Below are 57,671 nucleotides of genomic sequence, written 5' to 3'. Positions count from 1 at the left end.
CTGCTGATCTCGGCTACGTTAGTGGCGCTGCCCGTGAAACCGGCATTCACCACAAAGGTAATGTCACGCGTGGTGCTTGCTCCCGCTGCCAAACTCGCAATCGGGGTGTTCAGTGTAGCCAGACCGTTGCTCACGCTCCAGTTGGCATCCGACAGCGTCAAGCCCGCAGGAATGTAATCCGTTACCTGGATGGCTGTCGCATTGACATTGCCCTGATTGTAAACTGTCACCGTAAATTTCACCGTGCTGCCGGGGCTTACACTCGTTGCTTGGCCTGCGGCTACGGTTTTCTTCAAGGCTAAGTCGAACACCGGCGTCGGACTTACTGTAATCAGTGCCGGGTCTTCGTCATCCTCATCCGTGGTAGGGTCGGTGCCGCCGGGCGTACCCGTGCCGTTTCCGTTAACGGCATCATCGCTGCCGCTGTTTTCTTTGCCGCCGGCGTCATTACTCATGTTTTGGTCCGGCGTACTGTCTATATCGGTTCCGCCCGTCGCGGAGCTGATCTCCGCTTTGTTAACAGCCGTACCCGTGAAGCCGGCGTTGACTACAAACGTGATGTCACGCGTGGTGCTGCTGCCTGCTGCCAAACTCGCAATCGGGGTGTTCAGCGTAGCCATGCCGTTGCTCACGCTCCAGTTGGCATCCGAAAGCGTCAAACCGCTTGGAATGTAATCCGTCACCTGAATGTTGGTGGCTGCTACTTCTCCCTGATTGTAAACCGTCACGGTAAATTTCACCGTACTGCCGGGATAAATCGTTGTCGATTGACCCGCCGCCAGGGTTTTCGTTAGGGCCAGGTCAAATTTGGGACTGTACAGGGCCGCATCTATCGTCGGATTGTCTTTGTTCAAACCTACGCCATAAGGATCAATCGTTACGGTTTGACTCAAACCCGTCGCGGGATTAAAATCACTGTCTTTTGTATCGTCATTGCCTTGGTTTTGCAGCGTTGACAGAATACATCCGGCCGGTAAACTCGACGTCACGATTTTGACTTGGTACGTTCCGGCCGGCAGATTGGTAAAGCTGTAAAAGCCGGACGTATTCGTTGTCGTTGTATTGATCACCGTACCACTGTTGTTCAGCAATTGAACCGTTACGTTTGCCACTCCCGCTTCATTGGAATCCTGAATACCATCGTTGTCGGTATCTTTCCATACGTAATCTCCAATGCTGCCGACAGGACAGGACAACGGTGCCGGCACGACCACTACTTTGTCGGGACAACCTGCCATTTTGATGGTCAAAGTCACTGATTGACCCAACGTCAGGCCACTGATCACGCCGTTGCTGACCGTACCCGCCGAGGCCGTTACCCCGGCACCGCTGCTCAATATGTAATTTAAGGTATACCCTGTATTAGTGCTATTACACAACGGGCCGCTGATACTGATGCCCGGATTTTCGCACGGACTGCTGCAACTCAACGGACCCACTACGTCTACTTTCGCCATACAGCTTCCGATGGTGGCCGTCACTGTGATGTTTGCTCCCAGGGGAATATTGACAATGCTGCTGCCGCTCACGGTTCCGTTGGTAGTGGTTACCAATGCCCCCGGACTTACCATAAACGACACGCTGTACGTACTTCCGTTACAGATAGGTTGACCCACCGTCAACAAAGGAGTCGTACAGGTGGTGGGACAGGAGGACGGGCCTTCTACTGTCAACGTCGTCATGCAACCCGCACTTTCGGTCGCTGTTAATACCGGATTTGTTCCCAACGGAATACCGGTCACTTTGTTCGTCCCCAACGTGCCCGCGGTAGTCGTTACATTGGCTACACTGCTGTAGAAAATAACGTCATAAGTGGTGCCGTTGCAGACGATGTTTCCTACCGTCAGCACCGGTTTGGTGCAGTTGTTGACCGTTATGACGGCCGGGTCAGCATCATCTTCGTCCGTGGCGGCATTGGTGTCGCCCGGTGTGCCTGTACCGGTGCCATTAATGACATCGTCACCGGCTGTTTTCTCTTTGCCGCCCGCGTCGTTGCTCGGGTCGGTATCGTATTTACTGTCACTGTCAAACGGCGGTGTATTATTGGGGTCGGTATCGTCGTCCGCGCTCGTGATTTCAGCACGGTTCACCAAATCACCCGACACTCCCGCATTGACCGTAAAGCTGATGTCTACTTTGGCGCTGTCTCCTACCGCGATCGGGCCCGGAATTGCCGTGTTCAACGTCGCCATCGTTCCGTTCAGGGTCCAATTGGCATCGGCCAACGTCAGACCTGTAGGGATATAATCCACCAATTTCACATTGTAGGCCGGTACTGTTCCCTGATTAAAGACCGTGACGGTAAACTTCACGGTACTGCCCGACTGAACCACCGCCGCCTGACCCGTCGCGAGTTTCTTCCGCAAAGCCATGTCCAGACACACCGGAACAATGTCGGTATCGGCGCCGCCCGCTCCCGTTCCCGGGGTGATGTCTTCAAAGGGTTTGAAGGTGCCGCTGCCGGCAGGGTCTTCCACCGATTGGAACAACTGGAATTCGTCCGAAGCCGTCACGCTGAAGGTGTTGCCCGTGTAATTGGCCGGTACCGGAATTTGAATATGAAATACCCAATCCGGGAACTCACAGCCTACATCGTCCTGACCTAAAGCCGTACACGGCGCGCGGTAGGTATTGACCGGATCGGATTCGTCCAAAATATTGTTCGGGTTACGACCCGCATCCGCGCCCTGATCGGTGAACTTCGTCAACGTAATGCCCGCCGGTGGATTGAAAGGATCGAAGGGTTGGTTGTTGTTCACTCCCTGAACCGTGATCATCAAACCCCTGGCCTCAAAACGACGTTTGGGCAAGGGAATTGAGATGCCTCCGATGGTGATGGAGCCCGGGTTGAGAGCCGCGTCTTCGTCGACCAACAGGCGCGTTACCAAATCCACTTCCAATTTGCTGCCCGGTTGGTAACATTTATCTTTAATGACCACGTCCATATTGACGCCGACGGTGTAGATCAAATCGGCTGTGGCGGCCTTGATGGTGGCACTGCCGCAACTCGCCGTGGCTTCGCCCGTCACTACAAACACCGTTCCCGGCGTGTAGCTGCTGCTGAAGGTGCCCGTGTAGAGCCACGCTTCATTGGGCTGCATGATGCCGTCGTTGTTGACATCGCCCTGTTTGCTCAGCGTCAGCGTTACCGGTGTGCCGTTGGGACGGTTGAAGAGTTTGACCTGACCCACAAACGTGATGTTGCTCAAAGGTACGGCTCCCGGGTTGGTCAACCCAAAAGTGATCTGGACCACATCGTTTTGAGTGCGGATCACTTTGGGAGATAAAATGACCCCGGCAACCAGATTGCTGTTGGCGCACTGCGTCATTACCACATAGTCCGGATCTTCGTCGTCCTCATCGGTCAGACCGTTGCGGTCGCCCGGCGTACCCGTACCGTTACCGTTAACGGCATCATCGCTTGGGCTGTTGTAGCGTCCGCCCGCGTCGTTAGTTGGATTTGTATCGGGACTGCTGTCTTTGTCGGTACCACCGGTGGCGCTGCTGATCTCGGCTTTGTTGACCAGCGTATCGCCCGATGCCCCCGAGAGTATTTTTAATTTGATCGGAATCGTTACCGTTTGACCCGCCGCCAAACTCGCAATCGGGGTGGCCAAAACGGCATTGCTGCCCGACAGAGTCCAGTTGGCATCAGCTACCAGGCTCATTGATGACGGAATGTAATCGGTTACCTGTACATTGGTGGCCGCCACGGTGCCCTGGTTGATGACCGCGATGCTGTGCAGCACCGTATCGCCCACCAGCACCAATGACTTCTGACTTGTTGCCAACTTCTTGGTCAGGGCCAAGTCGAAAATCGGCGTGTTGACGACTGTCAGGCACGCTTCGGCAACCCCCTCATTACCCGACATTACCCCCCGTATAGTTCCGCTTACGCTATTCATCGGAATCTCATTACAGTAGGTACCTGTAGCAGTACTTTTGACCGGTACTGTTATTGTACAGCTACCAGGGTGTATTACTGCTCCTGATAACAGAGAAACTGTAGCAGCTCCACTTACTGCCGATACAGTCCCACAGGTACTGGTAGCAGCTCCAGCGACTACTAAGCCTGTAGGAAAATAATCAACGAAATCAGTGCCTAAGGTAAAGTCACTTACATCCCTATTTTGTATGGTGAGAATTAATTGTCCAACCTGATTAACCTCAAGCATACCGGGAGCAAATTTTTTATCTACTATAGGTGCTAAAACATAATTATTATTAACTGACAGACATGCTGTAGTACTTTCAATATTATTACAAGAGCTAGTCTGTAACGCTCCTGCATTTATTACATTACAATATAAGCCCTCCGCTGGTGCAATTACATCTACTTTAATCTGGGTAAGCCCTGGAGGTAGCACTGTCCCCTTAGGTATGAATAGCATGTTTGTTCCGGCGGCTGCAACAACCGGAATATTATTATCGACAACCAGATTAGGCGTTGACGAAATAACCATTTGGGCTGGTTGCGTTGGAAGACTGTCTACGAAGTTTTCGGTTAAGGTGATAGGAGACGAATTATTGTTAGTAATTTGTAATGTCAACTGTACAGGAAGATTTGGCCTTGTTCCTCCTGGACTAAATGACTTACTAACCGTTGGAAGAGCCCCTCCCCCAGTACCACTTGTCACTGTAACAGTTGCACATGCATAATCATCCTCTGTGACTGCATGATTATTAGGTGTACTATTCGGATCATTATGCGGATAAGCCTCCTTTACTTCAGCACAATTCGTAAAAACACCGGGCTTTGTTGCCAGTGCGAGTATTTTCAACGTTACTGTCTGATTTGGGGCTAAGTCACCAACAAACCAGTTCCCTCCATGAATGGCAAAAGAACCTTGTGTAGCCGATGTGCTCACAACAACCATATCTTCGGGAATATAATCAGTAACCGCAACCTGCGTCGCTGTCATATTACCAGCATTTGTCACATTAACTGTCCAAACAAACGTAGTGCTGATTGGACAGGTAGTACCTGTATTTGGAGCTACTGTTTTAGTGAGTTTTAAATCAATATACTGATTCGTTTTACAGGATTGATAGCAGGCCACGTAATCATTGTTGGTAGGATCGGACGCTCCAGTCTGTAGTACTTGTACACAAGCCGTGGCACAAGGATCACACCCTCCATCCAATAATTCAACCGTCTTATCTATATAGCAGCCGTTAGAACCATTGAAGAAACGTACCGTATAAATCTGGCTACCCAAAGGATTAGAAAGCCCTGTAAATGAATAAGCTCCGTTAGTCAATGGAGTGGCCAAAGTATAGGAGACACCTGTATAGGAGACACCTGCGGAAATCCCTACTTTATCACCTCCTGATACGCCTGTTATAACAATTTTTGCATCACCATTAGCAATTGTCCCTGAACAGGTTGCCGTTATCGGTGTAAGGGACATCGACGTAGGCTGAGCACAAGTTATTGGGCAAATAGATGGGTTAAGAGTTACCTGAATATCCTGAGTACATCCATTTGCGCTAAAAACCCGTATAGTATATACTTTTGGGATACCCGGATCAGGCAGATTACTCGCTATTATTCCCGTGGAGGGTATACTTGTTGCCGTAGCATACGTTTGCACTCCGGTATATGTTGTTCCGGGCGTGTAATCATATTTATCCGTACCAGAAAACCCAATTAACTTTAGTTGTGCATTACTAAGAGGTCCCGTTGCCCCACAGCCTGCCATAATAGCAGTAGCAGATACAGGCGGGGCTCCCCCACAAGTTCCATCAATTGTAATATCGTCATAACCTGTTACAGTGGAGCTATATGAATCGTAAAAATTGGCAGGAGGAACTTTAAATTGATGGACCAGCCCAAAAATGATTTGATATTCTACATCTGCCGAACCATCGCTGCAAAAATCAGCCCCTGTAAAACTAAAAGACATAGGGGTCCCGTTCACATTAGAGGCCGAAATAGGTTGTGTTGTATTATAAATCAATACCCCATTTCGTTTTACAGCAACTCCTTGTTTTTCAAAATTTACGGTATGTCCATCATATTGCTTTTGAAGAATTTTCAAGGCAAAGTCCGACAAACACCCTACCGTTCCCTTGGGTATTTTATACTTTACATAAAAATTAATAGGGCTTTCAACATTAAAAACGGTTGATGTCGGATCATATAATCCCTTCCCTATCCAACCTACTGCTTCAGCATAATACGTCGTATAAAACGATTCTAAACAAAGGGCTCCTGTAAATCGATTGGTATTATCATGCCCCTGAGTCCCTATAATACCCGTTGCACATCCTGAATTTATATTAGGGCAGTAATAAAAGTCCTTTCCGAAATAAGTTTTGCCAAACCAGGGAACTGTGGTAAAACCGTCCGAAGGGTAAGTAGAATTTTGTCCGCAATCATATCCCTTATCAAAGTTCCATTGCATCATTACACTGGGCTGGGCAGGAGTACAGGAAGACTGCGCCAGTGTTAACGACGGCCCTGAAAACAACAGATAAAAAAGGTATATACAAACCGAACATATCCATTGTCTTTTCTGCTGAAAAAAACTTAAAAGTAGTTTCATCTTAATACGTTTTATATCTGTTAATTCACTTGAATAGTAACCTGCATAGTAGTTTGCCCAATGGCCAAACTACCGATGTCCCAAATACCGGTTGCTGCATTAAACGTTCCTTGCTGAGGTGACGCCAGTAGTAATGAACGATTGTTAGGTATAGGTACTTTGACTTTAACCGCTGGAGCTACATCTGGCCCGGCATTTTTCACCGTTACAATATAAGTTTGTGTTTCTCCCTTAGCGTTCGTTTGCTTAGTAGGGGAGACAGAAACACTAACATCAGCTGTCAAACACAATTTAGGAGTCAGGGTTACTAAGTAATCCTGATAATTACTAGCGGTAGCAAATACCCGGACAGTGTAGGGCTGATCCACTGTTGGATTAGGCAGGGTATTTACCAATGTAAAGGGAGCAGCGGTCAAACTGGTAGCCGACGTATAAGCCGGACCAGTATAAACACTTCCTGCCGAATAACCTACTCTAGTTGCACCACCTGAATAAGAAGTCAGCGTCAGCATTCCGTTTATATTGACCCCTCCTGTAACTGAGCAGGTAGGTTGTGTAACTGTAATAACACCTGTTGGTACACAATTAGCATCTTGTTTGGTAGCATCTTGACTTGTCCCTACGGCTTGACCACTACTACCTGCTACAATTGGTATTCCATTGGCGGCTACTCCCCCTGCCAAACGGCCGTTGGCATCAACTTGACTATTTGTAAATGCGGTCCCACCTTCGATGGCATCGGAGCAGCCGTCTCCGTCAGAATCGAGATCTAAACTGTTGACAATGCCGTCACCATCAATGTCGCAAGAGCTAGGATCTACGCTTGGATTCGTCATAGTCAGAACCACTTCGCGGGTGTCTGGCCCCCAAATTCCGCCATCGAGGGTATTCTGGCCCTGAATGTGTAGAAACTCAATGCGAGTGGCTCCTGTGAGATTGCCAAGGTTGATAGAGGCTTGGATGCTTCCCTCGGCAAAGGTGGGGCCAGCCATAGTGAGAATCTGTGCACCCGATTGGTTATAAACGTTTATCGTTGCTATGGATTTGATACCTTCACCATTACCTAGGCCACCAGTGTCATAATAGAGCTTCAGAACCGCATTCGTGCCACTCCACGCAGCATTCAAATCGAATACCCACCGATCATGAAAGTTATCTCCCGGTGTCATTTGCCAATCAATTCCAGAGTTGATGTTACCATCAATCACGTTGGAAAACGATCCACCGCTAGGCTGGATCGGAACACCATTTTTGTAGGCGACAAAGTTGGTGAAAGCTATACTCGATGGGGAAGGCACACACTCCGCCGTATCCAGAATCCCGTCGTTATCATCGTCCAAATCAACCGAATCATCAATACCATCTCCATCACTATCTACCAGTATTGCTCGTGCGCCCTGTATATAGTTTTGGTGAGGTGGAGGAGTCGTTTTTATTGGCACTGTCTCCCCTTGTAGGGAGAATACAACTATACAAAACAGCATCAGTAGCAATGCTCTCCATTTTGTCACGGTTTGTAAAAAAGTATTCATATCACTTATTGTTAATTCATTAGTTCATATTTAAAAGGACTATTGGGACGCCTGGGCAACTCAAGACCAAAAGCTTTACGGACTTCGGGAGAATCGCCCCATCGCAGATGCAACCGCTTCAATCTTTCACCCATAGAATACCTCAGTCCGAGGTACGCTTCGATGGGGTAAAAATCAGGGAGTAGGTTCAGTCCCCCGTCAAACCCACACCGGGAGTCGGGAGGGTACGTACGCAGGGATAAATGGCTATCGCCAAGTGCTTCCCACAACACGGGAGTTCCTAAACCGTCTCTACTCGATGACGTAGCCGCCAAGGGGAGAGTTTGCGTACAAAGTGCCGCGTTGTTGCCGACACCGGTTTGGCAAGCAGTCCGGGCTTGAAATGCCCAGACCAGAAGGAACAGCACTATTCCTTCCATACTTTCGAGCCTCCTTGCTCTGACAAAGAATGTCCGAACTATCGATAATTGATCCGTCCTCATTTTTATTTGTGTAGGTTCTATTTCCTTCCGGTACAGGGACAAGAACTGTGCGCATCCTGCCATTGAGGGCAGCGAAGGGTGATTTTAAACATTCAATGGTGAGATTTGTTTCCCGGAAAATTTCTGCCGGAAAAGGGAGGCTTCTCTGCAATTTCCCTGCCAAATGATTGCCCGGCAGCGGGAAGCTTTCGGTCGAGGCAGGCAACCAAAAACGCTACACCCCAAGGTCTAAACGCAACAGATAAAAAAGGGGCAGGCTTCGCGCCTACCCCCTGCAAAATAGGGCTGTATGTGTAAAAAAAGGGGGTAAGCCAATCGGCAATTTGCCGGTTTTATTGATTTTAGGCCGCCTAAGTACAGTTCCCGCTTCGCTCAAGCGTACTGGCTTTCAGAGGCTGCATACAGATTTCATCTGCCGGTTCCGTTGCTTATTGCTTTCATCAATTCTCTTACAAAAGGGCTGTTGGGTCGTTTGGCCAACGCCAGACCAAACGCTTTCCGGGCTTCAGGAAGCTCGCCCCGCCGCAGATGCAACCGTCCCATGCTTTCGCCTATGGGATACATCAGTCGCGGAGGCTCGTCGTAGGCAATCGCCTTTTCTAAATCCAGTGCCTCTTTCCAAGCCAAGTCGTTGAAGGGTTTGGTTGGGTCTATATTGTCGATCCAGCCGGCCAACTCGTAGCGGGCCATGCTCAGGATGTCGTAGGTTTCGTTGATACTTTTAAATTCTATCCCCTGCGGATGCTTCATACCCTCCTGTTCAAAGAGCTGCATTTGATGCGTCAATACCCCGCCCCGGGCCGTTGCCTGTGCTATATCACCCCGTTGGACGGCCTCCATGCCCCGACAGTACGCCTGCATTCCCTGTAAATACAACCGCACCAGCGGATTGGTCAGCGGTACATCCAAGCTATTGAGCCAAAAACTGATTTTCTCATCGGCCTCGGCAAACTCCCGAAATCGAATATGAACCAAGGCCGGTAAAATGCGCCCCTCGTAGAGCAGCATCAGGGCCGAGCCGTCCTGCGGAGTTTGGCGGCTTAGGGTGATGTTGGCATACTGCCGGGCGGCCTCCAACGCCTTGGTCTTTTCCCCCAATTCACTGCAGGCTACGGCCATATAGTGCAGGTTGTGCATGTAGTTTTGGTCGGCCGCGTAGGGAATATTTTCCGCTTTGTGGTAGGCCACTTCCTGCCGGTGTGCTTTCTCAAACACAGCCACGGCCTTGTCATACCGACCCTCCAAAAAGTAAATATGACCCGGCATGTGCGTAATGTGCGAAGCTCCCGGAGCCGTGGCCGGCATCCGTTCGGCCAGTGTTTTTACGGTTTTAAAATCCGGACGAACTTCCATGACATGCACGTAGTAGTGCTGCAATCCGGTATGGTGAGGGAAACGCACTAAACTGCGTTCCAGAAATTCCTTTACTTCATCGCTGCTTCTTAATCCGTCGTCCGTACGCACATTCTGGCGAAGTACAATGGCGACAAAGGCCAACACTTCGGGCTCCTCGGGAAAGCGCTCGGCTAAGTCCCGAAATACGGGAACAGCCTCATGAATCCCTTGGGTGACAAGTACCTCGGCGGCACGGATAAGGGCTTTCTCCAGGTCACTGCTCTGCTGTTGCAATGCCTTGGCTTGGGTGATGGCCGTATACCATACGCGATTGTCGTTGCCCCCAAATCCGGGTTGACACATGGCAATGCCCCAATACCCCATGGCACAGGTTGAATCCAGACAAACTGCCTGCCGAAAGGCGCGATACGCTTCGATGTGCCAAAAATCGTGCAACAGGTTCAGGCCTTGGTCAAACCAACGTTGGGCGTCGGCACTGCGGGTAGTAATGGGTAAATGACTCTTGCCGAGTCCTTCCCGCAGCACGGGAATCCCTAAACCGTCTATACTCGACGTAGCCGCCAAAGGGAGAGTTTGCGTACAAATCGGTGCGTTGGTGTCGGCAGTAGTTCGGCGGTTTGTTTGGGTTTGACACGCACTGACCAGCAGGAGAAACACCATCCCTCCAAGACTTTGCAGGCTCCTTGCTCTGACAAAATGCGTCCAAACTACCGATAATTGATCCGTCCCCATTTTCTTTACGTGTAGGTTCTATTTCTTTCCGGTACAGACACAAAAACTGTACGCATCCTGCCATTGAGCGCAGTGAAGGGTGATTTAAAACACTCAATGGTGAGATTTGCCTTTTTAATCCCGGTCAGAAAAGGGAGGCTTTCCTGCAATTTCCCAACCGACTCATCCCCCGGGGTACTTACAGAGAAGGTCAGAAAAAGGCAGATCAAGAAAAACGATTAGATTTGGCTATAAACCCGATGGGCTACTGTGGTGCCAGTATTCTATAATTGACAGCCACTGAAAGCACAAAGTGGATTGTTTTTCCAACAATTGATATAGTAGCAAACTCGATGTTCCGGGTTATCCTTTCTGTTCACTAAGGTATTTTTCAAAATGGGGGCGAATCATTTAGCTAAAGGCTTAAACCTGATGACGCACCTGTACGACATTGGAAATTCGGTCTATGAATTGTCTCAGCATAACCAAACTAACTTCACCAATATTAGTGATTATGCGGAAATAAAAGTTAAACTGATGCGCGAGCCTTATCTTTGAGGTTATACAAAAAATGATAAATGAACTATTCAGAAATACGTACTAATCAGACTCAGTTCCTATCCCTGACGAGCTTGACCATATCTGAGTTTGATTATCTATGCTCAGAGTTTGATATAGATTGGCAAAAAATACTATCGTTATCATACTTTAGAAGGCAGAAAGCGAGCTTTTCCTTCCTATAATGAACATGGCAATTCTGAATTACCGGGTACATCTACTAAGTTATTTTTTCTACTTAACTATCTAAAATCTAATAATTTACAGCAGCACCAAGCAGCTAATTTCGGTATTTCACAAAGTAAAGTTTCTCGTGCAAGTAGCATTCTATTGATGGTACTAAACCAGACCTTGAAACGGCTTAGTCTGAGTATAAGTGTCCCTATGAGGCAGACAGTTTAAAATTAGAGAAAAATGTTTAATTTTGAACTGCTATGAAAAAAACGAAATTTACCGAGACACAAATTGTCGCGATCCTTAAGCAACAGGAAAACGGCATCCCCACCAAGGAAATTTGTCGCCAGAACGGCATTTCTGAAGCCACGGCACCGGCCGCCCGGTTTTTACAATTGGAACAGGGTCGCCTGAGCGAAGCAAGTATGGCGGCATGGAATCATCCGATGTCAAACGCTTGAAAGAATTGGAAGAGGAGAACAGCCGGCTTAAAAAAATGTACGCTGATTTAGCGATGGATAATCAGATCCTCAAAGAGTTATTCGTAAAAAAGGGTTGGGCTCTGCCGCCAAAAAGCAATTAACACAGGAGTTGATTGAAGAGCACCAAATTGCGGTGAGCAGAGCCTGTAAGATTCTCAATTTGAATCGTTAACAGTTCTATTATACTACTCAAAGAGATGATAGTGAGACGATTGAGACATTACAAGCGTTGGCATTTAAGCCGCATCGGCGGTCCGAATCCGACCTACGGGTTTCGAAAGCTGTTTGCCTACTTAAGAAAATCAGGCAAGCAATGGAATCATAAAAGAGTCTATCGTGTGTACAAGCTTTTACAGTTGAACAAAAAACGAAAAGGCAAGCGTAGACTGCCGGACAGAGTAAAACAACCCCTACAGCAGCCGGCAGCTATAAATGTCAGTTGGAACGGTCCGCCGTAGCGGTATGGATTTTATGAGTGACAGTATGGTGGGAAACAGAAAATTCAGAACACTCAATGTTATGGATGATTATTCAAGAGAAGTGTTGGCTATTGAACTGGGCAGCCCGCGCTGTTGACACTTCTCTGTCATCTAAAAGAGTAATCCGAACCTTAGAGCGGGTCATTGCAGAGAGGGGGATGCCTAAATCAATCAGAACCGATAATGGACCGGAGCGGCCCGCCGCAGCGGTTTACCTCCAAAGAGTTCGAGTTATGGTGCTTGGACAAACAAATAGAGATTCACTATATTCAGCCGGGAAAGCCCACGCAAAATGGCCGCGGCGGCGGACCGCTATATTGAGCGGCTTAACCGAATTTACAGAGAAGCTGTATTGGATGCATATTTGTTTTTCGACTTAGAGCAGGTAAGACAATTGACCGCTGAGTGGATGGAAGAATATAATCACCGACGCCCGCACGAAAGTCTGGGAAACCTTACGCCCGAAGAATGGAAAAACAGGCCGCTAGAAGAAAAAAATACACCAATTACTGCTGTCTGAGAAACGGGGTACTTACAGAGAGAACTCGACAAAAACAGCCTGGAGGTTTTTCCTATACCCGGCTTTGGGGCAGTAGAGATTGGAAAGCACCGTTTTTATACCGGTTTTAACGGTAGCCCTGAAGAAGTAACGGCATCACCACGATTCGTCTTGATTTGGCAGAAAAAGGGCGATCAATGGAAAGTAGTGAAAGTGGTCAGCTACGGACATTAGTTTCAATAACACAGAAGCGTGGAACCGGAAATACCGATGGTAATCCGAATGGGTTTTTAAAAGCTATATTTACGCAGAAACGGGTGACCGTTTGACGAAAAATGAATTTCTATGCATAGCCGTTTTTTGACAACACTGCGAACAAAAGAGCTTCTTGCAATAACTAAGGTTTCGTGGTGGCTGAAAGCCAAGCCATGAAACCCTAGTTATTAGCGGCCGGGCTTAGTCTTTATGCGAATTTCTTTTTTGCTTCGTCACTTACAGGAGTAAAAAAGTTTATCAAATTCCCATCCGGGTCACGAAACAGTAAAGAACGATTCCCCCAAGGCATTGTAGTCGGCTTCTGAACAATTTCACTTGTTAAACCTTTAATCACTTCGTAATTATCATCTACATTCTCAACAAGGAACTCTATGATAATACTTCTGTTATTCACAGGTTCTGCAACGTCATCTCCGAAAAAAGCCAATGTTCGTGTACTTCCAATTGCCAAGGTAAAAGAATCAGATATAACCTCTGCAAAGTCATCGGTTGCCCATTTGGCGGTTATTCCTGTTGCATCCTCAAAAAATTGAACCAATCGCTTTATGTCAGCTGTAATAATTCTTAATGATACTAACTTTACGTTACCCATCTTTCTTCTTGCTTTAAATTAATAATAGCACAAAAGTAGAATGGCATTATGACAACGGTATGTCAGGTATACTAAAGTTTTTTTCTTTAATCTCCAAAAAATCTTTTAATGTTAGTTTGTGTGGTTCAAACGAAATTTCAAGTGGTTCTATTTTTAAAATTCTATCTAATCGGAACATACGGTAATCATTCCTTAATAGGCAAAAAGCAACAACCAACCAACTCTCCTGTAAATTATAGTAGAAAGCAAATGGCTCTATGTTGCGTATAGTTTTATCATTATTTTGCACTGACTGATAGGTAATTTTCAAAACCTTAAAATCTGTCAAAGCATTTTGTATCAAGGCCAATGAATTACTTGTATTTCTGTTTGGCATTACAGGACTGACAGCAATTCTTTTGGAAAGTAATTCAGCCTTGTTTTTTGTTGAATATAATAAAACAGCCTTTATTTTGTTGATTGCTTCTGTATATTCTTTTATGAGAGAACTATCACTGTTTTTTTGAACCAATTGTTCCACTGTTATTAAAGCATTTGCTTCACTTTCGGTAAACATCACCGGCGGAATTCTATATCCTTCCATTAGTGTATATCCTTTTCTTTCTTCTGCAATTATCGGCACGCCTGCCTGTTCCAATGCTTTAATATCTCTATAAATTGTCCGAACACTTACATCAAACTTTTTGGCAAGCGTTAATGATGTAACGATTCTCTTTGTTTGTAGAATTGTTAGTATAGCTGTAAGTCGAGAAAGTCTTTTTATATCGTTATCCTCCATTTTTACTTCATTTCATATAGGTTTGGTAGTGTTGTAGTCTTGCACTCGCAGATTGAGGGGCTGCTTACAAGACAAAATACGCAATGCGTATTTTGTCTTGTAAAAGGTAATTTATGGGCTTAATTTACTCAAAAGGCGTTCTATAGCATTGAAGTGTACTACACTGAAATCAGATAAGCATTATTCTGATTTATTATAAATCTATTACAAAGAACTGTCATTATTCATATTGTTCAATAAACCGTCGTTTTTGGAACTAACGGAAATTTTGGAGCTGTTTTCAGTTATGTACAAAGGCCAAAAACATGTTTTATAAGTACCGTAGCTGTACAAAAAACAACCGTGGTTGTTGCACAACTACTTTTTAGGCCTTGATCTCTTCCAAATAGGTTAAAAAATAAGCTAAGCTTATAAATACCAAAATTAGAATCGGTATATACAGGAGACCTGAATAGTAAAGCCTATAATGGTAACCAGAATGATATTTGAGTTTTCGTAATGAATAAGCGGTGCTTATGGCTATTACAGGCGCGACAACAAGTAGTGCTAATATTCCAAAGCTCGCCATGCCTGACCATTGCCAAGTGAGACTGTGAACAGTCATTAATAAAAGCCCGCCATAAATCCCAAAAATTAAAAATAATTGCAATTCCGGTGGATTAGCTATAGCAGCTCTCATTTTTAAAGAAAGTCGCAAATACCAGGTAATACCGGATATAACTACTATCAGATGAAGAAGTAAAATTGCAATTATTTTCATCTAAAAATATACCTTCGTTTTTGGGACCGGGAAATCAAAGTTTGATAATTTAGGGCACTGGTGTCCTATAAAAAATGTCGACTGACCTAATAATCTCCGCAAAGCATTGAAAATGGGTAAGGATTAATCGGATAATAAATCGGTGTGAGCATATAAGACTTTATTCACCAAAAATCTTTCTTACTAACTCATCATTCTCTTCAGGCTCCGCATCATTAAAGTAGTTTTCAGTGATGCTGATTGAGCTGTGATCAAGTGCATCGGAAACCTGATGCACGTCACCAATAATTTTACGGGCAATATCGGCAAAGCTGTGTCTGGCCACGTGCATCGAAAGTTTTTCATAGCCAAGCTCCTCCGCAATTTCCATTAAGCCGCTTCGAATTTTGGAATTTTTGGCATCCAACAATTTTCTGAATTTTCGAGGTTGCCAGTCTGCCTTATTAATGCCCTGTAGGAATGGAAAAATATAGTCGTCTTTACTTTGTTTGGGCTTTTGATAGTATTCCAGAATCTGCTTGGCACGTACGATCAGTTTTCGTGACCTTGCCTTTTTGGTCTTGCCCGCTTTATAGTGTAGATGACTTCCTTTGATTTGATTCCATCTCAACTGAAGCACATCGCTGACGCGCATACCCTGCAAATAATAGGAAAACAGGAACATATTCTTTGAGTCGAATTTGCGTGTCCCCTGCTTGACGATCAATGCTTCAATTTCTTCGATTTGAACGGGCTTCAGACGTGTTCGCTGTGATTTTTCTTTAGGAGCGTTATAGTCATCCCAAGGATTATCCATCGTGCGAAAATGCTTGGTTTTTACGGCATCCCTCCAAACCGTTTTCAGGAATTTCATATTGCCGTGGATCGTGTTAGCGCCATTACCGATTTTCTTCAGATAGCGCTCATAGTTTTTCAGGAATTTGTAGGTTATCTCAGGGAAGGATAAGTCGTTTTGTCGACCGTTCAAGCTTTTGCCCAGGTATGCCCTCAGTTTGTTGATGATTGATTTACGAGACTCCTGCGTCTCTTCATTCATTAGCTTAATATAGTTGTCTGCATACTCAAGAAAACTGCCACCGACCAATTCTTTTTTAAGCTACCGCTTAATTTCATTGGCACTAATAGGAATATCCTGACTTTGACTGATCAGGTAGGTTTGTTTAGCGTCGATCAGGTGTCGATACATCACCATTTTGATTTCGCCGGAAAGCCGATGCGATTTGCGAACCTCCTTTCTTTCTTTGTTCCAGTCATCAGCTTTTACTGAATAACCAATGTCAACATACTTGTGTTTTCGGTTCTGAGTAATGCGAAGCAGGATCTTCCGGGTGCCGTCGGCGAGTACATAACTGCGAAGAACAAAGGTAAAGGTTATGGCGTCCATTTCTGTGTAACATTTATTGTTACGTAATGTATCGTAATGTGACGTAAAATAAATAAAAAACGCCTTAGAAGCTAATCTAAGGCGTTTTTAAGTACATTACGCTACACTACGCAGGCGATTCTGTGACCCGTAGGGGAATCGAACCCCTGTTTCAACCGTGAAAGGGTCGTGTCCTAACCGCTAGACGAACGGGCCGACTGGTTACATTGTTCGCTGCGTTGGTGAAACGTGGTGCAAAGGTACGTTTCTTTTTGATAGTGTCAACAGTCTCACTGCATTTTTTTTGAAAAAATTATGCAAATTATTGATAATCAGTACTTTTGAAAAAAAAAATTTTTGATTATACTATTATACAATTTGGACAATTGAATGTTTTTTAAGCTGAATGATTCCTAAATATTTATCCAGCTCCAAATAGCTAAGGATTTGATTACTAATAAATTGCAGGCCACATCTAAAGGTTGATACTGCCGGATATTCATTCCCATTTTTGTACTTTATAACCCTGATTTTTTGTGTTTTTTTCTGAATAATACCTTCTCTGATTGATAAAACGTAAGCAACAATTACCAAACTAATCATTAATTTAATCTTTTTGAGGTCATTTAAAGACATATCTTCTAAATTGAATCCATTCGTTTTTAGATGCTTAAAGCAGTAGTCGATTCTCCAGCGTTTAGCATATTGCTTGCCAACCCTTTTCTGGTATAAAATATTAGTAATGAGATAAATAAAAGGTTCGTCTTTGTTGGCTGAACGCCACATCTCTATCTTATATTTATCCAGTCCTAAATCGAAAGTTGCCTGTGAATCCCCTTTCTTCAGAGCCTTTTTTTCTAATTTATCATAAGAATGACCACTGGTTTCTATGGCTTTTTTATACTTCCCTTTACGTAGCCGTATGACAACATTACGCCTTTTACCTGAGCAGCCAGAACTAAAACGTGTACTTTGAATCTGCCAATTTTCCATTCCGTATCGTCCAAAAAAATTATCGACTTCCTTAATAAGCGTTTGTAAAACCCATAGTAGCAAATTAATGAATAATCCGGTTGCATTGTATCTGTCAAAAAATCGTATTAAGCGCTTGTAATAACTTCCCGAATTTAAGCCTTTTAGATTGCTTATTTGAGCCATGTCGTCTTTCATCTTATAAAGATTAGTCGTCTTACTTTTCAACAGACCTGTCAGAAGCATAGTTACATTTTCCACCATGCACTTATGGTAGTTGCCTTTGATTGTACTACGTTTGTCATAGAGAGTCATTTGTATTTTTTGTTGTTTGACCACTACAAAACTCGACCTTTTGACTCTCTTTTTCAATTCCTTAGTTTAAATGGTATAGCAGTATTATTTTTGATATTTATTATGCAAGAATGGAAAAGCCGATTAGACACTTATTGAAGAACCTTAGTTTTAGTGTAAAAGGGAGTTTGTGGATTGAAAGTACCGATGAGCGCTTCTTAGGACCGGGACGAGTCGAACTTCTGGAATATATTGATGAAATGGGCTCTATTAACAAAGCTGCGAAGCAAATGGGGATGTCTTATAAAAAAGCTTGGGAGTTGGTCAATTCACTTAATTCTCAATCGGATGTTCCGTTAGTGATAACTCAGACAGGCGGAGAAAAAGGAGGAGGCGCGGTCATAACAAAAGAGGCAAGAGAATTGATTGCATTTTATCATCGGTTAAGGCAGCGATTCCAAGTTTTTTTGGAGGAAGAAACAAATCAACTTAATAATAATGACTGTTTATAATGTACTTAACCTTGACAGTTAAATAAAATTTTCTACTTTTGCACCCACGATCGGGATATAGCACAGCCAGGTAGTGTACTTGTCTGGGGGGCAAGGGGTCGTGGGTTCAAATCCCGCTATCCCGACTTGATAATCAAGCAGTTACGTTAAATCGTGACTGCTTTTTGTTTTTAGTTGCACCACAATTTGCACCACAAAGCAGGATATTCATTTGTGCAAGCTGGGATCAAGTATAGTCTTACATTAAAAATTACTGTTTTTAATAGGCTTAAGCAATTAAGTAGAAGGTTTAGACTAAGATTTGCTCTTATAAACATTCCAGTTTAGAATTCTAATTTACAAATTGCTTAAACTTTGCCACTTCCTAATTGATTTTGCGACAGATGTGTAGGGTTAATTCCTGTTGCATTGTGGCAATCGAGCACCTGTTAAGTTCGCACCTGTTAAATCGTATCTTTACAAATCATTATTCGATAATTTGGCTCCTGTTAAGTTAATCTTTTTTAAATTAACTCCTTCTAAGATAGAATACATCAGATTTGCTCCTGCTAATTTAGCTTCTGTTAAACTAGCGTCACTTAAATTAGTTCCTCTTAAATCAGCGTTCAATAAATTAGTTCTTGTTAAATCAGCACCTGTTAAGTTCGCACCTCTTAAATCAGCACCTGCTAAGTTCGCACCTCTTAAATCAGCACCTGCTAAGTTCGCATTTGATAAGTTCGCACCTCTTAAATCATATCTTTGTAAACCATTATTCGATAAGTTTGCTCCTGTTAAGTTAATCTTTTTTAAATTAACTCCTTCTAAGATAGAATACATCAGATTTGCTCCTGCTAATTTAGCTTCTGTTAAACTAGCGCCCCTTAAATTAGTTCCTCTTAAATCAGCGTTCGATAAATCAGCTCCTGCTAAATCAGCATTCGATAAGTTCGCACCTCTTAAATCAGCACCTGCTAGGTTCGCACCTCTTAAATCAGCACCTGTTAAGTTCGCATTTGATAAGTTCGCACCTCTTAAATCGTATCTTTGTAAACCATTATTCGATAAGTTTGCTCCTGCTAATTTAGCTTCTGTTAAACTAGCACCCCTTAAATTAGTTCCTCTTAAATCAGCGTTCAATAAATTAGTTCTTGCTAAATCAGCATTCGATAAGTTCGCACCTCTTAAATCAGCACCTGTTAAGTTCGCACCTCTTAAATCAGCACCTGTTAAGTTCGCACCTGTTAAATCGTATCTTTGTAAATCATTATTCGATAATTTGGCTCCTGTTAAGTTAATCTTTTTTAAATTAACTCCTTCTAAGATAGAATCCATCAGATTTGCTCCTGCTAATTTAGCTTCTGTTAAACTAGTGCCCCTTAAATTAGTTCCTCTTAAATCAGCGTTCGATAAATCAGCTCCTGCTAAATCAGCCCCTTTTAAATTTGTTCTCTTTAAATCCGCACCTATAAAGCTAGCTCCTTTTAAATTAGTTCCTATCATGTAAGTATCCGCTAAGTTGGCATCAGTCAAGTTGGCTCCTTCTAGATTAGCGCTTATTAAGTCTGCTTTTGTTAGATAGGATTCGCTCAAATTAGCCTTTTTTAAATTAGCTCTAATTAAAAGAGCTCCAGTCAAAAGAGTTCTTGATAAATCAGCTCCCATTAAATCAGCATCTCTTAAATCAGCTCCTGATAAATTAGATCCCATTAAATCAGCTTCCCGTAAATCAGCCTTTGATAAATCAATTCCAACCAAGTCAATCTTTCTTAAGTAAGTTCCTTTTAAATTTAATAAGCCCTTATTTTTAAAGGCTAACATATTAATTAGCATAGAGAAATCTCGTAGAACAATTTGTGAATATGGAAATTCTTTATAATTTACTCTTAAATATACAGATATAAATCCATAAAAAACTCTGGCAGATTGAGATAGTACATCCTTATTTGCATCAGGGTAATAAAATTCTGCACCTATTAAGCTAGGCAAACTATCGCTCATTCTTGAAATCAAAATCTCTGATAATTCTCTAATCGAGTTGTCTAAGACTCTATCTTTTTTAAAGTCGTTTATTAAATCATACAAGTAATTTATGATTTCTTTTGTAAGAAAAGCTTTACCATTAAATAGATATGTTATGCTCTTCAATATATCATCAACTGAGTTTTCTGCTTCAATAAAAATAGTTTTTATTCGATACCAAATAGCTTCTGCCACCAAATATTCGCCAAATGTCTTATGTAAAAACTCTACAGCAAATTCATTTTGGTTCAATTCTTTAAAATAAAAAGCAAGTAATAAATCACGAAAATCAGATTGGTTCTTAAGATTCCACTTTTCTTGAATGATGGTTGGGATATACTCGGCACTTAAACAATCCTTTTTCTGCTTAAACATGGCTAAGGCTAGCTCATGAAGGACTTGTCTTAAATCATTCGAAGATTTGATATATTTATTAAGTACGGCATGTTCACTTCTGTTTTCCCAATTGCGCTCTATTAAACGGTTAAATAATTCATTGTAAATTTGTGAAGCATTGTTACTTTGTCCGGGACGAAAATTTAAATTCGCCATTATATGTAAAATAATGGCCTGACGCACTAAAGGAAATGTCGCAGGATTCCGATTAAGCTCTGCTAATTCTTCAGCTTCTAAGTGATAAGAGACATTAGGATTAAGATTGTATTTGTTTATCCAAAGCTGTTGATCCTCTAGCTCAAATTCGCTTAAAGTCCAAGCACAAATTCCATTATTAAAAAGATGGTATACACTCACCTCTTTTCGAGAGGTAATAATCAGCTTTTTAGGCGCCCCTACCCAATTAGTTTGGATGGCAAATTTTTGTAAAAACTCATCTTTGTCTTTATTGTGAATTTTCTCTAATTCATCTAATCCATCTAAAATTAATACTGCATCTTCAAATCCATTTTTTGGGAGTGGAATATATTTTTGATTATACCCTTGTTGTGCCATTTCGGTCTTTAGGGCTGAAAATGGTTCATTTCCATAAAATAATTCTATTCTTTGTATATCTCGAATGCGAAAAAAATAAACTGACTCTCGATCAGCTATTTCATACAGTAAGCGTGAACAAAAAGAGGTTTTTCCCTGGCCAGGGTCACCCAAAATGATTAATATATTATTATGCCTTTTAGATATTTCTACCTCTCCAGTTATCCATTTCACAACAGTGTCGCAAAGGGGCTTTTCGTGAAATTTTTCATTGAATCTGTATGTTTCTATAATCCTTGGTTCAATATAAATATCTTTTAAACTAATAGCCCCTTCAACTAATTGCCCTTTTTTTGTATAAAAACTACGGAGGTACTCTTTATATTCTGTAAAAGGTGTATGGGCAGGTTGGCTGGCATAAGCAATGAGAGCCTGAGCATAATCATTTCCAAGCTTTACACTACCTGGCTTTTGTGCTTCACGATAAGCATTGTAAATTGCCAAACCGGATTTATCCCCATCAGTAGATACAGGCAGATGTTTAGCTGCTTCAGGAAAACGGCGTAAATGAACTACTAGTTCGGCATGTTGATTGGGACGTAATTTCTTTCCTTCATTCTCTGCCTCATATCTATCTTCAACTTTTTTCCATAATTCATTAAACTCCTCACCTCTAAACTCAACGCTTCGACTTGTGTTCTTATACATAATATCAGGCTAGATAAAACTAGGTAAAACTAGGTTAGAGATGGTTACAACTACTTCTCTCAATTTTGTATCAACCATTTGCGCAATTGGGAGTCATATCTTTTAACATTCATAAATGTATAAAACAATGAGTATCCTTTTTATTCGCCTGCTAAGAATTATTTTTATCGTATTATATGGCATCGAATTCACTACGATTACCATTATTACTTACAATCTTTTTAACATGTGCCTGCTCACTGTTTCAATTATACTTGCTTTCTTCATTTTTTTGAGTATTTTAATGACGTGCGAGATTCTTGATGATATATTTCAATTGCAAACATTCGCCTATCAACAACACAGACTTTTGGTTGGAATGAAAGCGGTATTGATTATTACTATGATTGGTTTTGTATGGTTTCAGTATAAAAAAGCTCCCCATGACTTACACTTAGTGGCAGAGTTATATGTGATTTTTTTAATTGAGGTGAGCATTTTTGTAATTGTTCAACTAAAAAAATATACTTATCGCTCACGAAAAAGAAATATAAAGGGGCTACTTTAATAATCATTAACAAATACTATGAGCAGACTTTCTTTCTGCTTATAGTATTTGTTAATATCTGATGTGCTTTAAAATAGTTTACACAATCCATTCTTATTCATACTGGTTTCAGTTTACAACGAACATAACCAGTCTTGCCATTTACTATGTTTTGAGTATTAATTTACTTATCCTTTTTATGTGTAAATCCAAAAGAATAGTAAAGAGCAACCATATGGACATATAAACTCCTGATTTTTGTTAAAAACTTGAGAAATCTGAGTCCTATTACAGTATAAATATCGTTCTCATCCCTCCATTCCATTTAAGAAAGTATCTACATAGCCGACAATCTTATCAATGATTCTTTCGCCTATGGTCTTTCGTTCCATAAGTTTGGGCTTTACGCCTAAGATTTTGATAACGTCGTCTCTGAGCAGTTTACGGTCGGAAAACAGGTAGTCACTGAGAATGCCCTGCAAACCTTCGGGGTTTAGTTTTTCTTCCTTCCAAATCGCTTCAAATCCTTTTTGGCGTTCGGATTCTTCAAACTCCCTTTTTACAGCAACTTTTCAAATTTTAGATTTACTGCAAACTTTTAAGAGTTGCTAACATTCAACTTACATTAATGATTTTATTAGTTTGATGAAAAATCTCAAATAGACAAGTCAGCTATTAATAAACTTGACAATTTACTAAAGAGCAGGTCTTTTTGCCTTGAACCAACAAGGTAGAAGTCGAGTAACTGGCTAATTAATTAGGAATAAATATAAAACATGTTGGTAGGAAAAGATTGAATACCATTAACCTCCATACATTTATTACTCGCTACGAATTGAACCTGAAAACAAAAACAAGCCAAATATCTTTTCTCTATGATGATTCAGGAATTTTTTTTCTGGTTGAAAATAAGGGTCAACGGGAGTGAATATTTTTTTGCCATTATATTCCATAAGTTCAGAATCTTTCATTTCTTCATGAACTATAATTTTTAAGTCATCACTCAGGGTAATTAAACCTTTGTCAAAAGCCCAATGCATATCTCTACATAATGCAATCCCGTTGCAAGGTAAAAATGTTCCAGCCTGCGCCTTTGGTTGAATATGAGCTGCTTCAAGATTTAATAAATTTTTGTGGCGAATAACTTTTCCAGTAATAGCACATTTATAGTTATAGGCATGTAAAACAAAATCTCTAAAACTATCAGATCTAAAAAGGCTAGCGCCTCTTATATCTTCTATGTTTTGCTCTTCACTTGCTAAAACTTCATTCTGTTGCTCAACTGCAACTTTCATTACTTCTTCAGGAATAACTACAACTGTTTCGTCGATATTTACTTTTCTTTGAGGAATATAATGCAACTCTCCTGTAAATAAAGCATGTTCGCCTTTAATTGAGGAGCTTGCAATTATTGCAGATAAATCATTATAAAAAGCCTCAGTAGAGTTAAATCTATATAGAATATAAACAGGGATTGGAGTTTCAGTTTCAATTTTCTCAAAAACTAAAATATCATTAACGTGAAAATAACTTCTGCCAGGGTCAAGATTTTTGTTAAGATATAACCTAAATTCATCCCTTGTTCCTCCATAGACATTGTATTTGTCATTGTGATAAACAAACGTTGAATAAATTTTTGTATTGCTAAATGGAGGAATTATAGGAATAAGAACATTATCATTGGTTACTGTTTTTGATAAAAATGGAAAAAAATCATGGTATGCTTTTGTAATATAGAGGTATCGGCCTCTTGAAACAGATCCGTCAGCTTTTGGGCTGCCTAACTCTTGGCTACCTAATTTTTTTATATAGAAACTTCTCATTATGGAGCTTTATATATGAAAATCCAAACTATAATTAGTGTCATCAATTCTATTAATTGTAACTGTAGTTCTGCCATAAGTAATCAAATCTCCAAGGTTTATTCTGTGATTGGGTGCAAGTCCTAATCTATTTCTAAAATATATGCCTAAAGTATCTTTGTGAGGGTGTGATGAGATCTGTTTTGGATAAAGATTACCTGTTATTTTATCTGGCAAATTTCCTTCAAATAACCCTTGCATTACAACACCATCGTCCCAATGGAAAGTAATTACAGTTTGCTGCGGAGATTTAGGACTAAAAAGTCCTGGATTATTTCTTATTGTTCTGATGTGAATTGGTATATATGCATCATAAGGTCTGGTATGATTCATTAAATTTGAACCCCAATTCAGGCCAGCAGTTCCATGAACTTGACCCGTTTTTGTTAGAAGTGTAATGTCTGGCATATTATGTAAAATATTTATTTGAAAAATCACTCAGAGCTAAAGCAATAGCATTAGCAAATTTTGGAGGTACTGCATTTCCAATCATCTTATACTGATCTGAAAGGCTTCCCGTAAATTCAAAATCATCGTCAAATGATTGAAGTCTGGCTGCTTCACGTACAGTAATACTTCGGGCTTGGCTCGAATCTGGATGTATATGTCTTAAACCGTCCTTATATAAATGAGCAGGAATAGTATTACTTGGTTTACCCCATTTTAGTACATGATATTTGTGAACATTTGTACGTTTTCCAGTAGTTTCAAAATACAGCTCTTTTAAAGATTCAGCTGAGGCAAACTTATTCTGGCCACTTTCTATATCTTTTGCCAACAATTCAAAGGTTTCAATATCTCTTTTATTATGCATCCGAGGATCATGGTTTGCAATTTTACATGTTTCATAAGTATGTGAATACTTCCTACTCTTAATTTTTACAACTTCTTTTAATGGAAATAACTTAGGTAGATCATTGATTGCATCTCTTACAGTTACAACTTTGGAATATTTGTATTTAGGTAAGATTGATTTATAAAAATCGTCCAATGCAACCTGTGGATGCGCTTTCATGGATTTAGTATTTATACCTAATATTACAACTCTTTTTCGCACCTGCGGGACCCCATAGCTTGTACAATCAATTAAAGCATTAGCTCTTAAATCATTTGTTATTTCATACCCCTTTTCTCTAAATGCCTCAGTAATTCTTTCAACTATAGATATACCACCAGGAGTAGCACTTAAAAGGCCTTGAACGTTTTCAAAGATAAAAGCCTTTGGCTGAAAATAATCAACTACTTTTAAATAACTTTCAAACAGAAAGTTCCTATAATCATCATTCATTCCATTGGCATCTCGTATTCTGCCAGCTATTGAGTAGGCCTGACATGGCGGACCACCTATTAATAAATCTATTCCCCCATGTTTTTGGATAATTGAATCCAACCCTATATGTGAATTATAAACGGGATCATTATTCCATCCCTTAATTAATTCATCTGTTCTTTGTATATCAAAGTGAAATACAATATCGTTTGCATTTTCATACTTCCATTTATTTTTCAGTCTTTTTGTTAAAGTCTTACAAGGTTCTTTTTCCCATTCAACACAAGCAATTGTTTCATATAAATCTGTTTGTTCAAAGCCGTCTGACAATCCACCACAACCTGCGAACAAATCAATAAGTTTAATTTTCTTCATTACTTTTACTCAAATAAGTTGATAATTTTTTAGCAATATGAAATCCTAGTAAAGGAGGAACCGCATTCCCTACCTGTTTATTTTGTTGGGTTCGGTTCCCAAAAAAAATAAAGCTATCAGGAAATGATTGAAGCCTTGCATTTTCTCTAACAGTAGGCACTCTATTATATTTATAATGAAAATGATTCCTATGTCCAGTATCAATAGTCTTAGAAGGTTTATTACTGTGGTATCTTGTCCATGCTTCATTAAATTTTCTACTATCACCTACACCTGGAGGCAAATCTTTATGGTTTCCACCTTCTGGAACTTGTGATATAACATTTATTACATGATCGGTGTGTTTTGTTGAAACGTGGTTATATAAAATTTTTGAACCATTTCTCATAGCTTGTTGGTACTGCGTTTCTGCCTGCTTGTCATAAATATCTTCCTCTTTGCCATATTCATTGACCCTTTCGGGTAAATCTGAAATTGCATTAGATGTAGTATTATATCTATCAGGAGTAAGAACTTCTTTAGGAAAATCAAATTTCCCAAACTGAGCATTTAGTCCAACGAAAAAAATTCTTTTTCTTATTTGTGGAACCTCATAATCTGGCGCAAATAATACTTTGTAGTTGCTCGTAAAATTTAACCTCTCAAATTCCTCAAGAATAGCATCTTTAGCGTGCCCATTGTAAAGAGTTGCAAGCCCGGGGACATTTTCAATAATTATTGCTTTGGGGTTGATTCTCTCAGCAAGTTTAAATACTGAGTAAAATAATTTATTTCTGTCATCATCCTTTTGTCTGGCACCTGTTAATGAAAAGCCTTGACATGGGGGACCAGCGATAATTACATCTATTTGATGACCTTTGATTTCATTTATTATATCGTCTATTGCTTTATCTTGATGAAGGTCTGCTAAAAGTATTTTAGAATTTTTATGATTGGCTTTGAATGTATCCAATGCGGCTTTATCATTATCAACTCCTAGTACAACATGAAAACCTGCTGATTCAAATCCATAAGAGAAGCCACCACAGCCAGAAAAAAGATCAATAACTTTTAATTTGTTTTGCATTACTGTATTATTATTTTAATTTCCCGTTCAATACTCTTTCCTCTGCAATTTTTAAAACTTCCGCAGCACAGGTGAATTCAGATATTTCATTATAAATTTTTTCGCTTAAAAATACAATCATTAAAAAATTCCTTTCCAAATTGAAAATGTCTTCTAATTTATAAATATGTTCTTTAGTAGCTTTTCTTTTATTTCGCTCAATTTTACTATAAAATGAAGTATCCATATCAAGTAAGGCTGCAATCTTTCTAAGTGGAAGATTCCTCTCTTCTCTTAGTTTACGAATGATTTCACCCGTTGTCTGAGTAGTGTTGGACTTCATTTTTTGGTCAATTAATGTCCAAATATATGAGTCCAACAATTAACCTCAAAGCTTTTCATTCATTATTAAATAATCATTTATAATTAGTGTGACATCTGACCAAGCGAGAGTCAGTAAACACTATAAGAGTTTTCATAACTTTTTATTTTTAACCAGAAAAATTATCAAAAGCCCTTACGCGCGCGCGTAATGACCGGGTTAAAATCTTTGATTCTGCTACCATACACACGTGTATTGACCCCGGAAAATACTTTGATTCTGCTACCATACATACGCTTAATGATTCCAAGATAAAAAGCTTATGCGTGCGTATAGGGTGTAAAAATACTTTGATTCTGCTACTCTACGTTAAAAAACTTCCTCACGTTTGCCAACCGGACACGTGTCCGGGGGCTTCCGTTCTGCTCAACGATAAATCCAAACTGTATCAGTAAATCCATGTACCGAAAAACACTTTTATAGTGTATCTCTAAATGTGTTGCTATCTCCTTAAAATTTCGCCATTCCGATAGATAGGCAATCAGTTTTAAAGTACGTTCTACGCGCCGGGTATTTGACACTTTGTTTGGCGTGGCGGTTCTGACTTTCACCCATTCACGGGGCTTTATGTCTTTGGTGGAACTCAAATAGGCCATAATTGAAAATTCAGGTTTAATAATGATAGTAAAAATAGTGATAGCGTTTTTTGGCTTCTTTTTTATCGTGTACGGAAATTCTTTATTGGGTCATACTCCGTAGGTTCATTAAATCTTGCTCCGTCAACGGTGGCGTGGCGGCTTTTATCAGTCCTAAACTTTGCGGGGTATGCTCTACCGGCTTCAGCATGTAGCCCACGGGCACGGGGTCGTTCCATTCTTTCGGGTAGCCCAAAGTTGCGGGGTTCTTTATCGCTGTTTCTCGCTCTCTAATCGGTTCTAACTTGCCGTATGCGATTCCGTCACGGATGGTTTTAGCAGGCTTATAGCGGCTGTCAAACTCACGTCTGCCAAATTCATTTTCTAATTGGTTTGCTGCATGCGCCTCATCCAATAGGCCGGCCGCAATGTAACCGCCTGCCAGTCGAGCCGCTTTTAGTAGCGCGTTGTGGCGCTCTCCTTCGTTACTGTCTTGAATGATTTTCAAAGAAGCCTGTAAAGAGTCGTTTTGTTGCGTGTAAGATGTTAAAGAACGTTGAACGTAATTACTTGCAGTTTTCTTAGGCTCATCGTACAGCGTGAATACTTTGGCGTTATCGTTCAAATAAACATCCTCATCATAAGAGTAGCCTCGTAACCGCGATACATCACGGCACGATTTATCAACTATCAATCCAAACCGCTGCCAAAAGACACGTTTGAGCGCGTCAAAATGTTGGCCGTGGCGTTCGGTGTAGGCTATTGGGATTCCAGCGGCGTAGCCTTTGTCTGATACCGATTTTATGCAAAAGGCCACGTTATCAATTTTAACCAACTGCTCTTTTAACTCAAAAAAGTTTCCTATTGCCTCGTTTCCTTTGTAGTCAATATCCAAACAAATAAGCCCGCTATGTTTTACCAACGCATCAGCGGCACGGTACGAAAAAACACCACTCGGAGTAATTGCGGGTAAGGTTGCTTTTAGCCTGTCCCGTTCGGCTTTATCGTTGGCGGCACGTATACGTTCTACCTCGGATAGGTATTTTTTTGAGGTTAAAAATTGCCGTATTGTTACCGTTTTCGGGTGGTTCGGTGAATTGTAGTTAGCGAAAATACTAACGGGGTTGTCCAGTATGTTCATAGTGTTTTTTTTGCTTAAATGCGTAAAGCACTACCCTACTAAACCTACAAAAGGGCTTTAGTAGGTTTGGTAGGTTCAATACCTACGCGTTTTTATAAAAATCTCGCGTTTTTGGATTAATAGAATACCTTGAAGCGGGGGGGCGGCCTCCGGTCCAATCAGGCTTATTTTCGGTAAGCCAATCAGCAGAAATCAGGGTTTCTACGGCTTCATTAATCAGGTTATTATTGGTCAGTAAATGCCAACCTTTTTGCTGAATATCACGAACCGTAAACCCATCGGTCAATTTCTCCTCCGCTATTCTTTTGCTTAACTGATAGGCTGCTTGTTGGCCGCTGTCGCTCATGGTTGAGTAAATCCTTTTGGCGTGACTCTCTAAGTATTCCGCAAACTTGATAGCTTTTTGGAGTGCATCAGATGAAACGCCATGCCTGCATTGCTCTGGTTTGGCACTCTCATCAGCAGTAAATGAAGCATAATCAATCAAATGAAAAATCAAGGCCAAAGACGGAACTAACGAGCGATATTTACCCAAATGTTCTTCCAGTAATGGCGGTAAGTCATTGCTCCGTATTTTGGCTTCTAAGGATTCCAACCAAACCCTAAAAATCGGCTGTGCATCCTCCGTAAACCTCATGTAAGGCTGTTCTTCGTATTCATCTGCACAAGCCAAATAAACAGGGTCGAACGTTGCCAATTGCTCAAAAATTCGATAGGCTTTTGTTTTTGCCTCCTTATCAGGGTATTGGTCTATGTATTCCCAATTAGGTAACGGATCGGGATAAACAGCCAATTGAAACCGCTGTATCATTCCATCATTACCAAAATCATTCACTACGTTGTGAAAGTACCCCGCTAACTTCGCGGGCTGAATACCCCCAAAAACCGAAAGGCAAAGGTTTGGGATAAAGAGCGAAGCGCGGCCAATTCTATCCACCTGCATCGAGCCGTTGCCGTTCCATGCCTCCAAAAAAAAAGCCCTATCCTGTTCGTGCCCTGATTTTTCCCACGAAGCCAATAAACCTGCCAACTCATCCCGTAGTAAGTTAAGTCCTGCGGGATTTTCGTTGTGGATAACGCCTAACTTTTCAATCGTTGTGTCGTTTACCAAATACCTCTTTCGTTTGGGGACTTCCTCATCTTCACTCATCAATGATTCAAGTTCAGCCAATAGTTCGGGTGTATCGGTTTCTTTCAACTGTTTTTTTACTCTTTCAATTTGGATTTTTCGCCTTTCCGTAGCCGCTCCAAATTTATTAACAGCGGCTTTGTATACTTTTTCGGCCTCCATTTCCAAATTTTTGAGCGGTTTGGAAACATCATTGATAACAGGCGTTTTCATCATTGAAGGCTTCGCTACAATCATTCCCCAAAGGTTTGGAATTACCAACCAGTCATCCCTTCGCTTTGGTTTCATCCCCAATCGCGACCCTACTAAACCGCTAATTAAAGTTAGTGCAGTAGCTGTTGGAAAATCAAGTGGTACTTGCTTTGAGTGCGCAATATCAACCAACCAACCCCGTAAACCATCAGGTACAATTTCGGGGGGCAATGGTTGTACATCGGGCAATGGTTTTTTTATGGGCTGTGGTTCGGGGTGCTCCTGGTTAAGGTCAAAACCTTTATGTATTTCAACCGTACGGCTTGCCTGTGTCTGTATATTTGTCATGGTATTATCATTTCATAGAATAAATGTATTTGAGCGATTACCGGGGCGGTCACTCATTTTTGTTCTATGTAACTGATAAGACCGTCACGGGTAAAAAGTAGCTTACCGTGTTTCTTCACGTGTGGCACACGTTCAATGTTCTGGTACAAAGTTTGTAGCTTGATACCCATAAATTCAGCCGCTTCTTTGGCCGATAGGTACAGTTTGTCGTCGGTAGGCTGTGGCGGGGTGGTGGTGAGTTTTTCATTTAGAGCCAACAAGAAGCCCTCAATGTTTCCCAATCGTTCGTAAATTTCTGCAAATGGATTATTCATGTCCATATTTTTTTGTTACGGAACGAAATTACATGTGTGGCTATGGGCGATTATTGAGTGGTAACGAAAGTAGTAACGATAACAAACAAAAAAAGCCCGTTACACAATGGCAAAGGGCGCTTTCTCAAAAATTAGTCACGATAACGGTCACGGCTCTAAACTGAATTTTACGGCTAAATCGTTTTGTTTGTATTCTTTTAGAAGTTTTACAACCTGATCCTTCTCCCTTTTATTTAATCCTTTACCCCAATTGTTTTCTAATGTTCCAGCGGCCAAAGACAAGGCAAAATGCTCATTCATTGCTTTAGCGTACGCCTCAAACTTATCGTCATTGTTTTTATAGGATTCTTTTAAGATTCTGTTATCAAATCTGTCAATAGTCAACTCAAAGAATTTAGCTTTTACTTTGGCGTTGTACGGGTCTTTCTTTCGGTCTCCCTTATTATCTTCTTGGTTTGCATCCGTTGAGTTATTCAAGGGCGGGGGGATTTCGTTAGATAACTGATATTCTTTTAACCATTTGAAGAATCGGTAACGCGCTTCTTCTTTGGGTTGGTCATTAGTATTCATTCCTTTAATTATCGGATATACCTCCTGTACGCATCGGGGAACAATTTTAGTAAAATACCTTTGGCCTTTTACTACCTCACGTGGAAAGGTATAATTTCTCCAATCCTCTAATTCACTTTCCAAAAATCCTTTTTCATCGGGGGCGTTTTTTAACCCTGCCAAAAATTCTATTTTGTACCACTCCAAAAACTCATTTACGATTTCCCAATAAATTTCTTTTTGCCGTAGCTTTATCTTTTCTGATTCTTCTTTTGGAGTAACTATACAAAATGGCTCGGTTGTTGTTACCCATTCCCCACGTGCAGAATAAAGAGAATCATCAGGTTGAAAATTAATCGGTGTCATACTTATAAGCGTCGGCTCTATAATGCCTGTCCTTTCCCAAAGTTCAGCATCACAAACTAATACAAGTGTACCGTTTGAGGTTCGGTAGTCTTTATCAGTCAAAATATATTCTAACTTTTTGTATTGAATATTTTCCATTTTCTTTCATGCCTTAATTTTTTACAAAGCGCTCAAATACTCTGCTTCCTGTTCAGGCTCAAACCCCGCCAAATACGTTTCGGTAGTGGTTGATTTCTTATGCCCCAAACGACCTTGAATAAAACTGATAGGTGCGCCGGAACGCTGTAACGTGGTGGCGAAACTGTGCCGGGCTGCATAGGTGTTTAAATCGCCCTCAATGCCCAGCTTTTCCCCTATCCGCTTCATGTACTTGTTGGTCATTTTGATAACTTGGTGAATGGTCTGCTTTTGTTTGTTGGCATCCATACCGTTATTCAGGAACGGGAAAACGTAGGCGTTTTTGCTTTTGTCAGTACTACCCCAAAGGTCTATAATTCGCCTCATTACTTCGCTTATCTTGACGGAAATAACCACCGGCTTCTTTTTGTTGCTTGCTTTGGTCTTGGTTCGCTCAAAATGAATATAGTCGGCAGTTAGGTTAGTTCGTCTCAATCGGCAAATGTCGGCAACATTCATGCCGTTGCCATAGTAGCTGAATAGCCAAAGGTCGTGTGCTCGATGTTCCATTGAACCGGGTTCGGGTTGGTAGGCTTTCACATTATCAATGTCGCTACGGCTCAACGCTTTCTTGATATTTTCACTTTCAGGAATGACATAGTTAACGCTTCCTTTCCGTGTACTGAATGGATAAGAGGCACGTTCGATAATACCCGCTTCTATGGCTTCATTGTACAGTGTCCGTAATGCCCGCGTATAAATGCTGACGGTTGTTACACTTACCCCGGCAGGCTTGCTTTTTTTGCTTTGTAAGGCTTTACCTTCGTGTAGCATCCATTCTTCATAGTGCTTCAAAAAATCGGGCGTTACGTGACGGTATTCCAGCGTTATTAGATCGCGGGTTTTGGCATTACCTATGCCATATTCCTTGCACTCGCTTTTAGTGAGTGAAGCTACAAACCTTTGAAGAGATTTTCCTAATGCTCCAAAGTTAGTGCCGTGACTGATTTGTCCGTTCTTCAAAAGTGTTTCTGATTTCGTTGATAATGCTTTGAGCAAATCAACTTTGTCAGCTTCTACTTTCTTTACTTTACCCCAATTATCGTATAAGTCCTTAAAAGTGTCAAAGTCAAAGGTTAGCCCTAATTTTTCAACGATATTTTCAGCGCGTCGGTAGTACCCGTTAGGAGTATCGTAAATGTCACGGTACAACTTTAGCCGTATTTCATCTTTTACCCGGTTATCTATCTTTTCCCCCTTTTTGGGTAAAAACTCCCATTGGTCAGCATCGGTTTTAATGCCCGTCGTATAAAGGCGTTTTATCCGGTTATGAGTAATAACCACTTTAATGATTCCTTCGTTTTCAGCAGTAGCGCGGGTATCGAAAAATAGATTTACAGTTGCCATGTTTTGAGGTGTTTTCTGTGGTGCAACTAAATCTACTTGCACCACAACTTGCACCACAAAGATACAGAATCAACGCATAACAGCAATAAACAACAATAAGTTATTTCTCATAAATGACTGTTTATCAATATAATTATCAGATATTTGACAAATAGCAAAAACCATCAAAAACTATATGGACTTGTCTGGGGGGCAAGGGGTCGTGGGTTCAAATCCCGCTATCCCGACATCTGAAAATCAAGCACTTACAACTAAAAAATGTAAGTGCTTTTTTAGTTGGTTTAAACAATCATAGAATAGTTTAAGCCTACACTATGCCCCAAAGATTGCAGCATTGTAATTACCTCGGATTAAAGCCAGCCTGCAAACATTCACCTGTATCATACTTTTGCAGAGATTTTTTTAGATTGTCAGCAATCTGTTTTCTTCACTCTAAAGGAGCAATTACCTCAATATCCCTCCCCAATTCAAGTATTTTAGAAGTCAGCTCTCGGTTCATATACCCCTTAATCGAACCGGTTCCGGCTCTGACAGTGCCGTTGGCGGTGATGCTTCTTTATTTTTTCAAAATCTATGATCCGACACTATGGCCCGGGCAACTTTTGTGTAAATTGCCGAAGCATCGTTCCAATCAGAAAATAAACGAATAGCTCAACGTTTACCACCGCCAAGAGTTTAGATTCCAACTTTTCCTTTCTTAAAGATGAATTTCCTATTCTCTTCAATATCGGGGTTTCCGCCGAAAATTACCTGCATCGGGACCCCGTTTATTGCCTTTCCAAACTTCGGCTGTTTGGAGATAGGTTAACACAACTGCTTTTTGAAGAACACGCCCTCGAATTTCCCCGCGACAATTCGTTTCATAACCAATTGGTGATGCTGTCGGAAGAGGATATTGTGCCAACGGTGGTGAAAGACATGCTTTTTCTGCTGAAAAAGAAAGGAAATGCCGCCGTACATGACAGTAAAGGTTCACTGAAAGATGCGAAAGAAGCGTTGGAGTCCGTATTTTTGATTGGCAAATGGTATTATACATTTGTATTATACCTTATCATGCAACCAGTCAAGGAATTATTTAAGGGAAAGGGTGACTGGTACTACAGGCAACATACCTAAAATTAATCAGTCTACATTAATCAGTCTGCCTATTAAATTACCATCGTTAAAAGGGCAACAGGAAATCGTCAAGCGGGTGGAAACTTTATTTGCGCAGGCGGATGCGCTCGAAGCGCAGTACGAGTCGTTGAAAGCCAAGATCGAAAAACTGCCGCAGGCGTTATTGGGCAAAGCCTTTCGGGGAGAGTTGGTTCCCCAAGACCCAACCAATGAGCCCGCCTCGGTGCTGCTCCAAAAAATCAAAGCGGAGACAGCCAAAGGCGGTAAGAAGAAAGAAAAAAAAACGATCAGATTGAATTGGTGTTTTAGCGAGGGGGGAGCCGCCGCCAAATCATTGAATCAGTTCATCAAAATAAAATCACCTATGGAGTTCCAAAGGTAGTCAAATATCCATTTTTGAAAGAGATAACGTCTATACTTCAGGCACCAACCGTTATTTACACGAACCATTTCATGGTTATGAGCGTCGTGAAACACGGTCAGCTTTTGTTATGGATTTCCGGAGAAACACAGAGATAAAGTAGTGCGTCTGCAACATGTTGTCACAGAGTTGCTTCCTGAATTAGTAAAAAGATACATGGCTGTTAATGTCTCAGAGGGGTTTTTTCCTATAAAGATGTTAGTCCATTAAGTGCATTATTTGTCAAGAATGCTCTCCTCCACCGATAGACTACCCCTGCCACTCCAATCAATGTTATGGTTAAGAAAGTCCACAAAAATCAATTGGAGCCGGATTCCGGTCGAGGCAGGGGATTGTCTAAAGTGGGCGAAATGCCCGAAATCAACGTTGAGAAATAATAGAACAGGTGTTTACTTGCTCGCATTATGGATAATATGTTGCCGGGATCAAGGCGATTAAGGGTTGAAAACGGCGAATTAATACAGTAAATACACCCTTTGGGCAAACCATTTCTTATAGAAGAGGCCTGCCTTTTCACTTTACAACATCACCCGCTTGCTCTTCTCTGATGATTTATCTGAAATTGCTTAGGCGTTAGCCCGACATGTTTTTGGAAAACTTGGCCGAATTTGGTGGCATGCGAATACCCAAACCGTTCGGCTATTTCAGCCGATTTGTATCCCTTTAAGAGTAACATTTTTGCGTGCTCTATTCTTTTTCCCATGTACAACTGATAAAAAGGCTTTCCATAGATAGCCTTAAATCCATTTTTTAACGTCATGGGGCTAATCCCGAATTCCGCTGCAATTTGCGCTTCATTTGGGATAGACTGTTCGATATTCATAGTAATGTATTTTAAGCAAATAGATTCTATGACTGCCAAATTAGAGGTCAATGGTGCCTTTGAAACATACACAGGGTCGGCTTTTGGTTCGTCGGGTATATCGGGAGGAGACACAATCGTTTTCTGGGTATTTTCGGTTTGATCTGAAGAGGTCAGCGTAAAAGTAAGCTTATTGGAAAGCAACAGCATTACTACTATATGGGCGTTTTCGGCCGGAACCACAAATTCAACAGTCGAAGGGGGTTGGCTCATGGTCATGCTATTTCAAAGTAGGAAGTATTGGGTGAATGATTGAATTTTTGCTTAAATACACGCGTAAAACCCGATGGATGGTGATACCCAACTTGATAGGCTACTTGGGTAATCGAATACTTACCTGTTTGAAGAAGCCCCTTGGCATACTTCATTTTTTTATCTACAATGTATTGATGAGGGGTTGTTGCGTACAATTCGTAGAATAAATTTTTAAATTTACTTACACTCATTCCGGCCATTTTTGCCATTACGTTGATTGAAGGAGTGGCTTTCTTAAAATCATACGTTATTTTCGCCTCCACCTCTTTAATCCTTCGTAAATCTATTTCCTTGAAATCCTTCGCAGTTTTGCTTAAAATTTGTGTGTGTACATCATCTATAAAAAGAAGGATAAGCTGAAGAAAGTAGCTTTTGGCCAGCAAGTCAGGATTGACCGCCCGCTGATATTCTTTGTGGAATATTGAATGGCTTAAAGTGAACAGACTGTGTTGATTGTTCCAATTACTCAGTACTTTAAGGATAATGTCATCCAAGTTTGAGGAGAGATATCCGACCTGATCAGTAAGCCAATCCGTGCGAATCCCTACCACAAATGGTCGCCCTTGGTCATAAATGATGCTTATTAGACAATAATTACCTTGAGTAATACTTTGAAAAGTGGCAGTTAAGGCACGTAAATCTATATCGTTTTCGGATAATATGGAAAAAAAATAAGCATAGTTTGACCCAAAATCGTACAATTTAAGGTTGTTTTTAACACTTACTCCGCTTGATTCATCAGGAGTATTTTTTACAATAGAAGCAAACCGATAATCTAATTTTATATTGTCCATGAGTATCGTACGGTATATAACGAATCCAAAAATGGTATATCTTGATGCTCATTTATGAACTGAACAGCTAAAAATAGGGTAAACGGCTTTTTTTAGGTGGCAATTGTATTGTTTTGGTATATATAGTATGGATATATTACCGCTAATCTATATGATATTTTAGGGTTGACTTGAGCTCTTTTTTAAAACTTCTCCCGATGGGAAGAACCAATAGCTCGGTTACCTGAACAGTATCTGTTTCCAATTGACGGATATGTAATTTATTGACCGCATATTTATGATGAATACGAATAAACTGATCGTTTAAATCTTCTCCCAACAATTTACTTAACGACTTTTTCAGCACATACTTTTTGGCAGATGTATGGATGTAACAATGGCTGTCGTCGGCTTCAATGTATATAATTTCCGCAAACCAAACCTGATCCTGATGCCCTGCCTTACTGCTCAGGTACAGGTACTTCTTATCTACAAAGTCATATTGTTTACTTTTTTGGTGAGCTTCCAACGTTTTTTCGATGGCCGATTGAAGCGTAATAGCATGAAAAGGTTTAATCAGGTAATGAACGCTGAGATACTTTTGTGACTCCAAAAACAGCTTTTGGTCTTGGGAAGTGGTCATCAGTACGATCGGCAAGTGAGTATGCTTAAGTATTTTGAGAAGCTCTATACCAATAGGTTTATTTTCAATCATTATATCCGACAGAATCAAATCAACCTTATGGTCATTAAGATACGTAATCATATCTTCCAATTTCGTATAAATACCTACTAATCGGTATTTATATTGAGCAGAAATGTGCTCGGCAAGCATAATTTCTATTTTTATCTGGTCAATTGGGTCATCTTCCAGCATTGCAACTACAATGTCATTTACTGGTATTTTTACGGTATTTTTCATACCTATTCAAACAATTTATTGCAGATTATGTTTTAAAGGTGTTTAATTTAGTCAGAGTTAGGAGGCATAAAAATAGAGCCGAGGCCGTTTTAATCTATGTAGGTAAAAAAATATGCCGTTTTTGGTAAGTTAAAAAAACGTTTTGGCTAATTCGTTGTCAGTGTCGTTGTAAAAATATACAGCTATTTTTGATCCAAATTGAACAAAAGTATCTCAGTTGTAAAACGTGCCATCAGGCTTCATTGCAGCACTGTAGTGCATCACTTTGAATGTTATGATATAATTAGCAGTTTCTATCTGCTTCCTACATCATTAATGATATTTATATGGACTATTATCCTCTTGCCCCATCCTTGATCCAAAGAATATATTTAACAAAGATGAATTTGGATAGCGGTTTTTAAGTTAAAAATATACTTATCGGACAATATCTATAGGCATGTAAAACTTTCCCTAATTCACAAATCAATAAATTATGTCACTGTGTTTTACAAGATTATCTAAAAGCCTAATGACGGGCTTTTTGTTGTTTTTGAATTACCTGTTTCTACATTCTGTTCGAAGACAAGACAACGGCATCTACAGCTCTTTCAGAGATTATTATTTGTTATCCCCCGAGGCCTTAGAAAAAACTATCTATGCTCACCGAAACTATCAAAAAGTTTTTCCACGAACTGATAGGGCTCAAATACAGTCGTTTTGCGGTAAGTGATCAATTTGGGTAGACCTCAAAACCATAATAAGCCTTTCCACTCAACAACAGTATGCCATCCGTCATGTATCATACCCTCTTAGGCCCGGCTGCCAAAACTTCTGATTATTCTTCGGCGTTTTTTCATCTTAACTAAGCCTTTGCTTTTTTGAACCTGCCAAAGATACCATCGGCACAACCTGAATACGCACATGAACAGCCCCAACGTCGCAGGGCATCTCATCCGGGAAGGAAAGAAACAGGAACTGTATAAAGTCATCCAATAAAGTAAAAGACAGCAGACTCAGCTACTCAATAAACTGATCGAATGGAGAAAGTCAGGCAACTATGAAGTCATCACCAAAGCACAAATGATTGATACCGCGCCGTCAGTTAATGTGTTATACAATAGCCGCAAAACATTGGCCGAAGCCAAAGGACCGGAGTGATGTCCATAAAAATGCCCGACGCGTTAGAACTCAGGATTGACCCAAACATTTTTGTTATTATTCTGAGAAATATGCTTAATACTGCCCGAAATGCATCCCTAAAGGTAGATTTATTAAGGCAGTATCGAAAAAACAGGCAACCAAACCCGTCTGCCATACGTATAATCAACGAGGTCGGCATAGGGTCATGTTCGGTTGTGGATGCTTAAAAAAACATAACTTAATGAATTACACTATTACTTTTATCTTTTTGATTTATCTTGTTGGGTCCGGATATACACAAAACAACTCTTTTAAGACTTTTCGTGATTATCTCATTCCTGCGGCCCATCCGGACAGTTTGAAAAAAGTGATTAACTCGACGTCAATCAGTCCTCATTCAAGCCAATACCTGCACTTATTGATTGCGCTTGAGTTTGGTAAACAAAATGCTTATGATACAATCAATAAGCAAAAAGTGAAAGAAATCATCCCGCTTGCTTCAAAACAAAAATCGCAGATTGGGTTAGCTATGGCTTATTACATACTGGGAAGAGAATATACCATTGACCAAGACGACTCTCTTTCTTATAGTTATTTGACAAAGGCAGAAAAAATTTTTACAGCAGAAAATGATACCACGGGAATAATTCATTGTTCCAAACTCTTACAAGTCCATACGAAAAGAATCTATAAGGAATTGGCAAAATTTTACTTTGACAGGGTTGTTACTCTTAGTCAACAATCAAAGTATCCCATAGACAATTATATGTATTACTTACTTATTATGGCGTGCGACCCTTATTTTGAGACTCAGCCAACGGAACTTCAAATGGCGGAAGCACTGAGAAAGACGATCGAAATTATTGACAAATACCCTCATTTTGAGTACATCCGAGCCAACGTATATAAAAACATTCAGGAAGGCTATTTACATAAGAAAAAGTATGATAAAGTGCTTGAGTTTGCCTTGAAGGTGATGCACGATACAAACAAAAAAATAGATTTTATGGATTATCAATACTTAGGCAAAGCCTACTTCTTTGTAAAAAAATATGACAAGGCCATCGTAGCTTTAGAAGAAGCGGCAAAGCGCATTAAAATAGAAAGGCCAATGGCGCTCATACGACAAAGGACTATCTATTTATTTTTAAAAAAAGCGTATTATGAAGCAGGGGATCTAAAAGCGAGCATACAGGCAGATGAAGAATTTGATAGGCTTAGCGGCTTGATTCATGACAATGACCGTAATTTGGCCATGTTTCACCTTCGGGAAAAATATTCATTTGTCGATAAGGAAGCGGAGATCAAAAGACTTGCTTTAGAAAAGAAAATAGCTGACTCACAAAAAAAACTTTTGTTTGGAGGCTTGCTGGTAGCCCTTGCGTTGGTTGGAATCGTGCTTTATTTTTCAATAAAACTTCAGAAAACCAACAAGGAGTTGTTGTCTCTTCAGCAAGCCCGTGACAAATTCTACACCATCATTGCCCACGACCTGCGCTCGCCCATGAACAGCCTTAATGAAATGGGGACCTTGCTGCAACATCTTATCAGCGAGGGTAAAAAACAGGAATTGGATAAAGTCATCCGGCAAATTGAAAATATGAGACAACAAACTGATCTGCTCCTTAATAACCTGTTTGAATGGGGGAAAAGTCAGTATTTTATCAATGAACCCGTAGCACAGCCCGATGCATTCGATGCCGTTGCCTCTTTACAAATGGTATGTAATCATTACCTTCCTTTTGCCGAAGCAAAGGGGGTGTCGTTAGCGATGGTATTGCCTTCTTCTCTGCTCCTGAAAGCCAATCAAAAAGGATTCGAAATGGCCGTCCGCAATCTACTCGACAATGCCCTGAAACATACACCCGGCGGTGGAGAAATTACGGTAAGCAGCCGTAGCAGTGAAGAAGGTAAACTTCAACATTCTATCATAATCGCCGACACCGGCGAAGGAATTGCCCCTGAGCAACTACGATACCTGCAACAAGTATTTGCGGGGAAAATCAAACCTGAAGTAGGAAGATACGGACTGGGGCTGGGAATGATATTAGTCTATAATTTTGTGCAAAAAAACAAGGTTAAACTTCACATAGCGAGCGAATTAGGCACGGGGTCTTGTTTCAGCGCAGTTTGGGAGGCTTAAAATCCCGAGTCGATAGGTGCTTTATGAAATAAACTTCTCAAATAGCACGGAAAGGCCTGTTCGATGAAATAGAAAGCCTTTCGAATTTTCAAATCATCAAGTTATGAAATACATTGTTCTCTTCGTTTTTTTTGCTTGTACCATCGAGTTAGCTTATACCCAAAACAAATCCTTTACGACTTTTCATGATTATCTCATTGCTGCGTCCAATCCGGATAGTTTGAAAAATGTAAAAGGCAATATTAACCCTAATTCAAGCCAATCCCTGCATTTATTGATTGCGACCAAATTGGGAAAACAAAATTGGGATGCCCCCATGGACATACAGAAAACGAAGCAAATCGTACAGTTGGCGGCTAAACAAAAATCGCAAATTGATTTAGCCATGGCCTATTTTATACTGGGGCGGCATTATTCTTTCGTGAAGGAAGATTCACTTTCGTATGATTATTTGATAAAAGCAGAAAAGATTTTCACCAAAAATAAGGATACGACAGGAATGCTTTATTGCTATCGACAATTAAGATTATCTGTGGAGGAAAACTATATAGATTTAGCAAAACAATATTTCAACAAACTGATTACACTCTCCACAAAATCAAGTAATCCTGTTGATAAGTACTACTATTATAGATATGTCATTTCAGTAGATCCTTATTTTGAAAAACAACCCACCGAACCCCAAATGTTGGATGCGTTCCATAAAGCCATTGAGATGATTGATAAATATCCCTATTGTGAATTTATGCGGCGCTATATTTATCATAGCCTTCAACAAGGATATGCCAATCTGAACAAATATGACAAAGCACTTGATATCTCCTTGCAGACCATCCGGCATCCTAAAATTAAGGCTGACTATTTGGACTATCAAAACTTAGGAAGATCTTATATCCGAGTAAAAAAATTTGATGAGGCCATAGTTGCCTTAGAAAAAGCCGGCAAAGAGGTTAAAACAGCGAGTCCTACCGATTTCAGGCGACAACGAAACATTTATAAATTGTTGAAAACGGCTTACTATAACATTGGCAACTGGAAAGCAGGTGTAAAAGCAGACGAAGAGTATGATCGGCTGAATGCAATAATTTTTGAAAGTGATCGGAGTTTGGCCATGTTTCACCTCAAAGAAAAATACTCCTTTACCGAAAAAGAGGCCGAACTTAAACGGATTTCCTTGGAAAAACAGGTAGTTGAAAGCCGAAATAAACTACTACAAGCACAATATGATGCCGAAAAACGCGAAGCCACTTTAAAAAACCTGGCCTTAGAAAACCAAGCGAATGAAAGCAACACCAAACTGCTCCAAACGCAAATAGAGATCAATAAAAAAGAAAGTGCCATCCAACTGGCTGACTCACAAAAAAAACTTTTGTTTGGAGGTTTGCTGGTAGCCCTCGGTTTGATTGGAACCATCCTTCTTTTTTCAATAAAACTTCAGAAAACCAACAACGAGTTGTTGTCTCTTCAGCAAGCCCGTGACAAATTCTACACCATCATTGCCCACGATTTGCGCTCGCCCATGAACAGCCTTAATGAAATGGGGACCTTGCTGCAACATCTTATCAGCGAGGGTAAAAAACAGGAATTGGATAAAGTCATCCGGCAAATTGAAAATATGAGACAACAAACTGATCTGCTCCTTAATAACCTGTTTGAATGGGGGAAAAGTCAGTATTTTATCAATGAACCCGTAGCACAGCCCGATGCATTCGATGCCGTTGCCTCTTTACAAATGGTATGTAATCATTACCTTCCTTTTGCCGAAGCAAAGGGGGTGTCGTTAGCGATGGTATTGCCTTCTTCTCTGCTCCTGAAAGCCAATCAAAAAGGATTCGAAATGGCCGTCCGCAATCTACTCGACAATGCCCTGAAACATACACCCGGCGGTGGAGAAATTACGGTAAGCAGCCGTAGCAGTGAAGAAGGTAAACTTCAACATTCTATCATAATCGCCGACACCGGCGAAGGAATTGCCCCTGAGCAACTACGATACCTGCAACAAGTATTTGCGGGGAAAATCAAACCTGAAGTAGGAAGATACGGACTGGGGCTGGGAATGGTATTAATTCATCATTTTGTGCAAAAAAATAAGGCTGCGCTGACCGTAGAAAGTAAAGTTGGAAAAGGCACGTGTTTTCAATTAGCTTTGAAGGCTTAAAAACACACCGCCCCCCCCTTTCGTTTTTAACTTGCTAAAAACGAATCTTTGAAGCAGAAAAACAAAAGCGATAAATAGTATGATGATTTGGCTAAACCATCGGAATGATTCTTGTTGGAAAACGGCTGAAATGGTCAAAATATGAAATACCTATTGACACTTTTTGGCGCTTTGTTCATCACCCTATCCCTTCAGGCCCAAAAACTGCACGTACTATTTGTTGTCGAAAACGAAGATCCTGAGTTTGGCTTACTGCAACTGCGAAGCGAAGCCGATATGCTTCAAATCTTAGAAATCGCAGCGTGGGGGTTGGGCTATAAAATGGAGGTAATGCACCTATCAAAGCAAAAATTTACCGCCACAGACCTTCAACAAGCCATTGATTCCCTTCCGACCGGCGCAAAAGACATAGTAGTGATGTATTATGCCGGCTATGGACTTCCACCCACCAATAACAAGGGCTTTTTTGCCAACTGGAAGCTGCGAGACAACCCAGCCAAAGGGCTTTCGGTAGATGAAGTGGCGGGGTGGTTGGAAACCAAACAAAAAGCCCAAAAACTGCATTTGGGTTTGATTTTGTCGGAATATAGCGCGCAAAGCATTCATTCATCCCAACGAGTACCCGACACGCCGGGTACTTCGATGGCGTATCGGCAGCAAGTGGTTCAAAAACTGTTTTCAGGGCATTGCGGTATCGTCAAAATGGGAAGCTCGCTGCCCTATGAGCCTTCTTGGGTCAATAAAAACCACAGTGCGCCTTTATTTACCGAGTCGCTTGTTCGTGCTTTTGAGCGGATGCTCATGCCGTCGGATTCGAGTGCTTTGAAGCAGGTTTCTTTTCGGCAGCTCCATGCCTACTCCTCTAACTATCTAAATCGGTATTTCAATGATCTGCCGATCAGTCAAACGCCCGTTTTGGAAATTAAATCCTGCCAAGACAGTACCTACAGCACTATAATAGAAGCGCGGCCTGATTCTTTGGCCGCTCCAATAAAAGTAGTAGGAGGGCTACTCAATTCGTTGGCCCAAAACAAAGATACGCTCCAACGCTACCAAATCAAGAAACAGCTAGCCGCTTATTTTACTCCCAACGCCACCGTCAGGGTCGTTCGATTGTATGGTATGAACCGTATACCAAAACCAAAAGAGTATAACCTGAAAATGTACCTTGATACCATATGCCTGCCGAGTAAAAACCCGGGTACCCAAGAAGTAATACCCAACATGATGTACCTATATATTGGCAAAATAGAAACCGACAATCCCCATTCCAAACGACCGCTCATCAGGCAGCTATCGGTTTCCGAAACCTGGGGCAATGTTTCCCATTGATGTTTATTCAGCTTGTTTAGCTTAATGGTCTTCATTCGGCTATTTTGATAATTTGCCACCGCCATCACGCTTTAGGCGCCCATTGTTTTCAATATGGCATGAAAATTGTGCAAGGGCACGCGGCTTTTTTCTGTTCTAATTCCCCCATCTTGGCCTTCAAACAGGGAGAGCATCCTTTCCTTTCCTGCTGTATGCTTTTTTGAAAACTGATTCCAAGGCCGAAAATCAGGCGCTTTTTACTTTTTCTTTTTTTACCCTTATCGGGATTGGCTTCCTACTATACCAAAAAAAACCAAAACGATAACTGATATACCGATTTGGCTAAATCGTCGGATTAGTTCTTGTTACAGAACGGCTAAGCAGTTCTTAGTTTATCCGAACAAATTTATTTTCAAATTGTATGGTTGTTTTTTACCGCTTCCGTCTCTCCAAGTACTTATTGACAACAATCTTTCTTTTGTTGTGTATGCTGACGGGAATAGTGAGGTCTTATGCACAGACCGAAACCTTCCCTTCGGGCTCGTATATCATCAATATGGGTATCACGCCCCAGACCGCAGCCAATGCTCTGAAACCCTACGGGTTGATATACGATTTGTTGAAGAACGACAAAATTCCTGTCAAATGGGTCATCAGCCAGAGCAAAGGTATTGATGGTGTGGACTTTAACCACCAGGGCGTGGATTATCGAGGCGGGACATTCATCATCCCGGCCTCTTTTCGAAATGCATCAGTAAACGGCAAGATCAGCAGCTATGGAGTCACGGGCACAACCACGACGAGCCCCCTGACAGTAAACGTAACCTATACCCTCACGTCAGCGCCCCGCTGGACGTTGGACGACCAAAATGGAAAAATTGCCGAAGGCTTCTTTAGCCAAGCGGGGATTCCATCCTCAGCTTACAACTTTAAAGACCCTCAAACATTGGCCGGTTGCGATGATATTTTTGTGATGCCCCATGCCGACCCCACATGGAGTACCCACAGCAATCTGTACAACTGGAACCGCACGCACTTTGGGGCGATTTGGGCGGGTTGTAAAGCCGTTTCTGAATTGGAAAATATGAACAATGGCAGTTTGCAAACCAACTTCCTGGCTACCAATGTAGGTGGTATTGGCAATGCCTTGGTGTTTTCCGGTTCACACAGTGATGGAACCCCTCCTTACACTCGTCTTAACCCAAGTAGTCCTGCTTCGCAATATATGGGTTCGACAGACGCAGCCCATCCCGGAGGTGCTGAACAAATCTATCTGCCCAAAGTAGGGGGAGGCTGGCGGCCTTCGACCCAAGTTATCGCTTTCGACCCTACCCAGTCCAATGTACCGGGGCTATCGCCCGGGCCGGCAGCCGTGATTGTCTTCGGCCGTGGTTTTGGCCTGAACACTTCAGGCTGGGTAATGTACGAAGCCGGCCACGACATCAAAAAAGTGGGCGGTACGGCCAGCGTAGCCGCTATTCGTGCCTTTTTTAATTTCAGCCTTTTATCTTCTGTAGATAAAGTGCCTTTTATCAGTGTGGCAAATGTTCCTGTAACCATGTCAATAGGTGTTGGCTATGCAGTCAGTGTCACGGCTACCTCTCCTGTATCTTCCCCGCTTACTTATCAATGGACTAGTAGCTGTGGAGGTACTTTTGCCAATTCCTCTGCTGCCGGTACTACATTTACCCCTCCCAATGTGAGTGGCGTTACCTCCTGTATGATTACCGTCACAGTGTCCGACGCCTGCGGCAGGCAAACCTCCTCTGCCACGCCTATCACCATTCAGCCCTGCAGTCAATCGGTCACTTCTACAATAACACCGTTGTGTACGGGTGCTACCAATACAGGGGTCATCAGTATGACTGTTACGGGCGGCACTGCCCCTTATTCCTATACATGGACCCGCTCCGGCGGTGGCTCCGGCTCAGGGGCCGGCACCACCATATCCGGCCTTGCTGCCGGTACCTATACCGTTACGATTACCTCTGCTAACGGATGTGCCAATACGTTTACCGCTACGGTAGGTACTTATCCTGCCATTGTCATTACGCCTACGCCGGTTGCAGTGGCTTGCAACGGCGGTGCCACGGGGTCCATCAGCCTGTCGGTTTCGGGCGGTACGCCGGGCTATACCTACAATTGGGGCAGTGGCATAACAACCCAAAACCGCAGTGGTCTAACGGCCGGCAACTACAGCGTGACAGTCACCGATTCCAAGGGGTGTACCGCTACCGCAAACAGCATCAGCGTAACCCAACCCGCAGCAATTACAGCTACACCAACCGTAACAAGTGTGCCTTGCTTCGGGCAATCTACGGGAGCTATAACACTTGCAATTACCGGCGGAAACTCCCCCTATACATATCAATGGAACGATGGGGCATCCACAAAAGACCGTACGAATATTCCTGCGGGAACATACAGTGTTACCATCACTGACTCAAAAAGCTGTACCCAAGCAGTAAACAATATTTCAGTTACGCAGCCTTCAGCAGCACTTACGGCTTCTTTATCAAAAACAAATCCGAGCTGCGGAGCAATCAACGGGAGTGTTACGGCTTCAGTATCGGGTGGCACCGCCCCCTATTCATACGATTGGAACGGTACACCAACCGGCGACGGAACCGCTACCATTACCGGTTTGGCATCAGGGAATTATCAGGTAACAGTAACCGATGCCAAAAACTGTACCGCTATTGTTTCCATCACCTTATCTACCGCTGAAACAATTGTATTGACTACCAATGTTACGCCCCCTACCTGTCCGCCCGGTGCCAATGCACCTTTGGGAGAGAACGGAGTAATTGATTTGGTGGTTACCGGTGGAACAGCACCGTTTACCTACAATTGGACAACTCTAAATGGGTCAGGCCTTACGCCGACAACTCAGGATCAATCAGGCCTGTCTGCCGGAACATATAATGTAACCGTAACGGATGCCTCCGGTTGCACGGCCGGTACTTCAGCGACCCTTACCGCCATAAACCCTTCACCGGTCAAGCCGGTAACCATAAATAATAACTGACATTTTTAACGACTCGAATGAGATAATGGCCTTCAAAAAAGAGGTGCTCAAAAGGACATTCATTGATTGTCCGGACCGGGTTCAACTTAGCCGGAAAGAAAGGGAAAAATTAAAAAATATTTGTAATGGAAGACAAACTGACTATTAAATCCGGTACTGCACGTAAAGATCATGTGGTACCTCCCGGCCAAAGGAAGCTATTTTTAATAGTATCTTTTGTGGAGGGGGCTGCGGTTATGATTATAGAGTTACTGGGTGCAAAGATTGTAGCCCCATTCTACGGAACCTCGATGTATGTTTGGGCGTCTGTATTGGGTGTTACACTCATTGCTCTTTCCGGCGGGTATTTTATTGGCGGCAGTGTTTCCAATAAATACAAAGACAAAAGCCCACTGTTTGCGATATTGGCTGTGGGGGCAATATTAATAATCATTGCCCCAGGCATTGCACCGACTATCATGATGGCTACGGCCGACCTTGGGGTTCGTATAGGGTCACTGATTTCGGTTTCCATCTACTTATTGCCTCCCATTTTTTGCATGGGGATGGTTTCTCCCATCATCATACAGCTCATTAATCAATCGCAGGCAAATGCAGGGCAAACCGCCGGTACAATCTACGCCATTTCTACCGTAGGGGGCATACTCGCTACGTTTCTTGCGGGTTTTGTGTTGATCCCCGAACTTGGTATCCGAACAACGGCAACTGTCACAGGACTTGTTCTGATCGTCATTTCGGCAATCGGTATGTTAAGCCGAAAACAAAAAACGCAGGCTATTCTCAGCTTGGGCATTTTTGTTTTTTCCATTCCGTTCGTCTACGGCAAATCCACCGTTGACCCGGCTATTACGGTACAGTATCAGTCCAGCGGTATATTGGGAGAATGGACGGTTGTAGATCACAGAGGTTTTGACAAAGACGGCCGTCAGGTTAACACAAGGCAGTTGCTGCTGAATGGTATAGACCAGACATTTACCAATGTGGGTATTCAGCCATTTTCAGTGTGGAGATACCCCCATAAAATTACGGCTTTAGCCGGCATAAAGCCGGCGAAGAGTAAGGCTTTGCTATTGGGAATGGGGGGAGGAAGTATCGCCTATAATTTGATCAGACTCGGATTTGAACTCGATATTGTGGAATTGGACGAACGGATCCCGTTTATCGCTGAGAAATGGTTTGGATATGATCCCACCTCTGCTCATTTGATCATTGATGACGCACGTCATTACATTCGAAATACCGCTGAAAAATACGATGTAGTCATATTGGATATTGTCAATGGGGAGGTGCAGCCCTCCCACATGTTTACGCAAGAAGGGTTAAGGGAGTTAAAGACTGCGTTAAATGAGGATGCCTTGGTTATTGTGAATTTTCAGGGTCAACTCGATACCGAAGACCCTATACTTTCACGTGCCCCTCGTTCGGTTATCAAAACTTTTGAATCCATCGGTTATAAAATGTTTGCCGTTAAGAATGAAAGCAGATTAATATCTGCGGATTTACTGATGTACGGAACCCCTGGTTCACTGAACATCAAAGAGGCGCTCAGCCAAAACTTAAGATATAATGAGCTGTTGTCGAACGATCGCTTTTCGGCGGCAGATTATGCCCCAATAACAGGGTATGAATCAGGAGATGTTGAGGTGATGACTGACGACAAACCGAACTTAGAATTACTCAATACTCCAACTGTTTTGAATTGGAGAAAGAATAAGATTGAATACACAGTCAATGGACTCATCAAAAAAGGGGTACCCATTTACTGATTCAACAACAAAGCAGTTTATGTCTTAATCGAATTAAAAGCAATAATATGGAAGCGATTTATACCTACGTATCTAAACAAATAAAAGGTAAGTCTTCGAAGATTTATTGTCGTTTGTCGAGTATCACAGTTGTTTTATGCCTGATTTTGGGTGCTGCTGCGGTTATCCATGCCCAGACGGTGACCATTACCTCAACCAAATCAACGGAGCTTTACAAAAAGGATGCTACCAAAAACTACGGCTCATGCCAGGGGATCGGTCCGGATAATGCTACCACTTACCAGGTAAATCCCCTCATTCAATTTGATTTGTCGGCTATTCCTGCCGGGGCAACCATCACCTCGGCCACCCTCAGAATGGTACACGCACCGAATGGTACAGGATTTGATAACGAGTCAGGTTCAGCCTTCACGTCAATCATCAGAAGGGTGACCACTGCGTGGGATGAAGGCAACTCCTGTAACGCAACCGGAGCAGGAGCCACGTGGAACACCCCCGGAAGCGGCAGCTGGACCGGAGGGAATTATGCAGCCACCAACTATGGCACATTAACGGCCGGTGCGCCTGATGCGCCGGGTACCGTTTATAATATCACCATTACATCCTTAGTGCAAGAGTGGTATAATGGTACCTCTCCAAATAATGGTTTGGGGATAGTACCTGCTACCCTTGTAGGTGACAAATCAGAATCCTGGTATTACATGTACAGCGATGATGCCACTACGGCATCTAACCGTCCGCAGCTTATTGTCAACTATTCGCTTTCACCGGTAGGCGGAACAGCCGGCAAAACGGATGCCTGTATCGGTGTGGCCAATGGCACAATAACCGTAACCAACCCCACCGGAGGAAGCGGTACGTATCAGTACAGCATCAACTCCGGCGCTTGGCAGAGCAGTAATGTATTTAATGTTACGGCCGGAAACTATACGGTGCAGATACGAGACGCCAATAATACCTCGAATCAAACGACGCTCACCCCCAACCCCCTTGTGGTCGGCAGTTTACCCGACTCCGACGGGGATAGTATTTCGAACGATTGCGATTTAGACGATGATAATGACGGGATATTGGATACAGATGAAGGTTCTTCTATTCAGCTGGATTTGAGAACCGGTACAACAGCAGTTGGTACTAACGATCCTAAATGGACGGTTACCTGGGCTTCGCCAACAGCTGCTGAAGTCAGTGTTTTATCGGGTATTTCAACGCCCGGTTTTGATTATACGTTACTTGCAAATTATGCTCCCCCAATCGGCACTTTTCCGGTACAGGCAGCTGTTATCGGTAATGTAGTTCCTGCTGCCTGGCTAAACGCTCCTTCGGGAAGCAACTGGATATCCTATATTTTTACCGGTGCAAACAACGGCCCGGGTAATCATACGAATGCCGATGCGGATGGGAACCTGAATGAAGGCAGTCCCGGTACGAGGGTTGGTACAGGCGATTATGTACTTCTAAAATTCAGTACAACCGTAAACATTCCTGCGGGTTATAATCCAAGCGGTATCTCTTTAGTACTTAATACGGTGTCAGATAATTATTCTGCCTTTTATGTGAATGGAGTTTATAATGCACCGGTTGGAAATAATTTTTCAAATACCACCCCTATAACACTTTCAAGCGGGTGGCAGGTAGGTACCAATACCATTGAAGTACGTGTTTTTTCAGGTCCCGGCTATGCCGGTTTTGCAGCCATAGGTCTTACCCAACTTACGTTTGACACCGATGGCGACGGCATTGTCAATAGTTTAGACACAGATTCTGACGGGGACGGATGCGCCGATGCCATAGAAGGCGGTGGTAGCTTTACTGCAGCCAATATAGATGCCAATGGCCGATTGACCGGAGGAGTTGGCACAAACGGTGTTCCAACAACTGCGGGTGCCGGTCAAACCGTCGGAGGCAGTCAGGTAGCTACTCAGGTTGTTATTCTGACCCCCCCGGGCAATCAGGCAGTGGGTGCGGCTGCACCGGCCACCTTCAGTATCTCAGCCCGCGGTGATAATGCCACCTCCTACAGCAGCGGCACACCCGGCTACGGTACAGCCGGCAACTCGAACGCGGGCTTAACTTATCAATGGTATTTGGGTGATCCTGATGCCGGTGGAACGGCCCTGACCAATGCGGGGGTGTACAGCGGCGTAACATCGGCTACGCTCAATATATCGAACAGTGCAGGGTTACACGGAAATAATTATTTCGTGCTGGTCAGGCATAGCTCTAATGATTGCATTCGATTAAAACGCTCGGCGGCGCTCACGTTATTTTGTGGCAGTATCACTGCTTCCGTGGTATCACAAACAAATATAAATTGCCTTGGCGCGTCAACCGGTGCAGTCACCGTTACAGGCTCAAACGGGGTGGCACCCTATACATACAAACTGGGAAGTGGGGCTTTTGTGAGTTCGGGCACGTTTTCCAACTTAACTGCGGGCGCTTACACCGTCACGGTGAAGGATGCCGGCGGTTGTGAGCAAACCGTTAATTTCATCATTACGCAGCCTTCGGCGGCTTTGGCAGTCAGCCAATCAACCGTACAGCCACAATGTTTTGCCTCAGGAAGCATCACACCGACCGTAACCGGAGGAACAGCTCCATATACCTATGACTGGGCCGACATAGCCGGAACCAACAATACCGGTAACCGGACAGGTTTAGCCGCCGGTACGTATAATCTGACCGTTATTGACTCAAAAGGCTGTACGGTTTCAACCGGCAACATTGTGTTGAATGCCCCCATCAATTGCGACCCCATTGATATTTGTCGGAGCAGTGTCGCTGAGGTCTTCTCGGTTGCGCCCGATCCTGCCAATATATCCTACACCTGGACGGTTCCTGCCGGGGCATTTATCGTATCAGGACAAGGTACACCGCAAATCACGGTGAATTGGACCGGTGTTACGCCCGGAACTTACCAAGTGTGCGTTGTGGCGGTGAATAATTGTAACGAAAGTGCCCAGACCTGCATCAATGTGGATGTAATTCAGCCAACCGCACAGGCTTCCGTAGTACTTCCGATCTGCAAAGACAAAACAATCAATTTGATGGCTACCGGTGGGGTTTCTTATTCCTGGACGGGACCAAACGGCTTTACGTCATCCGGCGCGAACCCCACCATACTGAATGCAAACGCAGCAACCCACAACGGTACGTACACGGTTGTCGTTACGGATGCTTCGGGCTGTAAGGCGACGGCTACCGTGAACGTTACGGTAGAAGATAACCCGGTACTTACCACTGCGTCGATCACGAATGCGACCTGTAACCAATCAAACGGAGCAATTAATATTACAGTGAGTGGCGGAACCCCCGCTTATAATTACAGTTGGAATAACGGAGCCACAACCGAAGACCTGACTAATTTGAGCAGCGGCAGTTATACCCTCACTGTCACGGATTCAAAAGGCTGTTTCCAGAGTTCCACCGTTGCCGTCATCAGTACCAACGGACCGACTGTTACAAACGTAAAGACAAATGTGACCTGCAACGGTGCAAGCACGGGAAGTATAACCGTGACTGTGACGGGCGGTACAGCCCCTTATACCTACTTGTGGTCTGATGGGGCTACCACTAAAGACAGAACGGGATTGGTGGCCGGAACTTACAGTGTAACCGTGACGGATGCCACGGGATGTGTAAGTACGACAACAGCTACCATAACCCAGCCTGCGGGGATTGTTCTTGATCATGTTAAAACGAATGTTGCTTGCTTCGGAGGCTTAACAGGAAGTATAGACTTGAGCGTATCGGGCGGTACTTTACCGTACAGTTACGCATGGACCCGTAACTCAGTTTCCTTTTCGGGTAATATCCAGGATCAGTCCTCTATAGGAGCAGGTACTTATCAGGTAACGGTTACTGACGCCAACAACTGTACAGCAACGCAGACCATTGTAATCACACAGCCAAGTGCTGCTTTAAATGCAACCCGGGCTATTTCCAACGTAAGTTGCCGAAATGGTACAAATGGGCAAATTGTTTTGACTGTAACCGGCGGGACAGCACCCTATACATACGCTTGGACGGGTACAAACAGCTTCACAGCAACTACAAAAGATATTATTAATCGCCCGGCCGGTACGTATAATGTGACCATCACTGATGCGAATGGCTGCACCTTCCCACTGGTGAACATGGTGATTACACAACCTTCCTCTTTGATTGCTGTAGCTCCTGTTGCCATCACCAATGTGTTGTGTTTTGGGGATGGGAATGGAAGTATAGATGTCACCGCTACCGGCGGTACACCGCCTTATACTTATGGGTGGAACACCGGTGCCACTACCCAGGATATCAGTGGGTTGAATCCCGGAAGTTACAATGTAGCGGTTACGGATGCCAATGGCTGTTCGGTTACCTCAAACATATTTACTGTTTCCGGACCGACTGCCCCAATATCTGCGATCATAACGCCTACTGATGCAGATTGTTTTGGTGCATCCACCGGCCAGATTTCTCTTGTAAGCGGTGGTGGAACACCTACTTATACCTATCTGTGGAGTAACGCTTCAACAAGCCAGAACCTGTTTAATTTGCCGGCAGGAGATTATTCGGTTACAGTTAAAGATGCAAACTTATGTACACAGGTATTCACAACTTCAGTTGGTCAACCTACCCAAACGATAATAACGGGTGCAATTACCAATGCCCTTTGTTCCGGAAGTGCAACCGGAGCCATCACGGTATCAGTAACCGGTGGCTCTTCTCCTTATACCTACAAGTGGGCAGATGGACCGACTTCACAAAATCGTACTAATTTAATAGCGGGTAATTATACCTTAGAAGTGACTGATAATACCGGATGTAAAGTTTCTAAAACCTTTACCATCAGCAATACCTCGAGTCTTTCGCTTTCTTCAATAACAACTTCTATCAGTTGTTTTGGCAACAACAACGGTAGAGTAAACCTCATCGTTACCGGTGGCGTTGCACCCGTTACGTTCAGCTGGTCAGCAAATGCAAACAATGCCACGACAGAAGATATTTCAGGTTTGCCGGCAGGCACTTATTCAGTTACTGTTTCGGATGCTATTGGTTGTGTGAAAACATTAACGGCAAGCCCCGTTACTCAACCTGCTCTTTTAACTGCTACTGCTTCGCAAACAAAAAGTGTAAGCTGTAAAGGAGGGAGCAACGGTGAAGCAACCGTTGTGCCTAGTGGGGGAACAGCCCCTTACACCTACAATTGGTCCAATGGAGCGATGACCGCGACCGCTACGGGATTACAGGCAGGCACATACAATGTATTCGTTACAGACGCCAATGGATGTACTGCTACCGCCTCTGTCGTTATTACTGAGCCCGCAAATGAAATAGAACTGTTTGTCACCGTCTCGAATAACTCTTCGTGCAGTGTCAACAAGGGTGCAATCGATTTAATTATTCAAAATGGCGTTGCTCCATTCACATACGTCTGGACCGGCCCAACCGCTATCGGAAATGTCCAAGATCCATCAAACTTATTATCAGGTGCATATAGTGTTATCGTGACTGATGCCCTGGGTTGCAGCAGCAGTATAGCCACTACCGTTAGCAGTGCACCTGCGCTCTCCGTTAGCGTATCCGTTGAAAATCGGAGTTGCCAGGGAATTGATGGTAAAGCATTTTCAGTAGTGACAGGCGGAGTGGGGCCATACACCTACTCATGGTCTCCCGGCGGCATTACCACAAAAGATTTAACCGGTTTATCATCAGGCACATATACAGTAACTGTAACCGATGCCAATAATTGTACAGCCACTGCCTCCGGTACTTTGATTGCGCCGAATTGTCAGCCGCCGGTAGCAGTTGATGACCCCTATACGACCCCTTTCAATACGCCCGTTAGTGGGACGGTCGCTTCCAACGATTCCGACCCTGACAATACGTTGTCCGAGTTATCATTTGACCCTTTGGCGGCACCTTTGGCCAGTCAGGGAACCATCGTGTGGGACATCACAGGCAATGGTTCATTCACCTTTACCCCGGCTTTAAATTTTGTGGGGGTTGTTACTATTCCTTACAGAGTTTGTGATCCTACGGGTTTGTGTGATGACGCAAATTTAATCATCACCGTGAGCGCACGTCCCCCGGTAGCGGCTGATGATTTCAACAATACGCCAATCAACACCCCTGTATCAGGCAACGTGTTGACCAATGATGATGACCCTCAGGGATTACCGCTGACGGTCAACACAACTATTCCGACGATCTGCCCGCCGAAACACGGAACCGTGGTGATGCAGGCCAACGGTAACTACACTTACACACCAACCAACAACTTCGTAGGAACAGACAACTTTTGCTACGTGGTGTGCAGCAGCATAGGCTTGTGTGATACCGCCACTGTAACGATAGACATCATACCTTTGGTAACTAAGAATAGTGTGGTAGCCAATGACGATGCGACTCAAACGCAGGTAGGCATACCGGTGAAAATACGGGTGTTGGCCAATGATTTTGACCCACAGGGCGACAAGTTTGCTTCGGTGACCAAAATCACTAATCCCGCCAACGGTACGGTCGTTTACAATCCGGCCGACAGCAGTTTCACTTATAGCCCAACGGGTGCATTTGTAGGCAAGAACAGCTTTAAATATCTGCTTTGCGACGTAAAAGGCGCTTGTGATACAGCCACCGTGACGGTAGATGTGTTGCCTTTGATACCAGGAAACGACCCACCTGTTGCCATTGACGATGCCAACATCACGAAGGTAAATGTACCTGTGAGTGGAACAGTAGCCACAAACGACAGCGATCCTAACAATGACCCGCTCACGTTCACAAAACTGACCAACCCCGCTCACGGTACGGTTGTGTTCAACCCTAACGGAATTTATATCTACACGCCGACAACTAACTACGCAGGTCCTGACCGGTTTATTTATAAGGTCTGCGACAACGGAACGCCTAATCTGTGTGATACCGCCACGGTTTATATCACGATTTTGGTAGCTCCCCCGGTAGCTACGGACGACATCAACAACACGCCGATCAACACCCCTGTATCAGGCAACGTGTTGACCAATGATGATGACCCGCAAGGATTGCCGCTGACGGTCAACACAGCTATTCCGACGATCTGTCCGCCGCAACACGGAACCGTGGTGATGCAGGCCAACGGTAACTACACTTACACACCAACCAACAACTTCGTAGGAACGGATAAATTTTGCTACGTGGTGTGCAACAGCGCAGGCTTGTGTGATACGGCCATCGTTACCATTGATATTTTACCGCCAATCACCACCAATAACGTAGTAGCCAATGACGATGCGACGCAAACGCAGGTAGGCATACCGGTGAAAATACGGGTATTGGCCAATGATTTTGACCCACAGGGCGACAAGTTTGCTTCGGTGACCAAAATCACTAATCCCGCCAACGGTACGGTCGTTTACAATCCGGCCGACAGCAGTTTCACCTATAGTCCAACGGGTGCATTTGTAGGCAAGAACAGCTTTAAATATCTGCTTTGTGACGTGAAAGGCGCTTGTGATACAGCCACCGTGACCATTGATGTATTGCCTTTGATACCCGGAAATGACCCGCCTGTTGCCGTGGACGATGCCAACGTTACCCAAGTCAATGTACCTGTGAGTGGAACGGTAGCCACGAACGACAGCGACCCTAACAATGACCCGCTGACGTTTACCAAACTCACCAACCCGACTAACGGTACGGTGACTTTCAATCCGAACGGAACTTACACATATACCCCGAATAATAACTACGTAGGACCCGACCGATTCATTTATAAGGTCTGCGACAACGGTACGCCGAATCTGTGCGATACGGCCACGGTCTACATTACCATATTGCAAGTCAGTAAGGTAGCAGTCCTGCCAAAAGTGTACTTACAAGGCTCATTATTTGGGGTATTCTCAGGTACTTTAATGCGCGATGATTTGCGGGTGAAAAACCTGATTCCAAGAAAATCGCCTTACGTAGCCTGGAATCCAATTACTCCCGCCGATACCATTACCTCAAACACGGTGTTGACCGTTACCGGGCAAGATGCCATTGTGGATTGGGTATTTGTAGAACTCCGCAGTGCCACAGACTCTACTAAAATTATTGACAGCCGATCGGCGCTTGTACAACGAGATGGCGATATTGTAGATGTAGATGGTACTTCATCCATTGTTTTCACCAACGCAATTCCGGCAAGCTACTTTGTAGTCGTCAAACATCGTAATCATTTGGGT

Annotated in this window: 37 protein-coding genes, 2 tRNA genes and 3 pseudogenes (2 of these 42 cut by a window edge); 15 read left to right on the top strand and 27 right to left on the bottom strand. The window is 42.7% G+C overall.

Annotation, left to right across the window (positions count from 1 at the left end; all coding sequences use genetic code 11):
- The 4 genes from ACQY73_RS29225 to ACQY73_RS29210 form a co-directional block, all read right to left on the bottom strand.
- Positions 1–6,548, bottom strand: partial view of an SdrD B-like domain-containing protein gene (locus tag ACQY73_RS29225; protein ID WP_428657713.1) — the 5' portion only. The gene continues 1,504 nt to the left of window position 1, outside the view; the window shows 6,548 of its 8,052 coding nt (coding positions 1–6,548); it begins with the start codon at positions 6,546–6,548; its stop codon lies beyond the left edge, outside the window.
- A 20-nt stretch (positions 6,549–6,568) separates the two neighbouring features.
- Positions 6,569–8,080, bottom strand: a complete 1,512-nt coding sequence (locus ACQY73_RS29220; protein ID WP_428657712.1) for a DUF11 domain-containing protein — start codon at positions 8,078–8,080, stop codon at positions 6,569–6,571.
- A gap of 11 nt (positions 8,081–8,091) precedes the next feature.
- The gene (locus ACQY73_RS29215) at positions 8,092–8,562 is read right to left on the bottom strand and encodes a hypothetical protein (protein WP_428657711.1); all 471 of its coding nucleotides are present in this window, start codon (positions 8,560–8,562) and stop codon (positions 8,092–8,094) included.
- A gap of 408 nt (positions 8,563–8,970) precedes the next feature.
- Positions 8,971–10,650, bottom strand: a complete 1,680-nt coding sequence (locus ACQY73_RS29210; protein WP_428657710.1) for a hypothetical protein — start codon at positions 10,648–10,650, stop codon at positions 8,971–8,973.
- A 411-nt stretch (positions 10,651–11,061) separates the two neighbouring features.
- Between ACQY73_RS29210 and ACQY73_RS29205 the strand changes: the two genes are divergently transcribed.
- The 3 genes and pseudogenes from ACQY73_RS29205 to ACQY73_RS29195 all read left to right on the top strand — a co-directional run bounded on the left by ACQY73_RS29205 (position 11,062) and on the right by ACQY73_RS29195 (position 12,842).
- The gene (locus ACQY73_RS29205; RefSeq protein ID WP_428657709.1) at positions 11,062–11,187 is read left to right on the top strand and encodes a hypothetical protein; all 126 of its coding nucleotides are present in this window, start codon (positions 11,062–11,064) and stop codon (positions 11,185–11,187) included.
- A 120-nt stretch (positions 11,188–11,307) separates the two neighbouring features.
- Positions 11,308–11,589: a transposase family protein gene (locus ACQY73_RS29200; RefSeq protein ID WP_428668556.1), complete on the top strand. Its 282-nt coding sequence runs from the start codon at positions 11,308–11,310 to the stop codon at positions 11,587–11,589.
- Positions 11,590–11,621: 32 nt separating this feature from the next.
- Positions 11,622–12,842: pseudogene (locus ACQY73_RS29195) on the top strand (IS3 family transposase).
- Positions 12,843–13,284: 442 nt separating this feature from the next.
- On the opposite strand, the gene ACQY73_RS29190 reads toward ACQY73_RS29195, so the two are convergent.
- From ACQY73_RS29190 to ACQY73_RS29160, 7 genes are all read right to left on the bottom strand, one after another.
- Positions 13,285–13,689 (bottom strand): VOC family protein, encoded by a 405-nt coding sequence (locus tag ACQY73_RS29190; protein ID WP_428657708.1) that lies wholly within the window; start codon positions 13,687–13,689, stop codon positions 13,285–13,287.
- Between the two features lie 46 nt (positions 13,690–13,735).
- Positions 13,736–14,467 (bottom strand): helix-turn-helix transcriptional regulator, encoded by a 732-nt coding sequence (locus ACQY73_RS29185; protein ID WP_428657707.1) that lies wholly within the window; start codon positions 14,465–14,467, stop codon positions 13,736–13,738.
- Between the two features lie 364 nt (positions 14,468–14,831).
- Positions 14,832–15,146, bottom strand: a complete 315-nt coding sequence (locus ACQY73_RS29180; protein ID WP_428657706.1) for a hypothetical protein — start codon at positions 15,144–15,146, stop codon at positions 14,832–14,834.
- 241 nt (positions 15,147–15,387) lie between these two features.
- Positions 15,388–16,311 (bottom strand): tyrosine-type recombinase/integrase, encoded by a 924-nt coding sequence (locus ACQY73_RS29175; RefSeq protein ID WP_428657705.1) that lies wholly within the window; start codon positions 16,309–16,311, stop codon positions 15,388–15,390.
- A 12-nt stretch (positions 16,312–16,323) separates the two neighbouring features.
- Positions 16,324–16,611: an Arm DNA-binding domain-containing protein gene (locus tag ACQY73_RS29170; protein WP_428657704.1), complete on the bottom strand. Its 288-nt coding sequence runs from the start codon at positions 16,609–16,611 to the stop codon at positions 16,324–16,326.
- A 123-nt stretch (positions 16,612–16,734) separates the two neighbouring features.
- Positions 16,735–16,806: transfer RNA gene (locus ACQY73_RS29165), tRNA-Glu, on the bottom strand.
- Between the two features lie 153 nt (positions 16,807–16,959).
- Positions 16,960–17,877, bottom strand: a complete 918-nt coding sequence (locus ACQY73_RS29160; RefSeq protein WP_428657703.1) for a transposase — start codon at positions 17,875–17,877, stop codon at positions 16,960–16,962.
- Positions 17,878–17,987: 110 nt separating this feature from the next.
- On the opposite strand from ACQY73_RS29160, the gene ACQY73_RS29155 reads away from it, so the two are divergent.
- Both ACQY73_RS29155 and ACQY73_RS29150 read left to right on the top strand, forming a co-directional pair.
- Positions 17,988–18,368: a winged helix-turn-helix domain-containing protein gene (locus ACQY73_RS29155; RefSeq protein WP_428657702.1), complete on the top strand. Its 381-nt coding sequence runs from the start codon at positions 17,988–17,990 to the stop codon at positions 18,366–18,368.
- 51 nt (positions 18,369–18,419) lie between these two features.
- A tRNA-Pro gene (locus ACQY73_RS29150) sits at positions 18,420–18,493 on the top strand.
- Between the two features lie 331 nt (positions 18,494–18,824).
- Here the strand turns inward: ACQY73_RS29150 and ACQY73_RS29145 are convergent.
- Positions 18,825–22,007, bottom strand: coding sequence for a pentapeptide repeat-containing protein (locus tag ACQY73_RS29145; RefSeq protein ID WP_428657701.1), 3,183 nt, complete (start codon positions 22,005–22,007; stop codon positions 18,825–18,827).
- A 127-nt stretch (positions 22,008–22,134) separates the two neighbouring features.
- On the opposite strand from ACQY73_RS29145, the gene ACQY73_RS29140 reads away from it, so the two are divergent.
- Positions 22,135–22,554, top strand: a complete 420-nt coding sequence (locus ACQY73_RS29140; protein ID WP_428657700.1) for a hypothetical protein — start codon at positions 22,135–22,137, stop codon at positions 22,552–22,554.
- 287 nt (positions 22,555–22,841) lie between these two features.
- Here ACQY73_RS29140 and ACQY73_RS29135 read toward each other — a convergent pair.
- From ACQY73_RS29135 to ACQY73_RS29080, 12 genes and pseudogenes are all read right to left on the bottom strand, one after another.
- A pseudogene (locus ACQY73_RS29135) lies at positions 22,842–23,078 on the bottom strand (type I restriction endonuclease subunit R, EcoR124 family); the annotation flags it as partial.
- A 276-nt stretch (positions 23,079–23,354) separates the two neighbouring features.
- Positions 23,355–24,356: an HNH endonuclease gene (locus ACQY73_RS29130; protein WP_428657699.1), complete on the bottom strand. Its 1,002-nt coding sequence runs from the start codon at positions 24,354–24,356 to the stop codon at positions 23,355–23,357.
- Positions 24,357–24,365: 9 nt separating this feature from the next.
- Complete coding sequence (locus tag ACQY73_RS29125; RefSeq protein ID WP_428657698.1) at positions 24,366–24,803, bottom strand: hypothetical protein; 438 nt, start codon at positions 24,801–24,803, stop codon at positions 24,366–24,368.
- 1 nt (position 24,804) lies between these two features.
- Positions 24,805–26,040, bottom strand: a complete 1,236-nt coding sequence (locus ACQY73_RS29120; protein ID WP_428657697.1) for a DNA cytosine methyltransferase — start codon at positions 26,038–26,040, stop codon at positions 24,805–24,807.
- The gene (locus tag ACQY73_RS29115) at positions 26,027–27,106 is read right to left on the bottom strand and encodes a DNA cytosine methyltransferase (protein ID WP_428657696.1); all 1,080 of its coding nucleotides are present in this window, start codon (positions 27,104–27,106) and stop codon (positions 26,027–26,029) included. Before ACQY73_RS29115 ends, ACQY73_RS29120 begins: the two co-directional genes overlap by 14 nt.
- Positions 27,107–27,116: 10 nt before the next feature.
- The gene (locus ACQY73_RS29110) at positions 27,117–27,428 is read right to left on the bottom strand and encodes a helix-turn-helix domain-containing protein (RefSeq protein WP_428657695.1); all 312 of its coding nucleotides are present in this window, start codon (positions 27,426–27,428) and stop codon (positions 27,117–27,119) included.
- Between the two features lie 338 nt (positions 27,429–27,766).
- Positions 27,767–28,063, bottom strand: a complete 297-nt coding sequence (locus tag ACQY73_RS29105; protein WP_428657694.1) for a hypothetical protein — start codon at positions 28,061–28,063, stop codon at positions 27,767–27,769.
- Positions 28,064–28,145: 82 nt separating this feature from the next.
- Entirely contained in the window at positions 28,146–29,183 is a 1,038-nt protein-coding gene (locus ACQY73_RS29100; RefSeq protein ID WP_428657693.1) for a BT4734/BF3469 family protein, read from the bottom strand.
- A gap of 82 nt (positions 29,184–29,265) precedes the next feature.
- Positions 29,266–30,852, bottom strand: a complete 1,587-nt coding sequence (locus tag ACQY73_RS29095) for a YfjI family protein (protein WP_428657692.1) — start codon at positions 30,850–30,852, stop codon at positions 29,266–29,268.
- A 53-nt stretch (positions 30,853–30,905) separates the two neighbouring features.
- Positions 30,906–31,166, bottom strand: a complete 261-nt coding sequence (locus tag ACQY73_RS29090; protein ID WP_428657691.1) for a helix-turn-helix domain-containing protein — start codon at positions 31,164–31,166, stop codon at positions 30,906–30,908.
- A 147-nt stretch (positions 31,167–31,313) separates the two neighbouring features.
- On the bottom strand, positions 31,314–32,219 hold the full coding sequence (locus tag ACQY73_RS29085; protein WP_428657690.1) for a hypothetical protein: 906 nt from the start codon (positions 32,217–32,219) through the stop codon (positions 31,314–31,316).
- 21 nt (positions 32,220–32,240) lie between these two features.
- Entirely contained in the window at positions 32,241–33,605 is a 1,365-nt protein-coding gene (locus ACQY73_RS29080; RefSeq protein ID WP_428657689.1) for a tyrosine-type recombinase/integrase, read from the bottom strand.
- A 714-nt stretch (positions 33,606–34,319) separates the two neighbouring features.
- Between ACQY73_RS29080 and ACQY73_RS29075 the strand changes: the two genes are divergently transcribed.
- The 3 genes and pseudogenes from ACQY73_RS29075 (at position 34,320) to ACQY73_RS29065 (ending at position 35,103) form a co-directional block, all read left to right on the top strand.
- Complete coding sequence (locus ACQY73_RS29075; protein ID WP_428668554.1) at positions 34,320–34,721, top strand: DUF4145 domain-containing protein; 402 nt, start codon at positions 34,320–34,322, stop codon at positions 34,719–34,721.
- A pseudogene (locus ACQY73_RS29070) lies at positions 34,693–34,779 on the top strand (hypothetical protein); the annotation flags it as partial. The gene ACQY73_RS29075 and the pseudogene ACQY73_RS29070, both read left to right, overlap by 29 nt.
- A gap of 18 nt (positions 34,780–34,797) precedes the next feature.
- Entirely contained in the window at positions 34,798–35,103 is a 306-nt protein-coding gene (locus ACQY73_RS29065) for a hypothetical protein (RefSeq protein ID WP_428668605.1), read from the top strand.
- 565 nt (positions 35,104–35,668) lie between these two features.
- Here ACQY73_RS29065 and ACQY73_RS29060 read toward each other — a convergent pair.
- From ACQY73_RS29060 to ACQY73_RS29050, 3 genes are all read right to left on the bottom strand, one after another.
- A complete protein-coding gene (locus ACQY73_RS29060) occupies positions 35,669–36,217 on the bottom strand; it encodes a helix-turn-helix domain-containing protein (RefSeq protein WP_428657688.1) in 549 nt (182 codons plus the stop codon).
- 2 nt (positions 36,218–36,219) lie between these two features.
- Positions 36,220–37,053 carry a helix-turn-helix domain-containing protein gene (locus ACQY73_RS29055; RefSeq protein ID WP_428657687.1) on the bottom strand — a complete coding sequence of 278 codons (834 nt, stop codon included), beginning with the start codon at positions 37,051–37,053 and terminating at the stop codon, positions 36,220–36,222.
- Positions 37,054–37,195: 142 nt separating this feature from the next.
- The gene (locus ACQY73_RS29050; RefSeq protein ID WP_428657686.1) at positions 37,196–37,954 is read right to left on the bottom strand and encodes a LytR/AlgR family response regulator transcription factor; all 759 of its coding nucleotides are present in this window, start codon (positions 37,952–37,954) and stop codon (positions 37,196–37,198) included.
- 1,363 nt (positions 37,955–39,317) lie between these two features.
- Between ACQY73_RS29050 and ACQY73_RS29045 the strand changes: the two genes are divergently transcribed.
- The 6 genes from ACQY73_RS29045 to ACQY73_RS29020 all read left to right on the top strand — a co-directional run.
- Positions 39,318–41,219: an ATP-binding protein gene (locus ACQY73_RS29045; RefSeq protein WP_428657685.1), complete on the top strand. Its 1,902-nt coding sequence runs from the start codon at positions 39,318–39,320 to the stop codon at positions 41,217–41,219.
- A gap of 103 nt (positions 41,220–41,322) precedes the next feature.
- The gene (locus ACQY73_RS29040) at positions 41,323–43,377 is read left to right on the top strand and encodes an ATP-binding protein (protein ID WP_428657684.1); all 2,055 of its coding nucleotides are present in this window, start codon (positions 41,323–41,325) and stop codon (positions 43,375–43,377) included.
- Between the two features lie 141 nt (positions 43,378–43,518).
- Positions 43,519–44,709, top strand: a complete 1,191-nt coding sequence (locus ACQY73_RS29035) for a hypothetical protein (RefSeq protein ID WP_428657683.1) — start codon at positions 43,519–43,521, stop codon at positions 44,707–44,709.
- 400 nt (positions 44,710–45,109) lie between these two features.
- A complete protein-coding gene (locus ACQY73_RS29030; RefSeq protein ID WP_428657682.1) occupies positions 45,110–47,716 on the top strand; it encodes a hypothetical protein in 2,607 nt (868 codons plus the stop codon).
- Between the two features lie 125 nt (positions 47,717–47,841).
- Complete coding sequence (locus tag ACQY73_RS29025; protein ID WP_428657681.1) at positions 47,842–49,482, top strand: spermidine synthase; 1,641 nt, start codon at positions 47,842–47,844, stop codon at positions 49,480–49,482.
- A gap of 47 nt (positions 49,483–49,529) precedes the next feature.
- Positions 49,530–57,671 carry the 5' portion of an Ig-like domain-containing protein gene (locus ACQY73_RS29020; protein WP_428657680.1) on the top strand. The gene runs 423 nt beyond the window's last position, so only the first 8,142 of its 8,565 coding nucleotides appear in the window; the start codon lies at positions 49,530–49,532; its stop codon lies off the right edge, out of view.

It is taken from the genome of Runella sp., from assembly GCF_965279615.1.
In the GTDB taxonomy this organism is placed as follows: domain Bacteria; phylum Bacteroidota; class Bacteroidia; order Cytophagales; family Spirosomataceae; genus Runella.
The sequence above is the reverse complement of the archived record's forward strand: the minus strand, read 5'-3'. Positions and strand labels throughout refer to the sequence as shown.

Bases quoted from the DNA above. Each gene is read 5' to 3' on its own strand.
- ACQY73_RS29220 (WP_428657712.1), bottom strand. From the start codon at position 8,080: ATGAATACTTTTTTACAAACCGTGACAAAATGGAGAGCATTGCTACTG.
- ACQY73_RS29215 (WP_428657711.1), bottom strand. From the start codon at position 8,562: ATGAGGACGGATCAATTATCGATAGTTCGGACATTCTTTGTCAGAGCA.
- ACQY73_RS29210 (WP_428657710.1), bottom strand. From the start codon at position 10,650: ATGGGGACGGATCAATTATCGGTAGTTTGGACGCATTTTGTCAGAGCA.
- ACQY73_RS29205 (WP_428657709.1), top strand. From the start codon at position 11,062: ATGACGCACCTGTACGACATTGGAAATTCGGTCTATGAATTGTCTCAG.
- ACQY73_RS29190 (WP_428657708.1), bottom strand. From the start codon at position 13,689: ATGGGTAACGTAAAGTTAGTATCATTAAGAATTATTACAGCTGACATA.
- ACQY73_RS29185 (WP_428657707.1), bottom strand. From the start codon at position 14,467: ATGGAGGATAACGATATAAAAAGACTTTCTCGACTTACAGCTATACTA.
- ACQY73_RS29180 (WP_428657706.1), bottom strand. From the start codon at position 15,146: ATGAGAGCTGCTATAGCTAATCCACCGGAATTGCAATTATTTTTAATT.
- ACQY73_RS29170 (WP_428657704.1), bottom strand. From the start codon at position 16,611: ATGGACGCCATAACCTTTACCTTTGTTCTTCGCAGTTATGTACTCGCC.
- ACQY73_RS29160 (WP_428657703.1), bottom strand. From the start codon at position 17,877: ATGACTCTCTATGACAAACGTAGTACAATCAAAGGCAACTACCATAAG.
- ACQY73_RS29155 (WP_428657702.1), top strand. From the start codon at position 17,988: ATGGAAAAGCCGATTAGACACTTATTGAAGAACCTTAGTTTTAGTGTA.
- ACQY73_RS29145 (WP_428657701.1), bottom strand. From the start codon at position 22,007: ATGTATAAGAACACAAGTCGAAGCGTTGAGTTTAGAGGTGAGGAGTTT.
- ACQY73_RS29140 (WP_428657700.1), top strand. From the start codon at position 22,135: ATGAGTATCCTTTTTATTCGCCTGCTAAGAATTATTTTTATCGTATTA.
- ACQY73_RS29130 (WP_428657699.1), bottom strand. From the start codon at position 24,356: ATGAGAAGTTTCTATATAAAAAAATTAGGTAGCCAAGAGTTAGGCAGC.
- ACQY73_RS29125 (WP_428657698.1), bottom strand. From the start codon at position 24,803: ATGCCAGACATTACACTTCTAACAAAAACGGGTCAAGTTCATGGAACT.
- ACQY73_RS29120 (WP_428657697.1), bottom strand. From the start codon at position 26,040: ATGAAGAAAATTAAACTTATTGATTTGTTCGCAGGTTGTGGTGGATTG.
- ACQY73_RS29115 (WP_428657696.1), bottom strand. From the start codon at position 27,106: ATGCAAAACAAATTAAAAGTTATTGATCTTTTTTCTGGCTGTGGTGGC.
- ACQY73_RS29110 (WP_428657695.1), bottom strand. From the start codon at position 27,428: ATGAAGTCCAACACTACTCAGACAACGGGTGAAATCATTCGTAAACTA.
- ACQY73_RS29105 (WP_428657694.1), bottom strand. From the start codon at position 28,063: ATGGCCTATTTGAGTTCCACCAAAGACATAAAGCCCCGTGAATGGGTG.
- ACQY73_RS29100 (WP_428657693.1), bottom strand. From the start codon at position 29,183: ATGAACATACTGGACAACCCCGTTAGTATTTTCGCTAACTACAATTCA.
- ACQY73_RS29095 (WP_428657692.1), bottom strand. From the start codon at position 30,852: ATGACAAATATACAGACACAGGCAAGCCGTACGGTTGAAATACATAAA.
- ACQY73_RS29090 (WP_428657691.1), bottom strand. From the start codon at position 31,166: ATGAATAATCCATTTGCAGAAATTTACGAACGATTGGGAAACATTGAG.
- ACQY73_RS29085 (WP_428657690.1), bottom strand. From the start codon at position 32,219: ATGGAAAATATTCAATACAAAAAGTTAGAATATATTTTGACTGATAAA.
- ACQY73_RS29080 (WP_428657689.1), bottom strand. From the start codon at position 33,605: ATGGCAACTGTAAATCTATTTTTCGATACCCGCGCTACTGCTGAAAAC.
- ACQY73_RS29060 (WP_428657688.1), bottom strand. From the start codon at position 36,217: ATGAGCCAACCCCCTTCGACTGTTGAATTTGTGGTTCCGGCCGAAAAC.
- ACQY73_RS29055 (WP_428657687.1), bottom strand. From the start codon at position 37,053: ATGGACAATATAAAATTAGATTATCGGTTTGCTTCTATTGTAAAAAAT.
- ACQY73_RS29050 (WP_428657686.1), bottom strand. From the start codon at position 37,954: ATGAAAAATACCGTAAAAATACCAGTAAATGACATTGTAGTTGCAATG.
- ACQY73_RS29045 (WP_428657685.1), top strand. From the start codon at position 39,318: ATGAATTACACTATTACTTTTATCTTTTTGATTTATCTTGTTGGGTCC.
- ACQY73_RS29040 (WP_428657684.1), top strand. From the start codon at position 41,323: ATGAAATACATTGTTCTCTTCGTTTTTTTTGCTTGTACCATCGAGTTA.
- ACQY73_RS29035 (WP_428657683.1), top strand. From the start codon at position 43,519: ATGAAATACCTATTGACACTTTTTGGCGCTTTGTTCATCACCCTATCC.
- ACQY73_RS29030 (WP_428657682.1), top strand. From the start codon at position 45,110: ATGGTTGTTTTTTACCGCTTCCGTCTCTCCAAGTACTTATTGACAACA.
- ACQY73_RS29025 (WP_428657681.1), top strand. From the start codon at position 47,842: ATGGAAGACAAACTGACTATTAAATCCGGTACTGCACGTAAAGATCAT.